The organism is Blautia massiliensis (ex Durand et al. 2017) (assembly GCF_051861785.1).
GTDB lineage: Bacteria > Bacillota > Clostridia > Lachnospirales > Lachnospiraceae > Blautia_A > Blautia_A luti_A.
Genome location: NZ_CP146725.1, coordinates 2,729,726 through 2,787,396 on the forward strand (window position 1 = coordinate 2,729,726; position 57,671 = coordinate 2,787,396).

Here is a 57,671-nt window from a genome sequence, read left to right on the forward strand (position 1 = left end):
AGAGTGAACAGTTTCGATGATCTTTTCAACTGTTGGCCGGTACGTGTCTGCCTCTGAATAAAATACTGATGCCAGCTGGAAGAGAGCGTTCATATCCTCTATTTCTTTTAATGGCAGAGTACAGTATTCATCCAGTTTGCTTCTGGTTGTAAACAAAATCTGACAGCGATATTTTAATACTACTGACAGAAAGCTGTCCTGTGTGGCAGTGACATTAAAATTATCTATGATAAGCAGAGTATCAGATTTCAGGGAACGCAGAAAACGGTTATGTCTTTGAAACCGTTCCTGGTCAGTGCTTTCCGGCGGATCGTCAATAAAATCCATGTCAGTAATATCCTGATGAAGATTGCCGGTATATTCTACATAAAGGATATTGGTGTATTGCTTTATGTACCGCTTTGCGTAGGCTTTGGCAAGTTCACTTTTTCCGATTCCAGCAATTCCGCAAAGAAAAACATGACGGTTTTCCTCAAGCAAGGTATATAATTCTTCCAGTTCTTTATCTCTTCCGATAAAATGACGGCATGGTTTCGGAACCTCACTGTCCATAATATAATCCAGCACAATGGGGGATAAAGCGCCTCCGGCGAGCAGCTTCTGATTTTTGGTATTACGTTTGATGAATTGGCGTTCCATGCCAAAAGAAATCAGTTTTGCAAGAAACAGCAGTCTTGAACTGGCTGGTTTATATAAGGGAGTCAGATTTTTCTTTTTCGCATCTGAGATGCTGTCATCCTGAATGAATAAAGTGTAAATATCTTGTATAGCCATATTACAGTCAGACATCAGTGGAAGAAGATTCTGGTGGATGGTATGGGCTAACTTTTCCTGATTGGATGGCTTGGAATAGTAAGCGGATATTTTAGGACGGATTTTAGCCTGACCAGTCATCCAGCGGCAAACCAGACCGTTATCCATTGAAAAATCCTGATTTACCGGATCATCCATAAAATCTTCAAATAATTCGTATAAAAAATCAGGCTGACTCATTTGATTACTTTCGCTGATATGATTTTTTAAGCAAGTGCTAATAGAAGAAAAATCGCATCGATTCAATAGAAATTCCCCTTTCGTAGTTAAGATTGAGTATATCTATCATAATACGAACATACATTCGATTCAAGAAAATGCGGATATTTTTAAATTGATTGTGTCAATTTACAATCAATTTCTATTCAATGTGGTTTTCAGGCAGGTTCTGTAAAATAAGCTCAGAACAAACAATAACGGGAGGAGCTTATGCAACAGAATATTGAATTTGAGCGGTGCAGTGATTTTCTGGTACGGATGATTGATAAGTACGGCGAAGAAGTCCTCCGGGAGTTGGAGGAAGAAAAACAGAATAAGGAAGAAAAAGAAGCGGCAGTTTCCTGAAATACAAAATGTAAATCAGACTGTCGCTTTTTTCATGTATTTTTAAATCAAATAAATTTTAAAAGCTGATGCAGAGTGTGTGACTCATTATTCTGGGAAGCGGTAATACGAGTATCAAATGGCTTGAAATGATTCTGTGTATAAAAGCTCAGAAGAAATTTATTATCTTCGCATTCAAGAAACTCCATAACGCCGCCTACGGAATATTTGAGACTGGATATGGTTTCCAGTGCAAATCCCAGTAGAATATTTCCAGGAATTCGTTTTTCCTTTGGAAGAGAATAGTTCTTTCCCAACTGGGCAATCAGGTAAGCTGCGGTAGTATAGGATTGTGTTTCTTCATCCAAAATACTGACACGGGACAGCTTTTTTGCCATTGTCTTGCTGATATTTGAAGCACGGACAGAGATGGGTTTTACTGTAAGTGAAAAATAACCAACCAGTGAAGCATCTTCAGCATCAAATACCAGATAAGTGATAGATTGATCTTTTTTGGTAAACTCAATCGCATTATGTAATAAAAAGTATTCCACATCGGGATTTTTGGGACAAGAAAAATCGGAGAGTAAGTCGTAAAGACTTTCCTCTCCGATATATGTCGGTTCGTCTTTATCCAAATATGCCCGAATATTAACGGTAAAATATTTATCAGACATGTTTTTTCTTCCTTTTTGACATTAAAGCTAAGATTTCCTGTGGGTTCGTTAACTGACGTCCGGGAAGTGTCTGCTTTGGTGTGCGGTCACGGTCGGCTTCGTCAATTGCTGCGACAAAACGCTTTACGCTATTTGGATTGGATACGACAAAATTATGAGTAATACTTGAAGTAGCCATACTAACACCTCCTCTTTTTTGGCTTTTTTGTGTATTTATAGTATATGCAATGTGTGATAAAAACACAATATCAAAAACAAAAATAATTTCTAAATAATTTTCAAGCCGGACATTTATTAGACGCTTCCGGTAAGCGAACAATATTTTCGAGCCAATCATTTATAAGTCGCCAATGGTGTGAGGGCAATATTTTGATAACAGAAATGCTCTGTATCTAACTTAATTATACGATTGGCGAAGAAATGCGTCAATACGGAAAATAAGTATTGAAAATAGTTGGAACAAGTACTAAAATAAGGTTGGGACAATGAAACAGAGTTATACTGCGAGGAAGATTATGAAGAATAAAAAGATTAAATGCGATATATATACCAGAGTATCCACAACCATGCAGGTAGATGGCTACAGTCTGGATGCTCAGAAAGAAAAACTCAAGAGATATGCGGAATTTCAGAACATGGAAATCGTAAATGAGTATTCCGATGAAGGTAAGTCTGGAAAAAGCGTAGAGGGCAGACCGGAATTTCAGAGAATGTTGGATAATATTGAGAATGGAACAGATGAGGTGCAGTTTGTACTGGTGTTCAAGCTTTCCAGATTTGGTCGTAATGCGGCAGATATTTTAAATTCTTTGCAGAGGATGCAGGATTTTGGAGTGAATCTGATCTGTGTAGAAGATGGAATTGACAGCTCAAAAGATAGTGGAAAGCTGATGATTTCTGTTCTGTCTGCGGTGGCAGAGATCGAACGAGAGAATATCCTTGTTCAGACAATGGAAGGACGTAAGCAGAAAGCCAGGGAAGGAAAATGGAACGGTGGATTTGCTCCGTATGGTTATGAATTAGTAAATGGAGAATTGCAGATTGCAGAGGACGAAGCAGAGATTATTCGTCTGATCTATGACAAATTTATTCATACCAATATGGGAATCTCTGCGATTGCTGCATGGCTGAACCAGCATGGATACAAAAAGAAAAAACGACAGAATAATACACTGGACGCATTTGCCGCTTCATTTATAAAGGGCGTTCTGGATAATCCGGTATACTGTGGAAAGCTGGCTTATGGACGAAGGAAAAACGAGAAAGTTTCTGGTACAAGAAATGAATATCGCATTGTAAAGCAGGAAAATTATATGCTGCACGATGGTATCCATGAAGGGATTATTTCGGAAACAGACTGGGAGCTGGCTCATCAAAAACGGGAAAAAACAGGTGTGAAATATGAAAAGACACATAGCCTCGATCATGAGCATATTTTATCCGGAATATTGAGATGCCCGTTATGTGGAAGCGGTATGTATGGAAACGTGAACCGAAAGAAAAAGAAAGACGGAACTTTATATAAGGATTATTTCTATTATGCCTGCAAACATCGTCGCCTGGTAGATGGTCATAAATGTGGATATCGTAAACAATGGAGTGAGGAGAAGATTAACAATGCAGTGGAAGAAGTTATTCGGAAGCTGGTGAAGAATCCTAAATTTGAAGAAGCAATTCTGAATAAAATCGGTTCAAGAATTGATACAGAAGAAATAGAAAAAGAGATTGAAAGACTGGAAAAACAGCACAGGCAACTGACCGGAGCAAAAGCAAGACTTGGACAGCAGATGGATAGTCTGGATATCATGGATAAATTTTATGAAAAGAAATATCAGGATATGGAGACAAGGTTATACCGTCTGTATGATGAGATTGAAGGCGTGGAGAACAGTATAGAGGCAGTCAAGAACCGCCTGTTGAATATCCGGCAACAGAAAATATCAGAAGAAAACGTCTATCAATTTCTTTTATATTTTGATAAACTATATGATAAGTTCACCGACTTGGAGAAGAAAGAATTTCTTAACAGCTTTGTAGAACAGGTGGACATTTACGAGCAGGAGCAGCCAGATGGCAGATTCCTGAAGCACATAAAGTTTCGTTTTCCGGTGTATTTTGGAGACAGGGAGACACAGGAACTTTGTTGGGACAACGAAAGTACTGTTGAGACGGTAGTAATGCTTTCCCACAAAAAGCCAGACGGACATATCAACGTAAAAGTTGAGTTTGGCGAGGGTGAGGGAAAAGTTCCCCTTGATAATATCGCTAAAAGAGCCGAAGAATATAAGCCCAAAGAACGAGTGACCTACAAAATGATAAAGGAGTACATAGAAGCTAAATACGGCTTCAAGGTACATACCGCATATATCGCAGAGGTAAAGAGAGATTTAGGCTTGCCAATGTACGATGCTCCTAATGCGGTAGAGGAATTGAAACAGCCGAGGAAGCATCCGACAGCAGAGAAAGTGGAAGCCATAAAGGATGCGTTGAAGCATTTTGAAGTGATTTAATTGTAGCAGGGAAGGGGGGGGGCAAATGAGTATAGATAATGTAATTTCCATAATTATTAGTATATTAGGTTCTTCTGTAATAACGTTGATTTTGTCCACATTTATTTTTCAACCATTGCAAGATAAGAAAAAGTATGTTTTTGAGGAAAAAAAGAGAGTATATGAATCTATAATTGTATTTGCGCAAATTGTACTTTTTCCAGCCGAAGCGAAATTTTCTTTAGGAGTTGCAAGGTATAATATACAAGAGCTATCAGATGATGAAAATAGAAATAATGCAATAAATGATTTGAAGATGGCAATTCCTAAGTTGAAGTTAATTTCAAAAGATGATGGTCTTGTCAAGGAATTAGAAAAATTTATTTACCAGAAAAGTGAGGAACAATTTAATATACTTGTAAATCGATTGAGAAAGGATTTATACAAATAAAACTAGGTGTCTTGCGGAGGTTTTTATGGAACAAAAATTTTATGATGAGATAAAGAACATCTTGATAACAGCAAGAAATAAAGTCTATCAAACAGCCAATTTTGCAATGGTCGAAGCCTATTGGAATATCGGAAAATCAATCATTGAAGAACAGGGCGGTAACGAAAAGGCGGAGTATGGGACAGGTTTATTGAAAGAATTATCGAAACAAATGACTCAAGATTTTGGAAAAGGATTTACTGTTGCCAATTTGAAAAATATGAGGCAGTTTTATTTGACATTTCCAAATGGCTACGCACTGCGTAGCGAATTGAGTTGGACTCATTATCGGCTTTTGATGCGTGTGGAAAATGATAAAGCACGAGAATTTTATATGCAGGAAGCTGTAAAATCACAATGGAGTACCAGACAGCTTGAAAGACAGATAAATTCTTTCTTTTATGAAAGATTATTATCCAGTAAAAATAAAGAGCAGGTTGCGGCAGAAATTCAGACATTGGAGACGGCAAAAAGCCCAGAAGATGTTATCCGTGACCCATATGTACTGGAATTTCTTGGACTGACACCCAATGATGATTTTTATGAAAGTGATTTAGAGCAAGCGTTAATTACACATTTGCAGAAATTCCTTTTGGAACTTGGCAGAGGCTTTTCATTTGTCGCAAGGCAGAAAAGAATAACGTTTGATGGACGCCATTTTAGAATTGACCTTGTATTTTATAATTACATCTTAAAATGTTTTGTATTGATTGATTTAAAGGTTGGAGACTTAACACATCAGGATTTAGGACAGATGCAGATGTATGTTCATTATTATGAGCGAGAGCTTATGAATGAGGGAGATAATCCGCCGATAGGTATTGTGTTATGTGCAGACAAGAGTGAGTCTGTAGTTAAATATACATTGCCGGAAAATGAAACACAAATTTTTGCTTCAAAGTATAAATTATATTTGCCAAGCGAAGAAGAATTGTTGAGAGAATTAAATCAGGAATATCGAGCATTGGAAGCTGGCAAGACAGATGAAGAATATATTGACGGTATGAAAAAAGAATAAATTTTACATCAGGGTGGTGCAAAATTTATGGAACTAATATTTTGTGGGAAAGAGGATGCATGTGCAGTATTAGTACTGTATAACTATTGATCATATTTCTGTGGTTTTGTGGAGATATGTTTTGATTTGGTATGCATGTGGAGACTGTGGTGGGACTACAAAGGAAAGATACCTAGAAATCCTTGAATTTACGCACTTTGTAGAGTTTTTCAGTTTCAACAAAATCGGTGAAAATCACAAGGAAAAGATACTTGTGCAGAGAGTAACCGTAGTTGTTGCCTTAGACCTCGGTACGGGGAACACAAAGAATCTTGAATATGAAAATGAATAGAGAGCTATCAGATCATTGATAGATTATAGGGATACTTGTTAAAAGCGGGTGTCCCTATTTTTTATGGGGCATTCCAGAAATGGAGTGTCTTTTTTATACCAAAATATTAAAAATTCAGGAGGAAAATGAAAATGACAAACACAGCGTTAAGAGCAGAGAATAGCAATTCTCGCACAATTACTTTCAAGAGCAAGGAACACGAAAAATTTTATATGGAATATCTGAAAAAATGCAGATATCAGGATGTTTATCATCAGGCTCTGGTTTATTGCCTGGGTATCGACAGAGACACAAGAGAAAATGTGAATAAAATCTATAATTTTAAAACTGGATGTGTAAAAACGGAATCCCTGCAGGAAGGTTGGCAGACCAGTGGAAGTTTACGGATCGTCCGCATGGCATTTAATCTTTACTGCAATGGGACACCAAGTGTCGGAGATTATGAAGCAGAGGAAGATCAGTTAAAAGAGTGTCAGTATTATACCGTAGAAGATCTGTTTTGCTGCGGATATGCCCGGTATTTTTGGGAAGCCATTAAAATCCGTTATCCAGAGTATTGTTTTTACAAAGACTGGGAGGATATGTATGCTGAAAATTAGATTACAGGGTACTTTAAAGGATATTCAATGGTTCCGTCGTATTTTGGAAAAGCATAAAGAATTGGATGTTCTGGAAGTATCGGATGCTTATGCGAACAAAGGAACAAGCAAATATTTTCGTGTTTATGTTGAAGTAGAAGAAAAAGAGTAAATCGGAGGAAAGTATATGTGTAAAGTAATTGCTATTGCAAATCAGAAAGGCGGAGTAGCCAAAACAACGACAACAATCAATCTGGGAGCCGGACTGGTGAAGTCAGGGAAAAAAGTAGTCCTGGTAGATGCTGATCCACAGGGGAACTTGACAATGGGATTGGGATTCCCTAAAAATCTCAAGGTAACATTAAAAAGCATGATGGAGAACATTATCATGGGACTGGAATTTGATCCGAAAGAAGCAATTCTGCACCATGAAGAAGGTGTTGACCTAATTCCGTCCAATAAATTGCTTGCCGGAATGGATATGTCTTTATTTACAGTAGAGGACAGAGAAAAGGTGCTGAAAGAGTATCTGGAACTGCTGAAGGATGAGTATGATTATATTCTGATTGACTGTATGCCATCCCTGGGAATGCTGACGCTCAATGCTTTGAGTGCAGCGGACAGTGTTCTGATTCCAGTGCAGCCACAATATTATGCGGCAGATGGACTCATGGAATTACTGAAAGTAGTTAAGGGAATCCATCAGAGGTTCAATCCGGATTTACAGATAGAAGGCATTTTATTCACAATGGATAATTGCCGTTACAATAATGCAAAGAGAAACAAACAGGCAATCAAAACTACATACGGAAGTGACATTAGGATTTTTGAGCAGACGATTCCGAGAACAGAAAGCCTTGCAGAAACAGCATCGGAGGGTGTAAGTATCTTTGCCTATGATGGAAAAAGCAAGGGGGCAGACAGCTATCTGGAACTGGTTCAGGAGGTGTTGAAACATGCGTAGACCGAAAAAAGATATTCAGCTTACCTCTTATGATGAATTACTGGGATTAGAGGAAACACCGGAAAAGAGTATGAACCAGGTTGTGGAAATAGATCTGGCAAAGCTCTATCCCTTTAAAAATCATCCGTTCCATGTAAATGATGATGAAAAAATGGCAGAAACCGTAGAGAGCATTAAAACATACGGTGTTTTGACTCCTGCGCTGGTAAGACCTCGACCAGATGGCGGATATGAGATGATTTCCGGGCATAGAAGAAAAAGAGGCTGTGAACTGTGTGGAAAGACTACATTGCCAGCTCTTGTCCGAAATTATACGGATGATGAAGCGGTCATTATTATGGTCGATTCCAACATTCAGCGTGAAAATCTACTGCCAAGTGAGAAAGCTCATGCCTATAAGATGAAATATGATGCAATGAAGCATCAGGGAAGTAAAGGTGAGAAATATACAGCAGATATGGTTGGGGAAGCTGCCGGGGACAGTGGGAGAACCGTACAGAGGTATATCCGTCTGGCGGCATTATCAGATGCTTTGCTGGAATATGTGGACAATAATAAAATTCCTATGATTGTGGGAGAAAAGCTGTCTTATCTGAAGCCAGAGGAACAGGGGTGGCTTCTGGAAGTGATTACCAACAGCAGCATTTTTCCGACAAAACAACAGGCAGAACAGTTAAAAGAATGCAGTGCAAATGGAAAATTAAACCAGAGTTATATCTATGCTGTTTTATTAAAAAAGGAAAGCAGTAAGATCAATGTGACGATTCCGGCAAAAAAAATTGGAAATTATTTTCCGGAGACATATTCTAAAGAACAGATAGAAGAAGTCATTTTTATGCTTTTGGATAAATGGAAAGAAAACAAAGAAGGAGTAGCAGATGCAGAAGATACAGTTTGATTATTTTACAGGGATGGAAGCGGAACAATACAGCTTCTATCGTGTCCCTAAAGTGCTGTTTACAGAATCCTGCTTTAAAACTCTTTCTTGCGAAGCAAAGGTATTATACGGTCTGATGCTGGACCGTATGAGCCTGAGCATTAAAAATAGATGGTTGGATTCAGAGGACAGAGTATACATTATCTTCACTGTGGAAGAAATTGCAGAGTTGATGAACTGCGGAACTCAAAAGGCAGTGAAGCTGGTGAAAGAGCTGGACAGCAGTAATGGGATTGGATTGATAGAGAAGAAACGTCTGGGACTGGGAAAACCGAATGTTATTTATGTGAAAAATTTTATGATCAGAGAGGTTCCAGATCAAAAGCCGACAGGTAATTGTGCAGATCTGCAATCTGAGCAGGAAGATCATAAAAAAATTGCAGATTTGCAATCGAAACAGAAAAGACATAAGGAATGTGCAGATTTGCAACAAGAAGCAGAAAACAAGGGGAAAACAGGCATTTCTCTGAATTGTGAAAATCATCATTCAAGAGTAGTGAAAACCACAATTCAGGATTATGGGGAATCACAATTCCAGAATAGTGAAAATCACAATTCAAGAATGGTGGAAACCACAAATCCAGAATTTCCAGAATCACAATTCAAAAATAGTGAAAATCATCATTCCAGAATAGTGGAAATCACAAATCCAGAATGTCCGAAATCACAATCTAATAATACTGATATTAACAAGACTGATATTAGTGAAACTGAGATAAATCAATCTTATCCAATCATATCAGGTAATTTCCAAAAGAAAAAAGATGTGATGGAGGAGATGAAAGCATATCGTGAGGTGATCCATGAAAACATAGATTATCAATATCATGCCAAGGAAGATGTAGATGAACTGGTGGAGTTGATGATCGAAGTTATGATGATGCCGGAGGACAGTATGATTCGCATTGCGGGAGTAGAAAAACCAGTTGCTTTGGTAAAAAGCAGGTTTATGAAACTGAACTATTCGCATATCGAATATGTGCTGTTCTGTCTGAACCGAAATACGACCAAGGTTGGAAACATTAAAGCATATCTTTTGACTGCCCTGTATAATGCCCCGGCAACGATAAACAGCTATTATCAGGCTGAGGTTAATCACGATATGTATGGAGGATAAAGGAACATGAGAAATATGATAAAAAAAGTTGTTGTGCCAGTACTGGTGATTGCTGTATTGTTTGCAGTGCTGAGACCTCTTTGTATCCAGGATGGGAAGTGCAATTATTTATTGCTGTTGCTTCTGATGGGGATACCGTTTGGAATTGGAAAAATGTGTGTCTGGATGGTTCCAAGAGGTTTTGATCTTGGAGGAACACTGGCAGTATGGACAATGGATTTTCTGATCGGAGGATTGATAGGAAGTGTCGTTCTTCTGGCAATGATTGGACAGGCAATCATTTATCTTAGTGTTTTCCTGCTCACAGTTATTACAGGAATACATAAAATACCGAGAATAAAATGAAATAGATTTTTTGAAAAGCAGCTAAGACAAAATTAGCTGCTTTTTTTCTGGAAACTTTGCGACAAAATGTCGTAAAGCCGGGACAAATTGCAGGAAAGGAGACACCGTATTGAGCAATCGTGCAATTTCCACAGAACTTATTGAATTGGGAGAACGGATCAGAAAACGCAGGCAGAAAATGAAGTTGTCACAGGAATCTTTTGCGGAAAAAGCAGGTATCAGTGTCAATACGGTTAGCAGGATAGAAGGAGGGCAAACGGCAATGTCTGTTGAGATTTTCAGGAAGATGATTGAGATCCTGGAAACAGATGCAAATATCCTGATGGGAAAAGAGAGGGACGATGCAGAAAAAAGAAAGCAGTTTGAGGAAGTATTTTACCGTATTCAGAAGATGGAATGGAAAGAACAGAAAATTATCATGCAGACAATAGATTCGCTGATAGACAGTTTTAATGAGTACAGGTGAAATTTCACCATATATGGGGTGAAAAACAAAAAAACTCCCCATATATGCTAAGGATAATAGGTTTCTGTGTTGCTAAAATGGAAAACAGAGAGAAAGAGACAGAAACAAAGAAGGGAGACAGGATTGATGACCAGACAAGAAAATTTAATCTATAGGAAGCAGTGTCCCTATGATGCAATGGGAGACTATTCTGTTTTGATGGAAAATGAAAAGAACATAAAAACGGAAAGAAATGCAAAGAAGTCTGACCGGGACATCAGACGGAAAATAAAATAGAGGATGCTGTAAATTAGCAGAAAGGGTAGTAAGGAAGTTTCAGGCTCTCGTTAAAAAAAACGGGTGTGCCGGAAGCTGTTTTTTACTGCCCTTTTGCCAGTAAATCAGTAATAATCCTATCCTTTCTGCTGATGGGCACCTGTTGCCAGCAGGCAGAAGGGTGGTAATTATGCTGACATTGCAGGAATTGAAACAGGTTGTAGGTAACAGGGAAGAAAGAAGAAAGGTTCCGTCCGCCAGGTATTTAAGAGAAAACGATGTGGCAGTTGTAAAGCAGAGACTGATAGATGGTGCGGAAATTATTGCATATCAGACAGGATATATTTTCTATTGTGCAGGTGATTATGGAACGGTTTTTCCTTTATTTACCTGTCGAGATTATGTATATGAAGCAGGAAGAAAAATAACAGTTGTTAAGGAAGATTTTTTTGATAATCAGCCCTGGTATGTGCGGTTGATATTAGAAGGTGAAGATCGGCTGTGCAGGAACAGGGAGGTACGAGAACATAATAATTGCATTTCATATAGCCATATTTCAGAAGGCTGGTGCGAATTGGTGGACAAAAGGCAGAATGTACTTGAAAAACTGATTATAGAAGAAGCTATTGGAGAATTCATGGATCTGCTGACTGACCGGCAGAGACAGGTGATCCATCAAATTTATTTTCAGCAACGGACACAAAGAGAAGTGTCACGGGTGTTTGGAATTACAGAACCGGCAGTATCAAAATGTATTTCACAGGCAAAGCAGAAAATGAGAAGAAATGCAGGCAGACTGATCGGAGTGCTTCAGAAGGGAGAATAAAAGATGCGTGGTAAAAAACCAAAGGAAAGACAACGGTATGTGCTGCGTGTAAATGAAACTCTCGTAGAAGTTACCAGAGACGTATATCTGGCATGGTACCAGTCAAGAAGAAAAGAAAGATACCAGCTTGAAAAAATGCAGAAAAATGGTGTATGCGAAATAGAAAAAGTAGGAGAAACGAGTTACAACAGTTATTTGCATATATTATCACCAGAAGAAATAGTCATCAGGGTGTCAGAAATACAAGAGCTGCAGGAAGCCCTGAAATATTTGTCTGAAGAAGAAATGGAATTGATAAGACTATTATTTTTTGAAGAGTACACAGTTAAAAAAACAGCACAGTATTTCGGGTGTTGTACAAAGACAATCAGAAACAGGAAAAACAAAGTATTGCAGAAACTAAAAGACAGGCTGGAAACTTTGTAAGTTTTTGCTGTTTCAAAAAATTTTCTAAAAAAATTTCAAACAGGTTAATTTTTGCCCTTTCACACATGCGGTTAGTGGAGGGGCAAATGTCTATTTTAATTCAAAACAATAAATTCCCCCCTAAAAGTGAACCTTGACAATTTCATATCAGCAGCAAGAGGATACCTGAATTTCCCAGCTACGCATCTGGCGGCGGGCATTCGGTGATAACGTGAAGGGCAATGGATGAGAGGCACCCTTGGCAGGAATGATTACGAATTACCTCTTGCGGCTTAATAGCTCAATCCTGTTTTTATTTAAAAGTCAATCCAAGAAACAAGGGAGGTGGTTTCTATGATTCATTCATGCAGGTGTAAGCCTGAACGAAAGTGGAGTAAATTATCGAAGAAAGAGAGGATTCAGTCAAAATGAAAATGCGATTTAAAAGATTCTTGTCGGGATTTATGGCAGTTGCAACTTTGGCGTCTGTTATCGTTCAACCAGTCACGATTTCTGCTTCTGAATTAGAACCAGAGCCAACTTCATTTGAACAGCAATATCCGGAACTGCAGGATGTGCAGGATACTCTTGACAAAGACGAAATTGTGGAAGCAAAGGATATTGAGATTCCCTATGGAGAAGAATTTGAGGTGGAAGTTGATCTGTCCGGTATAGAGGGCGTGAATGAAAAAAAGGTGAAAGTTTTATTCCATGAAGCAAAGAGTGAAGCCGGTACAGATTTTGACGCACATACACCGGATACCTACAAAGCTGTCTATGCAGTAGAGCCAGTCAGCGGTCACCCAGCTTACAGAGTAAGCAGAAACATTACGGTAAAAGAGCCGGAAACAGAAGCACAGGCAAAGAGTTCTTCTGAAAATACAGCTGGTGAAGGAAATGCCGGTGAAACAGAAGATTCCGGTAATGCGGATGAAGATGCTGATTCGGACGGGTCAAAAGAAATTGTAACTAATCTTACAGATGGACAGGAAGTAACAACAGATGAAGAATCTGGTCTGACTGTTTCAGAAGTAATGGATCAGGCAGAAAATGAAGGAATTGACTTGTATGAGATGGAGCCGGGCGAAACAGTAACATTTATGGCGGCAACAGGAAATGCAAGAAGTTCACAACAGGTTTCAGTGACAAGAGGTGCCGAATACCGATATGCGGATTATGGTTATGGAACTTATCTGACTTATCAGTATACCGTAAAATTCGGTAATGTGTCCGCCACAGCTTATTGTGTACAGCCGTCTAAACCGGGACCTGGCACAGGAACATATACAATCAATAAGGTTGGGGATGGTAAAGCACTGGCTAAAGTATGCTACTATGGCACAAAGGCTTCTGGCGATGATGGATTTTTTACAGAAGAAAATGGCTATGGAAATCTGAGTGCAGGAGCCAGATTTATTCTGGTACATCTTGCTGCGTCGTATGCGAATGGCAGTTCAGATGCTTTTTCTGGTGCAAACACTACTGCACAGAATCTTGCGAAAAAACTTTATAATTATTGTATTTCTCAGCCAGATATTCCGGATGTGGCAATGTCTTTTTCAGATGCAGATGTGACGGCCTATGTAGATGGCAACAGCCAGAGAACAAAGGAGATCACCTTTAAAGCAGATGAACTTCAGAGTATCACAATGAAACTCCCAAGTGGTGTGAAACTCCATAACGTGACAACCGGAAAGACAAGCAAGGCTGGTGAAGCAGTAGAAATCAGTGGTGGAACCAAGTTTTACTTATCTGCACCTCTTACACAGGTACAGGATGTCGCAGGAAGCTGGTCTGCAACGATGAAGGGCAGTGTAACAAAAGATTATTCTGCGTATAAGATCAGTACCGGCTCCGGTTCACAGGACCTGGCACTGGTATTTGGTGAAGGTGTCGATGATGAAAAATATGTGGACTTCAAAGTAACATGGGTACAGTACGCAAGTGTTAAGGTGATTAAAAAAGATGCAAAAGCAGACGCAAAGCTGGCAGGTGCCGTGTTTGGTTTATACAGTGATGCAAACTGTACAAAACTGATCACAAAGTTACCGGCAACCGATGCGAATGGGGAAGCGTCAGTACAGATCATTAAGACACAGGATACCATATATCTGAAAGAGATTACAGCTCCGACAGGATACCGTATCAATGCAACTGCTTACAATGTAAAACTGGAAGTCAGCAAAACAACAACTGTAACTGTTCCGGATGAGGAACAGATGGGACAGCTGACTGTTTATAAAGAAGGTCAGGTTTTGACGGGTGCGGATGTCACCGAGAATGGAACAACATTTAAGTATGAGAAACGCAGACAGAAAAGTGCGATTTATGATGTGTATGCCGGGGCAGATATTAAAACTGCTTATGGTGCAAAGGTTTACAGCAAGGGTGATCTGGTCAAAGAAAATCTGACAACAGATTCCAATGGGGCAGTCATTCTGAAAAACCTGCATCTTGGTACATATATTGTAAAAGAAAAACAGGCTCCGACAGGGTTCTATAATGCCAGAGAAGAAAAGTCTGTTACCCTTTCCTATGCAGGACAGAATGTGGATGTTGTCTTTTCTGAGACAACCTTTACGAACGACAGACAGAAAGCAGAAGTAGTTGTAACAAAGCAAGATAAGGACACAGAAAATCCTCTGGACGGAGGTATTTTTGGACTTTATGCAGCCAGTGATATTACAAATGCAGATGGAACGGTTGTTGTAAAGAAAGGCACTCTGATTGAGAAAGTAACAACTGGCAATGATGGAACGGCGAAGTTCACCGCAGACTTGCCGCTGGGATTTTATTATGATGTAAAGGAAGTACAGGCTCCAGAAGGCTATCTGAGAAATGCGGATGATGTGTATACATTTGCTTTTTCTTATACAAACGATAAGGAAGCGAAACTGACATTTAAGCATACCTTCAAAAATGAGCGTGTGACAGCGAAAATTTCCTTACAAAAACAGGACAAAGAAACAAAGAAGGCAGTTCCACAGGGAGATGCTACTTTAGAAAAGGCAGTCTATGGACTGTATGCCCGTGAGGATATTGTTCATCCGGATGGAGCAACTGGTGTGATCTACAAAGCGGGCGAGCAGATTGCCACTCTTACAACAGATAAGAATGGACAGGCTTCCGTAGATGGATTATACCTTGGTAAATACTATGTAAAAGAGATTACTCCGCCAACGGGTTACCTGGCAGATGAAGAAGAACATGATCTGGTCTGCAACTACGAGGGTGATCTTGTAGCGGAAGTGAATCGTGACTGTCTGTCTCTGGAACAGGTGATGAAGCAGCCATTTGAGATTATCAAGGCAGCGAACAACGGAAAGACAGATGCCGATTTACTGAAAGGTGCAGGATTTACCGCTTATCTGGTATCATCCCTGACAGTAAAAGAAGATGGTAGCTATGACTTTGATTCTGCCAAGCCGGTAGTGATCGGAGAAAATGGTGCAACAGAGATCTTTACGGATGAGAAAGGGTATGCCCGCAGTATTGCGATTCCTTATGGAAGCTACATCGTCCGTGAAACAACCACACCACATAATTATACTCCAGTCAATGATTTCATCGTACAGATTACGGAAAATCATCCGACTACACCGCAGGTATGGAGAGTGCTGCTTGACAAAGAATTTGAAGCGAAGCTGAAGATCATCAAACAGGACGATGAGACAAAGAAAGCAGTCCTTCAGAAGAATACAGAGTTTAAGATTTTTAACCTGGATACAGAAAAGTATGTGGAACAGGTAACAACCTATCCGACGACAGTAAAACATAAATCTTATTTTACAGATGAGCAGGGATACTTAATTCTTCCACAGAATCTGAAGATCGGACATTACCGTATTGAGGAAGTGAACGCACCTTATGGATATACACTCAATGAGAATTACTATGAAGTGGACGTAGATTCCAATACAGCATATCAGATGGACGGAACTTCCGGCGATGTGATCATCGAGATTGCATACGAGAACCATCCGGTTAAGGGAGAACTGAACATCGTAAAACAGGGTGAGGTCTTAAATAGTTACAAAGATGATTTTACTTATCAGAAGGAAACACTGGAGGGAGCAGTTTTTGAGGTATATGCTGCCGAAGATATTTATACAGCAGACTTCCAGAAAGATGATAACGGAAATCGTATCCTGGAGTATGCTTCCGGGGAACTGGTAGGAACTGTTACCACGGATAAGGATGGAAAGGCACAGATCACCGACCTTCCACTTGGAACCTATAAGATTGTTGAAAAAACTGCACCAGAGGGATTTGTGTTAAATGAAGAAGTACAGACAGTAACATTTGAATACAAAGACCAGAAAACACCAGTCATCGAGCAGACAGCAACCTTTGAGAATGACCGCCAGAAAGTGGAAGTGTCCGTAGTAAAACAGGATGCAGAGACAGAAACGGTTGTGGCAGGTGCAGAGTTTGGTATCTATGCAAAAGAAGATATTCTGGCACATCAAGAAGTGATTGTGAAGGCAGATACCTTACTTGGAAAAGCAGTCAGTGGAGAAGATGGAAAGGCAGTATTTGACGTTGACCTTCCATTTAGTACTTACTATATCAAAGAACTTGCAGCTCCGGCAGGGTATGTCTCTTCTTTTGAGACTTTGGAAGTGACTGCCAAATATCAGGGACAGGATGTGAAAGTAGTAGAGCTGGAATCTGTATTTAAGAACCAGCCGACAAAAGTAACCTTTACGAAGTCCGATATTACGACAGGCGTGGAGCTTTCCGGGGCGACGCTTACGGTGCTTGATAAGGATGGAAATGTGGTAGATACATGGAAGTCTGTAAAGGGTGAGGAACATCTGATTGAAAGACTCACAGCCGGGGAGACGTATACCCTTCGTGAAGAAATGGCTCCTTATGGCTATCTGATGGCGGAAGAAGTTTCTTTTACTGTGGATGATACTGCCGAGATCCAGAAGGTAGAGATGAAAGATGCAGTGCCAACTGGAACACTTATCATTAATAAAAAAGGTGAGTTCCTGAAGAAAGTATCTGCACTGGATTCCATTGGCGGATGGATGAAGCATCTGTTTGAATATCTTTCCGGTTCCCTGAAAGATGTTACTTTTGAGGTTTATGCCTTAGAAGATATAAAAGCAGCGGATGGTGAGAGTGAAGATTACTACAAGAAAGATGCACTGGTAGCAACGATCACGACGGATGAAACAGGCATGGCAAAACTGACAGACCTTCCTCTTGGCAAATACTATGTCAAAGAGAAAGAGACAGCAAGTGGATATGTCCTGGATGGAGAAACCCGTGAAGTGGATCTGACTTATCGTGACCAGAATACCGCAGTTGTTACTTATTCCGCTGACTGGCAGAACAAACGCCAGAGGGCAGAAGTAAACGTGTTAAAGAAAGAAAAAGATTCCGACCGTGTGCTGGAAGGGGCTGTATTTGCCCTGTGCAATAAAGAAGATATTGTCAATGCAAAAGGCGATGTGATTCTGAAAGCGGATACGGTTATTGAGGAGCAGGCTACGGATAAGGAAGGAAAATTGACCTTTACGGCAGATCTGCCACTTGGCTATACCTACTATGTGAAAGAAACTTCCCCGGCACCAGGATTTGCGACAACAGATCAGGTACAGGAATTTACTTTTGAATATGGTGGGGCAGATAAGGAAACACTGTCTTATGCGTTTACTTTTGAAGATGAGCCGACAACCGTAGAGTTTACCAAAACATCTCTGACAGACGGAAAGGAGATTGAAGGAGCAAAACTGAAAGTCACAGATGAGAGTGGAAAAACTGTGGATGAATGGACTTCCGATAAAGAACCACATATCATCAAAGAACTGACCGCTGGCAAGAAGTATACCATGACAGAAACACTTCCTGCGGACGGTTATGTGACAGCAGAGAGCATCACGTTTACGGTGGAAGATACCAGTGAAGTACAGAAAGTGGAAATGAAGGATGATGTGACAAAAGTGCAGATTTCTAAGACCGATATTTCTGGTAAGGAGCTGCCAGGAGCGAAACTGACGATCCTTGATAAAGATGGAAAGACCGTGGAAAGCTGGACATCTGAAGAAAAGCCACACTACATTAAGATGCTTCCAATCGGGGAATATACCCTCCGTGAAGAAACTGCACCGGACGGTTATCTGGTTGCAGAGGATGTAAAGTTTACGGTCAAAGATACTGGAGAAATCCAGAAGGTTGTGATGAAGGATGAGGCGAAACCGGAGGAAACTCCAACAGAGACACCGACGGAAACACCAGAAACCACACCAACACCGGAGACGAAAACCACAGAAGAAACAAAGAAATCGACTGCACCAAAGACAGGAGATAATACGCCGATTCTGTTCTGGATTCTGCTTGCAGGGGCTGGAATGGCTGGTCTTGGTGGCACAGTGATTCTTCGCAAAAAGAAAAAATAAGAGATCATAGGATTTCTTGGTAATGGATGAGGGCATTTATGGACACAGGATTCATAGATGCCCTCTTATAAAATTTCAAGAGAAGTGAAGGGAAAAAAGAAGATGACAAAAACAGTATTGATCGTTGCTGCAGCTGCAGTATTTCTGGTATATGGATTTGTCCTTTGGTGCTGTATCAAAGTGGGGGCGGAATCAGAAAAAGAATATATGAAACTGGCAGAAAAGAGAGGAAAGGAGCAGCAATGTGATAAATGAGGACAAGACAGCAGTGAGAGAAGAAAGGGCGTGGTGTGATTGCAGGATGAAGTGAATGAGAAAACAGTCTCACTTTGTATCCGCTGTGGCAAGGTCACTGCCAATCTGCTGAAAGCTGCCATGGTAAAGGCTCTTGCAAAGATGGAGCAGGAGAAAAAACAGCAGGGACAGAAAACAAACCAGAAACAGCCCCAGAAGGAAAAGGAGGATAAGACCTACAAGGGAAAACAGAGCCTTGATAAGCTGATGAAGCAGAATGTACAGCTGTCCAACATTGAGATCACAGATGGAAACATCAAGTCTTTTGAACGGGTAGCAAAAAAGTACAGCATTGATTTCAGCCTGAAAAAAGATGTGACTGCGGACCCGCCAAGATACTATGTGTTCTTTAAGGCAAGGGATGCCGATGTGATGACTGCCGCTTTTAAGGAATACACGGGCAAGTCTCTGAATAAGGACAAAAAACCATCCGTGAGGAAGAAGTTACAGCAGGCGATCACCAAATCGCTTGCAAAGCACAGAGAGCTGGAGAAAACAAAAGGAAAGGAGAAGGAGCCGTCATTATGAGCAGATTACAGAAGTTGCTTGGTGTAGGAAAAGGATACCTGGAGAGATTACCGCCGGTGGATGTACATAAGCTGCTTCGGATTGTTCTGATGAATCTTCCGTATATCGTGATCTTTTATGTTGGAAATAAGCTGGCATGGTTATACCAATACTGTGTAGGTGATTCCATGATAGAAAGACTGATGGTGCTGATCTTAAATTTCCAGATGGCATTTAGCAGGATTCTCCCAAGTATGCATAAAAATGAATTGCTGGTTGGGATTACTGGAGCCGTGGCAGTGAAGCTCATGGTCTACATGAAAGGAAAAAATGCCAAAAAGTTTCGGCAGGGAGTGGAGTATGGTTCGGCAAGGTGGGGGACGGCAAAAGACATTGCACCCTTTATCGCCCCGGTATTTGAGAATAATATCCTGCTGACCATGACGGAACGGCTGACCATGAATGGCAGACCAAAGAATCCGAAATTTGCGAGGAACAAGAACGTGATCGTGATTGGCGGATCTGGCTCAGGAAAGACACGTTTTTATGTAAAACCCAATTTGATGCAGATGGGAAAATACATCAGTTATGTGGTCACAGACCCGAAAGGGACGATCATCATTGAGTGCGGAAAGATGCTGGTACGGCATGGATATAAAGTGAAAGTATTGAATACGATTAATTTTTCCAAGAGTATGCACTATAACCCCTTCCACTATATCCATTCGGAAAAGGATATTTTGAAACTGGTAAATACGATCATGGTGAACACGAAAGGGGAAGGCGAGAAGTCCAGTGAGGATTTCTGGACGAAAGCAGAGAGACTTCTGTACTGTGCCCTGATTGGCTATATCTGGTATGAAGCACCGGAAGAAGAACAGAACTTTGCGACCCTGCTTGAGTTTATCAATGCTTCGGAAACAAGGGAAGATGATGAGACATTTAAAAATGCAGTAGATATGCTGTTTGAGGAACTGGAAAAGGAAGAACCGGAGCATTTTGCAGTGCGTCAGTATAAAAAATATAAGCTGGCGGCAGGAAAGACAGCAAAGAGTATTTTGATTTCCTGTGGTGCAAGGCTTGCACCGTTTGACATTGCAGAGCTTCGTGAGATCATGAGCTATGATGAGATGGAACTGGATATGGTAGGTGACCAGAGGACAGCACTGTTTATTATCATTTCTGATACGGATGATACCTTTAACTTTGTTGTGGCGATGATGTACAGCCAGTTATTCAACCTGTTATGTGACAGGGCAGACGATGTACACCATGGCAGATTGCCATATCACGTCAGAATCTTAGCTGACGAGTTCGCAAATATCGGCCAGATTCCAAAGTTTGACAAGCTGATCGCCACCATTCGTAGCCGTGAAATCTCTGCATCCATTATCCTCCAGTCGCAGTCCCAGTTAAAGACAATCTACAAAGATGCAGCTGAGACAATCCTGGGAAACTGCGACACGATGTTATTCCTTGGCGGTAAGGAAAGTTCGACTCTAAAGGAGATTTCCGAGACGCTGGGAAAAGAAACGATTGATTTATATAACACTTCGGACACCCGTGGACAGAGCCGTTCTTACGGGATGAACTATCAGAAAACAGGAAAGGAATTGATGAGCCGGGACGAACTTGCGGTCATGGATGGCAGCAAATGTATCTTGCAGCTTCGAGGTGTAAGACCATTTTTCAGTGACAAGTTCGATATTACCAAACACAAACGGTATAAGGAGCTGTCAGACTACGATAAGAAAAATGAGTTTGATGTGGAAGCGTATATGCGGCATCGGATGGAAGTGAAACTGACGAGGACACAGGAATTTGACCTGTATGAGTTTTCGGAAGAGAGTCTGGCAGAAGAATTAAATACAGAAAACAAGGAAGCAGAGCATGTGAAAGATTCGGACACATAGCTCTTTTTCTTTGCCCTTTTGGGAGGTGATGGATTTGAGAGATCATGAAAGGCCGCCCGTAAGGGCAGAGCCGGAAAAGACTTCTTAAAGATAGAAACCAGAGAAATACAGAGATTTGAAAGGAGACAACGAATATGGCGTTTTTTAATCAGGCAATCAATATTTTACAGACACTTGTGGTGGCAATCGGAGCCGGACTTGCAGTATGGGGTGTTATTAACCTGTTGGAAGGATATGGAAACGATAACCCAGGTGCAAAGTCCCAGGGAATCAAGCAGCTGATGGCAGGAGGTGGTGTCGTTCTGATCGGCACCCAGCTGGTACCGTTACTGTCCGGATTGTTCAGCTGAGAGAAGCAGGAGGGAGATGACTCATGGATCGGATATTTGAAGCGATTGAAGAATGGATGAGGAATCTTCTGACAGGCATGGTAAGTTCCAACCTGACAACAATGTATACCGACGTCAATGAAAAGACCGGTCAGATTGCTGCTCAGGTTGGGCAGACACCGCAGGGCTGGAATGGCAGCATTTACAGCATGATACAGAATCTTTCCGAGTCGGTCATTGTACCGATTGCCGGTATGATTATCACATTTGTACTTTGTTATGAGCTGATCTCCATGTTGACGGAAAAGAACAACATGCATGACATCGACACCTGGATGTTCTTTAAATACTTTTTCAAGATGTGGGTGGCAGTCTGGATTGTCAGCCATACCTTTACGATTACGATGGCGGTATTTGATGTCGGGCAGTCCGTAGTCAGCCGGGCAGCTGGGGTTATCAGTTCTGATACAGCGATCAATATAGATACGATGATTTCCACAATGGAGACAGCGATGGAATCTATGGAGATTGGTGAACTTGTCATACTGGCACTGGAAACGATGCTTGTAAGCCTGTGTATGAAGATTATCTCAGTCTTTATTACAGTGATTTTGTATGGACGTATGATTGAAATTTATCTCTATTCGTCCGTTGGAGCGATCCCGTTTGCAACCATGTCCAACCGGGAATGGGGGCAGATTGGGAACAACTATCTTCGTGGATTGTTTGCACTGGCATTCCAGGGATTTTTTATGATGGTCTGCGTGGGAATCTATGCGGTCCTGGTTGCAAACATCCAGATGTCAGATAACATACATTCTGCATTGTTCGGCGTGATGGCATACACGGTGATCCTGTGTTTCAGTCTGATGAAAACAGGAAACTTTGCCCGCAGTATCTTTAACGCCCATTAAGAAAGGAGGAACTGGCAATGGCATTTGTATCTGTGCCTAAAGACTTAACCAAGGTCAAGAATAAGATCATTTTCAACCTGACGAAACGGCAGCTGATCTGTTTTGGGATTGCGGCGGCAGTAGGGCTTCCGTTTTATTTCTTAAGCAGGGGAATCATTGGTTCCAGTAACGCAGCGACCGGGATGTGCCTTCTGATGCTTCCGGCATTTTTATTTGCCATGTATGAGAAAGATGGACTTCCGTTAGAAAAGGTCTTAAAAAATATGATCACCGTAAAATTTATCCGTCCTCCGGTACGCAAGTACCAGATGGAAAATATGTATGAGAAAAAATATACCGTGGTCAGAAAGAAGAAAGGGGGAACGAAGGGTGTTAAAAAGAAAAAACGATAGACAGCCGCAGAGCATGGAAGAATTGTATCCGGATGATTACTGGCTGGATGAGGAGGATGGAGAAGAACTTCCAGTCCCCGAAATGAAAAGAAAACCAGTAAGCGGCAGGCTGCACGATGAGCCGATGGTGACAGGATATGAAGCACTGGAACGCCAAAGAGGTGTCCGCAGACCGAACCGGAAACTGACACGCAGGGAAAAGAAAGCCCTCAAAAGGGCACAGAAATATGAAGAAAAACTGCATAAGGAACATGAAAAAGCGGATAAGAAAAATGCAAAAAGGGAAGCAAAGCTGGCAGCCAGGGCAGAAAAGCAGGCAGTGCGTGACGCAAAGAAAAACGCAAAAAAGAAAAAGAGCAGACCTGCCGTAGCACCGCCGGGGCAGCGTCCGGCAGGAAAAGCGGTTTCCGGAACGAGAAGCAGCGGGACAGGAAAGAAAACACCGGATAGTGCCAGAGATAAGAGGATTACTGCACAGCAGTCGATTCCATACCATGAGATGGGAAGGGATGGTATCTGCCGGGTGCAGGACAAGTTTTATTCCAAGACGATCCGTTTTTATGACATCAACTATCAGCTGGCACAGAATGAAGATAAGAACACCATCTTTGAAAACTGGTGTGATTTCCTGAATTACTTTGACAGCACGATTCATTTTCAACTGTCCTTTATCAACCAGCACAGCAACATGGCAGAGTATGAGAAGGTCATCCATATCAATCCGCAGGAGGATGAATTTGATGACCTGCGTATGGAGTTTGCCCAAATGCTCAATAACCAGCTGGCAAAAGGAAACAACGGGCTGATGCGTACCAAATATATCACATTCGGGATTGAAGCGGAGAATATCCGGGAAGCACGACCAAAACTGGAACGTATCGAGTCGGATATTCTGAATAACTTTAAGATTCTTGGGGTATCTGCCTATCCGCTGAATGGGGAGGAACGGTTACAGATCATGTATGAAACCTTTAACCAGGACAGCAAAGTTCCGTTCCATTTCTCTTATGACGATGTACTTCGGACAGGGCTTAGCACCAAGGATTATGTCGCACCGACCAGTTTTGTTTTTAAAAATGGAAAAGATTTTGAGATGGGAGGTACGATGGGAGCTGTTTCCTATTTACAGATCCTGGCACCGGAACTTACCGACAAGATGCTGGCAGAGTTTCTGGAGATGGACAGCAACCTGATGGTGAATTTCCATATCCAGTCTATCGACCAGATGAAGGCGATCAAACTGGTAAAAAGCAAGGTGACGGATATTAACCGTATGAAGATTGAGGAACAGAAAAAAGCGGTCCGGGCAGGCTATGACATGGATATTATCCCTTCGGACTTAAATACATACGGTGGGGAGGCAAAAAGGCTTCTGGAAGATCTGCAGTCCAGAAATGAGAGAATGTTCCTTGTGACAGCATTGTTCTTAAATACTGCACCGACCAAACAGGAACTGGAAAATGTGGTGTTCCAGACTGCCGGTATCGCACAGAAATATAACTGTGCATTGAAACGGCTGGATTACCAGCAGGAGCCGGGACTGATGAGCTGTTTGCCGCTTGCGATGAATTTTGTACCGATCAAGCGGGCACTGACAACGACATCCACGGCAATCTTTGTCCCGTTTACCACACAGGAATTATTTATGGCTGGGGAATCTATTTATTATGGATTAAATGCCCTGTCTAATAACCTTATCATGGCAGACAGGAAGAAATTGAAGAACCCGAACGGGCTGATTCTTGGTACACCGGGTTCCGGTAAGTCGTTTGCGGCAAAACGAGAGATTGCAAACGCATTTATCGTGACGAAAGATGACATTATCGTCTGTGACCCGGAAGGTGAATATTATCCGTTAGTCCGGGCATTTCATGGACAGGTGATCCGTATTTCCCCGACCAGCCACGATTATATCAATCCGATGGATATTAACCTGGATTACGCTGACGATGATGACCCGCTTTCCTTAAAATCGGACTTCATCCTGTCCCTTTGTGAGCTGGTAGTTGGCGGAAAGAATGGACTGGAGCCGGTTGAAAAGACCGTCATCGACCGATGCGTAAGGCTGGTCTATCAGGATTTCCTTTCTGACCCGGTACCGGAAAAAATGCCTATTTTAGAGGATTTATATAATCTTCTCCGTAGTCAGAAAGAGCAGGAAGCACAGCGTCTGGCAACGGCACTTGAGATCTACGTCAATGGTTCCTTAAAAGTGTTTAACCATAGAACCAACGTGGAACTGAGTAACCGTATCGTATGTTTTGACATTAAGGATCTGGGAAAACAGCTGAAAAAACTGGGGATGCTGATCGTACAGGACCAGGTGTGGAACAGGGTAACAATCAACCGTTCTGCAAATAAGAGTACCAGATATTATATTGATGAGTTCCATCTGCTTTTAAAAGAGGAGCAGACGGCAGCATACAGTGTGGAGATCTGGAAGCGATTCCGTAAATGGGGTGGTATCCCTACGGGTATCACACAGAATGTAAAAGACCTGTTAGCCAGCCGGGAGATTGAGAACATCTTTGAAAACTCTGACTTTATTCTGATGCTCAATCAGGCATCTGGTGACAGACAGATCCTTGCAAGGCAGCTCAACATTTCCCCACACCAGCTTTCTTATGTAACGAACAGCGGGGAAGGTGAGGGACTGGTCTTTTATGGCAGTACCATTATCCCGTTCAAGGATAAGTTTGATAATTCCCTGATGCTGTATGCCCTGATGACTTCTAAGCCGGATGAGGTGGAAAAGCGTAAGAAACTTGGTATCGGGGAACGGGACGATTAAAGAAATAAACGAAACAAAATAAAACAGAGTAGAGGATGAGCCGGAGGAATACTTCCGGCAATTTTTCTGCCCGGAAATCATGGAGGATTACAAGATGGAAGATTACAGAAACATGGAGAGATGCAGCGGTGAACCTTGCTGCATATTTGCAGAAAGAATCTGTGCAGACAATGAAAAGGAGATTTTGAAAATGGAAAAGGACACAAAGGAAAAAGTAACGGCTGATGAAATGATGGATGATCTTATTTATCTGGCGGAACTGATTGATTTCATGGGAATTACATCTTGTCTGGCTGTAAGGGGAACTTTAAGTGAGCGAATGACAGACAAGCTGACGGATTCAATTGCAGGGATGGCAGATGAAGTGTTGGAGAAATGGGAGGACTATCAGGATAAGACAGAGTAACTGGGACAAAGCAGTAAAGGGGATGGTCAAAGTTGCAGGAGCATGAGTATAAGGCGAGAGATAAAACCGTCCAGAAGATGAGCCGGGATGGTCTGCGAGAAGAAAACCTCCGGAACAAGGAAGAAAAAAGGATCACCGGACGGGATACAGATACCGAGATTTCCCGCAGTGAAAAGAAAGAAGAACTGGATTTCAGTAAACGCAGACAGGAACGGCTGAAAGAAGAACGGGAAATGGAGCAGCCGGAGCAGAGTTCCAGAAAACCCAGATATAGTAGGGAACATGCAGATATATTGGATGATGAACAAGATATAGCAACTGATGTGGATGTAGAAGAGGGGCTTACAGACGATAGCAGCGAGAACCCCAAATCTGCCTTTCGTACAGAGAGTATCCGTGGACAGCCAAGAGGGGAACGGGCATATCTGGAGACAGTTGCAGACAGCCGGGATCTTCGGAAGAAAAAGATGGTCAGGGATTATGCTGCAAAGGAAAGAAGGAAGGAAAAGGAGACTTCCAGAGAAGAAAAAGCAGCCAAGAGAGAATCTGCCCGTTACCGGGAAACTTCCGAAGTGATGGAAGATTCCCTGGATGAGTTCCACGAGGAGATCAAAGGCAAGTCCAAAAGGGAACGGGTGCTGAAGGAACAGCGGAAAAAAGTTTCCCGCTTGTCTTTTGGTGATGAGGATGACGGCATGGTACATGGTGCCGGGATTGGTATCCGGAATCCGGCATCGGCAGTCAAAGATGCGGCAGTTACGGCAGCACACTGGAAAACGCACGAAGAAGAGGATGAAAATGCGGCAGTGGAAGGGGCACACCGGGCAGAGCTTGCCGGGGAAAGCCTTGCAAGGAAATCCATCTATATGCGGGAACGGCTGAAAGGGCGGAGAGAAGAATCCCGGAGATTAAAAGAAAGCGTTCTGGATGAAGCAGAAAGGAGCCGGCTGGTATTTGAGACTGCCTATGGAAATGAAGCGAAGGACGCAGTGAAAAGAGAAGCAGAGAAGAAAAAGAAATCTGCCCTGCAGAAACTCTTTCAGAAGAAGCGTTACCAGAAGCAGTATCAGGCAGCCAGACAGAGTAAAAAAGTAAAGGATGCAGCGATCACTTCCGCACAGAAGTTTACGGAAAAAGCGAAAGACGCGGTCAAGATGGTGGCAGCACAGAACCGGGGGATTTTTGCCACGGTAGCTGTCTTTGCCTTGATCTTTGTACTGATCGCAGCCAGCTTTACCAGCTGTACAGCATCTTTGCAGGGAGCTTCCTCGGCAATCATTTCTACCAGTTATTCCAGTACGGATGAAGATATTTATGCCGCTGAAAATGCGTACCGTGCCTTGGAAGAAGCACTGAATACACAGATCAACCAGATGGAATCCACCCATCCGGATTATGACGAATACCGGTACCAGATTGATGAGATCGGTCATAACCCATATCAGTTGATCTCTTATCTTACGGTAAAATACGGCGGCTTCACTTACGATGAAGTGGCAGAGGAGATTAAGGAGATCTTCCGACAGCAGTATGGGATCACCACAGACTCTACCAGAGAGACGGTTACGGAAACCAAGACTGTCCGGGTAGGGGAATCCTTGGGACAGGTTGTGACAAGTGGGTACTGTAACTGCCCGATATGCTGTGGCCAGTGGAGTGGCGGGCCGACAGCCAGTGGGGCGATGCCGACAGCAAATCATACGATTGCCGTGGATGCAGCGAACCCATTTGTGCCGATCGGAACCCATGTAGTCATGAACGGTGTGGAATATGTAGTAGAAGATACCGGAGCGTTCGCAAGATATGGGGTACAGTTTGATGTTTACTATGACAATCATGCGGCGGCATCCGCACATGGACACCAGACATGGGAAGCCTACATAGCAGACAGTAATGGAAGCCAGGAAGTGCAGGTCACGACCACAAGAGAAGTGAACCGTCTGGATGTGACGATGACGAACCACAGCCTGGATGCCGTGTTAAGGAGCCGTATGACAGAGGAAGAACAGGAACGTTACGATGCGTATAACAAATATTATGGCAACCGTGATTACCTGTTTGATCTAAACAGCATACCCACCGGAAGCAGTGGATTTGGTTATGACATACCGGCAGATGCTTTATCTGATCCACAGTTTGCAAAAATGATACAGGAAGCAGAAAAATATCTGGGTGTCCCATATGTATGGGGCGGTTATTCCCCAAGTGGTTTTGACTGTTCCGGCTTTGTGAGCTGGGTTATCAATAACTGTGGAAATGGATGGAATGTCGGAAGATGTACTGCCGATGAGCTGCGGTCACACTGTTCGCAGGTATCTCCATCGGAGGCAAAACCGGGAGATCTGATCTTCTTCCAGGGAACCTATGATACAGCGGGAGCAAGCCATGTGGGAATCTATGTCGGCAATAACATGATGATTCACTGTGGCAAGCCTGTCCAGTATACCAGCATTGCAAGTGCTTACTGGCAGGAACATTTTATGGCGTTTGGTCGTCTGCATTAGAGGAGGTGACAGGGCAGATGAACATGAAATTAAAAAAACTTCTGAATGATATTCAGAAAACAGAGGATAAGATTGCGGAATTGCAGGAACACCTGAAACGGCAGAATACATTGAGACAGCAGATGGAAGATATAGAGATTGTCAAGTCATTCCGTTCCATGAAGCTGGACAGCCGCAGCCTGCTTGTCCTGCTTGACAGGATTCAGAAAGGAACCGTTACGATCCAGATGGATGAGGACGGCGGTATCACGGTGGAGGATGCAAAAGCTCCGCAGAAAAAGGAAAACAACGCAGAAGCTCACAGACCACCTGTTGGTCAGATGACAGAAAGAGAGGTTTTAGACGATGAGGAATAAAGTGGTAAAGAAACTGCTTATGATTGCCATGGCAGTCACCATGATCTCCGGGACATCCATTGCTACGGTTTATGCAAATGCAAACCCACCGGTGGAGGAGACAACGACACAAGTAGTAGAAGAAACGGCAACAGAATCAACAGAAGATACGGAGAAAAAAGAGGATACCGGAAGGGTCACCGGGGAAGGGGATAATTCTGCTTTTTCTACTCCGGGAAATGCCCAGCTGGTGGATGATAAGGAAAATGATGATACGAAACAGTTCCTTACCATCCAGACCAAGAAGGGAAATACATTTTATATGGTCATTGACCGTTCCAGCAATACAGAAAACGTGTACATGATGTCCCTGGTCGATGAGAATGACCTGGCAGAATTTCTGGATGAGACAGAAAAGAGCAAAGAAACCGAAGAATCAACCGTAGTGATTCCGGAAACCACACCGGAAACTACCCCGGCAGCAGAGGAGGAAACCGAAGTGAAGAAAGAAGAAAAGACAGGAATGAATGTAAAAGGACTTGGAGCAATCGTACTTGCAGTGATTCTTGGAGTGGCAGGTATCGCCGTTTATAAAAAGCATGGACGTGGCAAAGAGGAGGACTATGTAAGCGAACAGCTGGAGTTTTCTGACGGACCGTATGTAAATGAAGAAGAGGATGAGGAAGAAGAATAAACTTCCATCTCCAAAGAAGCAACAAAAATAATGACAGGGGCAGCCAGAGCAGTTTGGCTGCCTTTTTCAGTAGAAAGGATAGAAAAGCGTATGTCAAAATTTTTAGTGATCGCAGAGAAACCAAGTGTGGCACAGAGTTATGCCAAAAATCTGTCAGCTTATAAAAAAGAGGACGGATATTTAGAAGGGGAGAGCTGTATTATCAGCTGGTGCCTTGGGCATCTGGCAGAGTATGCACAGCCGGAGGAATATGACCCGAAATATGAAAAATGGCAGTTTGATGACCTTCCGATTCTCCCGCAGGTCTGGAAGTTGAAAGTTTCCAGAGATAAGAAGAAACAGTTTGATGTGTTAAAAAGCCTGATGAACCGGGCAGATGTGGACTATCTGGTAAATGGCTGTGATGCAGGAAGGGAAGGGGAACTGATCTTCCAGAGAGTGTATGACCTTGCCGGATGCAGGAAACCGGTGAAGCGTTTATGGATCAGTTCCATGGAAGATACGGCAATCCGGACAGGTTTTCAGACAATGAAAGGAGCAGAGGAATACCGGAATATTTGCATGGCTGCGGTATGCAGGGCACAGGCAGACTGGCTGATCGGAATGAACGGAACCAGGGCATATACGACCTGTTATTTTAAACGTCTGGTTGTGGGCAGGGTGCAGACGCCAACGCTTGCCATGCTTGCGGAACGTCAGGATAAGATTGAGCATTTTCAGAAAGAAGCCTTTTATAAAGTAGCACTGACAGACGGAAGGCTTACGGTAGTTTCTGAAAATATTGCAAATGAGGAAGCAGCCGATCTCCTTGCTTCCTTATGTATGGATTCGGAAGCAGTGATTACACAGGTAAAGAGGGAACAAAAGAAAGCGTTTCCTCCCAAACTTTATGATTTGACCAGTCTGCAAAGGGAAGCAAACCGTTACTTTGGCTATACGGCAAAGAAAACACTGGATATGCTGCAGGAATTATATGAAGAAAAGCTGGTCACTTATCCAAGAACGGACAGCCAGTTCGTGACGGAGGATATGAGGGATACCGTAGAGGAACTGGTAGGGAAAATGCCAGTTTTACTTCCGTTCTTGGATTATGGACAGCTGGGACATAACATCACCAGAGTGATTAACAATGCAAAAGTATCCGACCATCATGCGATTCTTCCAACAAAAGAAGCCGTAGAAAAAGGAATCTCTGATCTGACAGCGGACAAAAAGAACCTGATGATGCTGGTCTGCCAGCAGCTGGTGCAGGCAACAGGGGAAGAGTATCAGTATGAGCAGACGGATATTACGGTCAAATGTCAGGGACATGATTTTACCGCCAGAGGAAAAGTGCCGGTGCAGATGGGATTTAAAGCGGCGGGGAATGCCTTTAAGAACCAGTGCGTGAAAGCCAAGCCGGAAGAAGAAACGGAAAAAGAAACTTCCATTCCATATGGATATGAAGAAGGAATGACGCTTTCTCCGGCAAAGGCAGAAAAGACAGTGCATTTTACTTCCCCGCCAAAACCATTCAATGAAGATACCCTCCTTGCCGCTATGGAAACCGCAGGGAATAAAGACTTTGATTCGGAGACAGAGAAGAAAGGACTGGGGACTCCGGCAACCAGGGCAGGTATCATTGAAAAACTGGTTTCTTCCGGCTATGCAGTCAGAAAAGGAAAGCAGATCTTGCCAAGCACAGAGGGCAGGGAACTGGTGAATGTCATGCCGGCTTATCTGAAATCTGCCGCAATGACTGCCGAATGGGAAAATCAGCTTTTAATGATGGAAAAAGGGCAGATCACCGATACACAGTTTATGGGTGAGATCACTTCTTTAGTCGGTAAGATTCTTTCTGTGTGCAGGGAAATACCGGAAACGGAAAGGAGAAGGTTCCAGAAAGCAAGGGAAGTGATTGGTAAGTGTCCGGTCTGCGGCTCTGATGTCTACGAAGGAAAGCAGAATTTTTACTGCTCCAACAGGCAGTGTGATTTTGCCCTTTGGAAAGAAAACCGTTTCTTAGGAAGCATGGAGAAAACACTGGATAAAAAGATGGCAGTGGAGCTTCTTGATAAAGCCTGCACCCATGTAAAAGGGCTGTATTCCAGAAAAAAAGATATAAAGTTTGACGCAGACCTTTTACTGACACTGGAGGACGGAAAGCCAAGGTTCCATCTGGAATTTCCAAAGAAGAAATAAGGCAAGGAGGTAGGCAGTATGTCGAAATTACAGGACATCCGGGAACTGGCACAGGAACATGCGACATCGGTGAGCAGTTCGCCAAGGGACTGGATGGGTTATATGGATACCGCAGCGAGACTATACCGGTATCCTTTTACAGACCAGTTACTGATCCACGCACAGCATCCACAGGCAACCGCCTGTGCGTCCCTGGAACTGTGGAATGAGAAGATGTTCCGCTGGGTAAACCGGGGAGCTAGGGGAATCGCCCTGCTTGACGAGAATGGTCATAATACCAGACTCCGGTATGTGTTTGATATTTCAGATACGCACATGGTGGCAGGCGGAAGAAGCCCTTACCTGTGGCAGATGCAGGAACATCAGCAGGAAGAGATTCTTACCCATCTGGCAGAAGCGTATGGTCTGGAAGAAAAAGATACAGGGACTTTATCGGATGCGTTGATGGCGGTTGCAAGGGAAATGGTCGCAGACAGTCTGGAAGAATATCTGGACGGCTTGGAATATGCAGCGGAAGGAACGTATCTGGAAGATCTGGATGAAGTTACGGTCCGCAGTGATTTCCGCCAGCTTGCAACGGACAGTGTATATTACATGCTTTGCAGACGGTGTGGTCTGGAACCGATGGAGCTTCTGGAAGAAGAGGATTTTATGCATATTACCGATTATAACCGGCTGTCTGTACTGACCTTTCTTGGAAATGCAGCAAGCCAGATCAGTGAGAGTGTTCTGATTGACATTGGAAGGACGGTACATAAAATTTCTCTGGAAGAAGCCAGAAAAGAGGTTGAAATTTCCAATGAAAGGAATTATAATAACTTTAACACGTTAATGCGTGAAAATAAGGGCGTAGAAAACAACAAAGAAGAAAATATCGAGAATGAAGGAGGAACCGACTATGGAACTGACATATCATCGCAAGGGGGATTACCTGTTTCCGAACCTGACCGTAGAGGAGGAAGAAGTGACAATAGGGAAATACGGGATGCTTCGGAGGACATTCCTGAAGGAACACAAGAACAGCCTGTATCAGAGCCTGTTCCTGACAGGAAAGCTGAACAGCCATCTGGCAGAGATCGAGAAGGCAGCACAGGAGAGGATGGACAGCCAGATGGAGAAACTGCTGAAGAACCATCCGGCACCGGACAAGGAAGCAGACCCGATGGCGTGGACAGCACATATGAACGCACTGATGGCAACAGCGGAAGAGAGCATCTTGACGGAATTGGTATACAGCTAGTTGAAGATACAAGAGAAGATGGACTGAGCAAAGCAGAGGAAGAAATTGCCTCTGCTTTATCTTTGCCCGAATATCCTACAGCAAATGAACAGAAAAGGCAGATTGGTGAAAGAGTAGCTGCTTTTTATGCCGGGGAGATTCCTATTCCGGAAAGTGTTGTGGATGATATTTTACGGACGGGAGGAAACCGGACAGGAAGCCAGCTGCGTATCATCTATAACTTTATGAGTGAACAGTCACCGGGAGAATACACGGAGTTTGTAAAGCGTGAGTATAGAAAAGGCGGCAAAGGTTTTCAGATGGATGGAAGGGAGTATTCCGTCTGGTTTGATGAAACTGGGATGCAGATCGCAGTCGGGCATACGGTGGCAGACCAGATTCTGGATAAAGCCTTTTTATCCTGGAAAGATGTCAGCAGACGTATCCATCAGCTTTTAAATCAGGGAGAATATGCCCCGCAGTCGGTATTGGATGTGGCAAGGGACAACGCATTGAAGGAACACGCACAGGCACTTGCTTATATGAAAGGGGATATGGCAGAAGGTGTGGCAGAGATTGTCTTTGATGAAGCAGATCTGCCGCATCTTCGTAGTATTTATCCGGAAATCACGGATTATCTTACTGAAAAACTGCAAGATCCAGGGTGGCTTTCGGATTTGAATGAAAGACTGGAAGCACTGGCAGAAGCCTATGAGACGGACAACTCTCTTATGCGTTTCCATCATTATAATCCGGTCAATATCTCCAGACAGTTCCAGAAGTTTGCAGATGAAGTGATCCCATACCAGGCAAGAGAGGGATTTGCATGGAAAGAACAGCAGATGTTCATTACACAAGACGAGATCGACGCATTTCTTGTCAGAGGTGGGGCGTATTCCGAAGGCAGACTCAGGACATATTCCTTTTATCTGCTGCATGAGGATGAAAGATCGAGGACAGGTTTTATCAAGGAACAGTATGGGATCGGTGGAAGCAGTCATGCACTGTCTGGTGCCGATGATTCACACGCAAATTATGATGGAAAAGGATTGTTTCTTGCAAGAGGTGCTTATGGAAATCCATATACATCAGTTTTATTATCTTGGAATAAAGTTGCAAATAGAGTAGCTTATCTGATAAAGAATGACCAGTTCCTGCAGGCAGAAGATTATGCTCGTATGCCGGAATATGAACGGGAACAGATGGCAAACAAGGTACTCCGCTTTTATGACCGTCTTCCGGAAGAGATAGACAGACCATTTACGGATGATTTCTTCTGGGAAAAACCAGGAAAAGAAATGGTGGCAGTTTTAGAGAATCCAGAGCAGGCAGAAGAACTGTTACAGAAGATGGATGCAGCATTGGCAGTTCTGCCATTAGATTTTGAGGCATATGGGACAAACTACCAGCAGAAAACAGAACTTCTTTCAGAACTTCACCAGTATGCAGAAGGAACCTATACGATTTTCCCGACACTGGAAGCAGAACCGTCTTTTGCGGAACCATCCGGGCACCAGATGACCATGTTTGATTTCTTGGATACGAAGGCGGTGACAGAACCGACCGTAGTAGATATGTCAGATGTGGAGGAAATAGAAGAGGAAGAGGTTACTGCCAAAGAATATATTCCGGAAAATCAGGAACAGGAAATAACAGAAACTTCTGAGGGACAGGAACAAAAGGAATCAGAAGAAGAGATAACGGAGTCCTGGGATGAAGGTGTTTTTGAGTATCAGGGGTATCATTTTGAAGCAGTAGGGGTATTGCCGGAAGGAATAGAAGGAAAAGATCTGGTTGCACAGACCCGTTCCAATACAGAACTGCATTTATCGACCTACCATACAGAAGATTTCCCAAAGTATTCTTATGATGATTTTTATGCAGTCAGCAATGCACCAACTGCCGATGTGTTCCGGTGTCTGGAAACCGGACACAATTATATTCCCGGAGAAAATGAACTGTTTGGATATGAGGGAGAATTTCAACCATATTTAAAACCGGAAGTAGAAGAGATTGTAACAGAACCGCATAACTTTCGGATTCAGGATAATGACCTTGGAGCAGGTGGTCCGAAAGCAAAGTATAAAGCAAATATGGAAGCCATCCATTTATTGCAGACTCTGGAGCAGGAAGAACGTCTGGCAACACCCGAAGAACAGGAAATTTTATCCCGTTATGTTGGCTGGGGTGGCATCCCGCAGGCATTTGAAGAGAATAACAGTAATTGGACAAATGAGTATCTGGAGTTAAAGAATACCTTATCACCGGAAGAATACAGTGCAGCAAGAGCATCGACCTTAAATGCTTTTTATACATCACCGACCGTGATCCGAAGCATGTATGAAGCACTGGAAAATATGGGACTGAAACAGGGAAATATTCTGGAACCGTCCTGTGGTGTTGGTAACTTTATGGGACTGATCCCGGAGAGTATGAGCAAAACTAATATGTACGGTGTGGAACTCGACCCGGTTTCGGGCAGGATTGCAAGGCAGCTTTACCAGAAAAATAAGATTGCCATACAGGGATTTGAGGAAACAGATTACCCGGACAGCTTTTTTGACTGCGTGATCGGGAATGTACCATTTGGAGCATATCAGGTCAGTGACCGCAGATATGACCGCCACCATTTTCTGATCCATGATTATTTTATCGCAAAATCCCTTGATTTGGTTCGTCCCGGTGGTGTGGTAGCCGTGGTGACTTCCAGTGGGACGATGGATAAGCAGAATCAGGCAGTCAGACAGTATTTTGCAAACCGGGCAGAGTTATTAGGGGTGATCCGCCTTCCAAATAATGCGTTCCAGAGAAATGCCAATACAGGTGTTGTTTCCGATATTTTATTTTTCCAGAAAAGAGACAGGACTTCCATCGAGGAACCGGACTGGATACATCTGAAGGAAACTGCCGAAGGATATTCGGTCAATGCGTATTTTGCAGATCATCCGGAAATGGTGCTTGGAGAGTTTACAACGGAGAGTACCCAGTATGGAAAGCAGGAAGTAACCGTAAGACCAAAAGAGGGAATAACCTTAGAGGAGCAGTTAAAGGAAGCTGTAAAGCATATACATGGTACCATTACGGAACTGGAACTTTCCGATACCGAACTGGAAGAAGATGTGGTGTCCATTCCAGCAGACCCGGAAGTAAAGAATTTCAGCTTTACGGTGGTCAATGAGGAAGTGTATTACCGGGAAAACTCTGTGATGAACCGGATGGAACTTCCGGCAATGACAGCGGAACGTGTCAAAGGGATGGTGAAGATCCGTGATGTTACGAATGAACTGATCCAGTGCCAGATGGAAGAGGGAAGCAATGAACAGATCACAAAGCTGCAGGGAAAACTCAATGAAGAATACGATACCTTTACAGCAAAATATGGTCTGCTTAGCAGTAATGCCAATAAGCGGGCATTTGGCCAGGACAGCAGCTATTGTCTTTTGACTTCTCTGGAATTTCTGGATGATAAGGGAGAACTGAAACGGAAAGCGGATATTTTTACCAAAAGGACAATCCGCAGGGCAGAAACGGTAACTTCTGTAGATACTGCCAGTGAAGCACTTGCGGTTTCTATCGGTGAGAGGGCAGGCGTTGACCTTTCCTATATGGCACAGCTTTCCGGAAAAACAGAAGAGGAGCTTACCGAAGAACTGGCAGGGGTAATCTTTAAGAACCCAATCAGTGAAAAATGGGAGCCATCGGACGAATATCTTTCTGGAAATGTGAGGGAGAAACTGCAGATTGCCAAACAGTTTGCAGAAAATCACCCGGAATATCAGGTGAACGTGCAGTATTTGGAGCAGGTACAGCCAAAAGATCTGGATGCATCAGAGATTGAGGCAAGACTTGGGGCAACCTGGATCTCCGAGGATTACATTACACGATTTATGGCAGAGACATTCCATACACCAAGATATTATGTAGGGAGCAAGGTCAAAGTCCAGTATGCCGAAGTGACCGGACAGTGGAATGTTATGGGAAAGAATGTGGACAGCTACGGAAATGCTCTTGTTACTTCCACTTATGGAACACAGAGAGCCAATGCCTACCGCCTTTTGGAAGATGCCTTAAATCTTAGAGATACCAAGATTTATGACACGGTACAGGATGCTGAGGGAGAACACCGGGAATTAAACCGGAAGGAAACGATGCTGGCACAGCAGAAGCAGGAACTGATCAAAGAGGAATTTAAGGAGTGGATATTTAAAGACCTGCACCGACGGGAAGATCTCTGTAAGATCTATAATGAACGATTTAACAGCATCCGTCCACGGGAATATGATGGAAGCCATATTCAGTTTGTTGGCATGAATCCGGAGATTACTCTGATGCCGCATCAGAAAAACGCAGTGGCTCATGTGCTGTATGGAAATAATACGTTACTGGCTCATTGCGTAGGAGCTGGAAAGACATTCCAGATGATCGCAGCCGGTATGGAATCAAAACGGCTGGGACTCTCACAGAAGAATCTTTATGTTGTGCCAAACCATCTGACCGAGCAGTGGGGCAGTGACTTCTTACGCCTCTATCCGGGAGCAAATATTTTGGTGGCAACGAAGAAAGACTTTGAACCAGCAAACCGAAAACGGTTCTGTTCCCGTATTGCGACAGGGGATTATGATGCGGTGATCATCGGACATACACAGTTTGAGAAAATCCCTCTTTCAAGGGAACGTCAGATTGCCATGTTGGAAGATCAGATTGCAGATATTACGTTTTCCATTGAAGAAGCAGCACATCAGGCAGGGCAGAATTATACCATCAAGCAGTTGGAAAAAACAAAAAAGAGTCTGCAGGCGAGGATGAAGAAACTCAATGACCAGACCAGAAAGGATGATGTAGTAACCTTTGAGCAGTTGGGGGTAGATCGGCTGTTTGTGGATGAAAGCCATAGTTTTAAGAACCTTTTTTTGTATACAAAAATGCGGAACGTGGCGGGTATCTCACAGACGGATGCACAGAAAAGTTCGGATATGTTTATGAAATGTCGGTACATGGATGAACTGACCGGCGGCAGAGGAATCACCTTTGCTACAGGTACTCCCGTATCGAACAGTATGACAGAGCTTTACACTATCATGCGTTATCTCCAGTATGACACACTCATGCGTATGGGTATGGGACACTTTGATTCCTGGGCGGCAACGTTCGGGGAGACAGTGACCGCAATCGAATTATCACCGGAAGGAACGGGCTATCGTGCAAAAACACGGTTTGCCCGTTTTTTTAATCTTCCGGAGCTGATCTCCATTTTTAAGGAAGCTGCAGATATTCAGACTTCTGATATGCTGAATCTTCCAGTGCCGGAAGCAGAGTTTATCAATGAAGTCTTAAAACCAAGCGAGGAACAGCAGGAAATGGTCGGGGCATTTTCGGAACGTGCGGAAAGCGTAAGGGCAGGCTTAGTAAATCCGACCGAGGACAACATGCTGAAAATCACGAATGATGGAAGAAAATGTGCCCTTGACCAGAGACTGTTGAATGAACTTCTCCCGGATGCCGAAAAAAGCAAGGTCAATACCTGTGTGGAAAATGCTTTTCAGGTATGGGATGAGGGAAAGACAGACCGGACAACCCAGCTGATCTTCTGTGACCTGTCCACACCAAAAGGGGATGGCAGTTTCAATGTTTACGATGATGTGAGGGAGAAGCTGGTTGCCAGAGGAATCCCGAAAGAAGAGATTGCTTTTATCCATGAATATAACACGGAGGCAAAGAAAGCGGAACTGTTTACAAAGGTGCGGGCCGGACAGGTGAGAATCCTCATGGGTTCTACACCGAAACTCGGTGCTGGTACCAACGTGCAAGACAGGCTCATTGCTCTGCATCACCTTGACTGTCCGTGGAAGCCGTCTGATCTGGAACAGCAGGAAGGGCGTATTTTAAGACAGGGAAACCAGAATGACAAAGTAAAGATATTCCGGTATGTGACGGAGAACACTTTTGATGCGTATATGTGGGTGCGACACGAAGTCGCTTAATTTAACTGTTTGGCGGTAACTCCGACCAAACCATCCATTCCGTTGGATGAAGCCAATATCCCCGGCTTTGCCAGTAATGGCATTGTTCGGAAGCGGATATAAACGGAACCCTATTTGGAGCAAATCCCGTGAGGGAGAAGCGAAACTGCCAGCTACAAGGCGGTTAGGGTGCAGGCTTTCTGATAGCAAGGTTAATTAACTGAATCACCGTAAGCTTCGTTAAGGCTGAACAAGCCAAAGTAGCTGATAGGCTTGAACCAAAAGGTGTGCAGTTGGATATTCCTCTCCACAGTAGGAATACACGGACATAAGACTGCCGGAGTAGAGGTGGAACCTAAACTATCAATAATTGTTGATTAAGTGGAACGTGTCAAGCCCGTATTCTCGCCTGCAAAGGCAAGCGGACCGTAAGGAAAGCCGTTGGGAATGCGGGTAAAGGATTGCGGAGGAAGCGAATGCCGACCCTGTAATGGGGACGGATAGGGGTTCAAAATTTGCCCCACCCGAAAAGGGAGCAGAATTCCGCAGGGTGCTTAATTACGAGAGAGTTTATAGAATTTTTGAAAGGAGTAAGGCAAATGAACATGAAAATGTGTGCGACTTCTGACGTAGCAAAAGCATGGAACAGCATTGACTGGAACAAAGCTAATGCATACGTTAAAAAACTGCAAATGCGTATCGTAAAGGCTCATCAACAGGGCAGAACCGGCAAAGTAAAGTCTTTGCAATGGCTGCTCACACACTCTTTCTACGGACGTGCTTTAGCTGTAAAAAGAGTAACGAGTAACAAAGGCAAAAAGACAGCAGGTGTAGACAAAATTTTATGGTCTACTCCCAAACTGAAATATGAAGCAATTCTCAGTTTAAAACGCAGAGGCTATAAACCATTACCGTTAAAGAGGGTATATATCCCAAAAAAGAACGGAAAAATGAGGCCGCTCAGTATTCCATGTATGAAGGATAGAGCGATGCAGACATTATATAAATTTGCACTGGAACCGATTGCGGAAATCACTGCTGACCCTAACTCCTATGGATTTAGAGCAAAGAGATGTGTACAGGATGCAATAGAGCAGTGTTTTACCTGTCTGAATAAAGCAAAATCCCCTAAATGGGTGCTGGAGGGAGACATTAAAGGCTGTTTTGATAACATCAGTCACGAATGGATATTGAACCATATCCCAATGGATAAAGATATTCTGCGAAAATGGTTAAAGAGTGGGTATGTCGAGACCGGAAGATTATTTCCGACAGACCTCGGTAGCCCACAGGGTTCGGCTATCTCACCAACTATCTGCAACATGGTACTGGATGGTCTGGAAATCCAGATTAAGAAGAAATACCACAAAACTAAGAGGGATGGAAAAGCATACTTTCCAAAAGTGAACTTTATACGTTATGCTGACGATTTCATCGTCACAGGCGAAAGCAGAGAGCTTTTGGAAGCAGGTGTCCTCCCGATTATCCGGGAATTTTTATCAGAGAGAGGGTTGGAACTGTCAGAAGAAAAGACAGTGATTACCCATATCGAAGATGGTTTTGATTTTCTCGGATGTAATATACGCTGGTATAAAGACAAGCTTCTTACAAAACCATCCAAAAAGAACTATAAAGCCATCGTGAGCAAGGTACGGGAGATTATAAAGCAAAATCCATCTATGAAGCAGGAAGATTTGATAAGAAAGTTAAATCCGGTTATCAGAGGGTGGGTAAATTTCCAAAAGTATAATGTTTCCTCGCAGGCGTTTGAACGGTTTGATTTTGATGTATGGAGATGTCTGTGGAGATGGTGCAAACGTAGGCACCCGAAGAAAGGACACAAATGGATCGCTAAGAAATATTTCAGAAGAGTTGGCACAAGATACTGGACATTCAGTGTAAATATGGCAGACTCGTTTGAATTACATCTGATATACGCTACTGATACTAAAATAGTAAGGTGGCTGAAAACAAAATCAGAAGCGACACCATTTGATGAGCGTTTCACAGAATATTTTGAGGACAGAGACACAAAGAGAATGTTTCGGGAAATCAATGGAAGAAGGAAATTAAATGCACTGTACAAAATGCAGAAAGGCATTTGTCCGCATTGTGGTGAACCTATCACAGTGGAACGGGGATTCCGAATCCATACGGAAATGGGAGCCGACTTTAAAGAAAAGAAAGTCTTATTACATGCTGATTGTCATAGAGAGCTTCATTACTCGAAAAATGTTCATGAACTGGTTCTGCTAACGCAGGGCTTATAAGTGCTTGAGCCGTGTGAGGGGAAACTCTCATGCACGGTTCTTAGAGGGGAAAGCGGTAGTAATACCGCTGACCTACTCGACCAGATTTTGGAGAATAAGCAGAAGTTCATCAGTCAGATCATGACCAGTAAATCCCCGGTCAGGGCTTGTGAAGATGTGGATGATACGGCACTGTCCTATGCAGAGATCAAGGCACTTGCTACAGGCAATCCGTACATTAAGGAAAAAATGGATCTGGATGTGCAGGTGAGTAAGCTGAAACTCTTAAAGGCAAACCATACCAGTCAGATTTACCGTCTGGAATCCGATATTGCAAAGAATTTCCCGGTACAGATCAGTGCATTGAAAGAGCGGATTGCCGGGATGCAGATAGATTCCCAGGTAGTAAAAAGCGTGGATTTACAGGATAATGACACGTTTGCCATGACAGTAGGAAATGTCCTTTATGAAGATAAGAAAGAAGCAGGCGAGGCATTGATCGCTGCCTGTGCAGGACTAAAAACCGTTAGCACCGGTGGAAAGGTCGGGGAATATCATGGGTTTACGTTATCTGCTTCCTACAATATGTTCTCCAATGCATTTGAACTGACGGTCAAAGGGAAATGTTCTTATAAGCTGGAAATCGGAAAAGACCCGGTAGGAAATATGCAGCGTATCCATAACACCCTTTCTTCCATTGACAGGAAGCTGACGGAAAGTGAGCAGAAATTGGAAACCGTACAACAGCAGCTTGCGACAGCACAGGAAGAGGTAAAGAAACCATTCCCGAAAGAAGCAGAGCTGAATGAAAAGATGGAACGGTTATCTGAGTTAAATGCGTTGCTGAACATGGATGAAAAGGGCAATGAGACGATTATGGCAGATGAGGATATTGGCAGAGAAGGAAGTAGCACAGATAGCAGGGATGCTGTAGAAGAAAAAGAACTTCCGGAAACAGCAGACAGAATCCATAAGCCATCTATTCTGGAACGCTTAAAGCAGGAAAAAGCACAGCAAAACGCACCACAGCAGCCGACTGTGCAGAAATCAGCAAAGAAGAAACACGAACAGGAGTTATAAAAAGTTTCCCGTCAGGATATTTTCTGGCGGGAGAAATCCAAAAGGAGGATTTGTTTTATGGCAAATAATATAGAGAAACAGTTAAAGGAAATATCGGAACGGCTGGAACAGGGCGTAAAGGAGATTTTTACTTCGGAACGGTATACGGAATATCTGAATACCATGTCCAAGTTCCATAATTACAGTTTTAATAACACCCTTCTGATCACCATGCAGAAACCGGAGGCTACTCTGGTGGCAGGGTATCAGGCGTGGCAGAAGAAGTTTAACCGCCATGTAAAACGTGGGGAAAAAGGAATCCAGATCATCGCACCGGCACCCATCCGTGAGAAACAGGAGATTGAAAAGATTGACCCTGTAACAAAAGAGCCGGTGATCGGGGATGACGGTCAGCCGGAAACAGAGATCGTGGAGATGGTCATTCCAAGGTTCCGTGTGACAACGGTATTTGATGTCAGCCAGACAGAGGGAGAGCCGATTGCAGAGCTGGAAGTATCGGAACTTACCGGGAGTGTACAGTTTTATGACACATTTATGGAAGCATTGCAGAACATTTCTCCTGTGCCAATCCGCATGATGGAAATAGAAGGGGAAGCAAAAGGCTATTATCATCAGACAGAAAAGTATATTGCAATTCAGGAAGATATGAGTAATCTTCAGACCATGAAAACCGGAGTACACGAAGTAAGCCATGCATTGCTGCATGACCGGGAGGTAATGGATGCGGAAGGAATTTTAAAAGACCGGACAACAAAAGAAGTAGAAGCATTATACCCATGTTTTTATAATGTTGATCTTTTAAATTATTTTCCATAAATCCTCACTTTCTTGTAAAAAAGATGAGCATTATCAGATACGCTATTATCAGGTTTTCCCCTCGAATGGGAAACCGGAAAGGAGCGCATTTGATATGCAAATAAACTATTTAGATGCTATTTCATCAGTTCTCAATATGATGAAACAGCCAGACAGTGCATGTAAAAATATAGACATGCACAGAACCTGTTATGCTACACTCTTCAAGTACCTGATGGATAAGGGCATTCCTTTTTCAATGGATGCCGCACTGGATTGGCTTGAGATTAAAAAACGGGAAATTTCCTATGAGACGTGTTCTCAATATAGAAATGCCCTGTTCCGCCTCGAGCATTACCTGCTCTTTGGAGATATCAAAAGTTCTTTCTGCCGCTCAGAAGACAGTTTTTTCTGCCGGAGCGGAATATCGGAATCCTTTTTTCGCCTGACATATGAGCTGGAAGAATACTATGCGACCACACAGAATCCCTGCTATTACCATACGTATTCTGTTGCCATCAAGGAGTTCTTCAGGCTTGCTACTTCCCTGGGAGTTACAGAGCCGGAAGCAATAACCATAGATACTCTTATCGAATACTGGAATACTTACTGCAAATCCTGTAAATCTCTTGCCAGACGTCAGAACGCCGTATGTGCCATGACAGCACTTATGAAATATCTTCACCGCAGAGGTGATGTGCCAGAGTGTTACCAGCGGGTTCTTTTTGGTGAGAACGTTGAAATACTGCTTGAGATGAGACTTTCTAAAACAGGTACCGCATTTCATCCGAGTATACCTCTCGCTCTTAAAGCTGATGAATATCTTGACGCTTTGGACGATTGGAAATACATGAAATCATCAAAAGCTGTTTATCGCAATGATTTCACATGGTATTTCATGTTCCTGGAACTTAACCATCTGGAACACTCGGCAGAAACTGTGACATCATGGATAGGTATACTCCCGGATTGCCCGAATCAGATCAAAGCCAGCAGTTCCGGATCAGCTCATCGTTCACACACTATCAGAATGTTTGAAAAGTATCTCCAGGGCATAATGGAATCCAATATAATCGCTGAGCCGATGCGTGCATCTGATCATCTTCCATCATGGAGCAAAAGCATCCTTGATGGTTTCATAGAAAGCCGCAGGCGGGATGGAATGACCGATAAGACACTTACCATGTGCAGGGCAGCCGGATGCAGTTTCTTCAAATATCTTGAAGATAATGGAATAGATAATCCAGTCTCCATAACACCCGATGTGGTTAAAGCATTTCATAACCATGATGTCCACTCGACCCCGGAAAGTAAAAATGCATATGGAACCAAGCTTCGTCAGCTTCTACGGTACATGGCTGACCAGGATCTGATTTCACCAACACTTGCTTTTGCAGTATCTGCAAGCTGTGCGCCTCATCGCAGCATAGTTGATGTTCTGAGCGATGCTATAGTCGAGAAAATATATGAATATCGTGAGAGAGCTTCTACTCCCATGGAGCTCAGGGACACAGCCATGGTCATGCTTGGACTTCGAATGGGTATCAGGGGAGCAGACATCCTAAAGCTTCAGGTAAATGATTTTGACTGGAAAAACAAAACTGTTTCCTTCATTCAGCAGAAAACAAGCAAAGCAATAACGCTTCCAGTCCCAACGGATGTAGGTAATTCAGTATATAAATACATCATGAATGGACGTCCGGAATCAGCTGTCACAGGCAACGGTTATATATTTATCCGCCATCAGGCACCATATATTCCGCTTAAAGTTACAACGGCGTGCCGTGGAGCTTTAAAAAGAATACTTGCTGAATATGGATTTGAATTATCTGCTGGTCAGGGCTTTCATATGACACGAAAAACATTTGCCACAAGAATGCTTCGGGCAGACAACAAACTTGATGATATTTCCAATGCTCTCGGACATGCACGTCAGGAAACAGCAGAGGTATATCTTGAACGTGACGAAGATAAAATGAGGCTCTGCCCTCTGGAATTTGGAGGTGTTTTATCATGACATACATTTTTGAGAGCGGTCTGGCACATCATATCGAAGGACTTATACAGCAAAAACGAGCTGATGGATATGCCTATAATTCCGAAGAAAAGCTATTAAAACGCTTTGATACCTTTTGCGTACAGAATTATCCGGAACTGACAACAGTCACCTATGAAATGGCAGCCAAATGGTCAGAAGCCAGACCGGGCGAAGGAGAAGCCTATCATAATCGCTGTATGTCGATGGTGAAGGTGCTGAGTGAATATATCCTTTCCCTTGGTCAGGAAGCATATATTCCTAATTTTTTCTGCAAGGCTTACCGTCCTGTTCTTTACATTCCATCAAAAGAGGAAGTTAAGGAACTGCTGCAGAAAATGGATATCCGCACGTCTCATAATTCAGAGCAATTTAGACTCGATAGAGAGTGCAAGATTCTTTTTCTCCTATATTTTTGCTGCGGTCTGCGTCTGTCAGAAGGGCGATTGCTAAAATGGGAGCACATAGACCTGGATAAAGGAATCCTTACTGTCCTTGGCTCAAAGGGTAACAAGGACCGCCTTGTATATCTTCCGCAGGATAGCCTTCCGGTACTTAAAAACTATAAAGAACGTCAGGAAATGCTTTTCCCCGGAATTGACTGGGCTTTTCCGGGAAAAGATCCACATAAGCCTGTTTCGTGCTCTGGAGTAGAATCAAGTTTTAACCGCCATTGGGCCATGCTTCCGGTTGCCAAGACAGTTGATAAACATCCGACACCCCACTGTTTACGCCATGCTTTTGTAGTGGAGAGATTTAATGAGTGGATGCATCAGGGAATTGATACAAACACTATGCTCCCATATTTAAGCAGATACCTTGGACACAAAAGTCCTGACGAAACGTATTATTACTATCATCTTGCAGAAAAGGCATTTGATACTATCCGAGAGAAAGATTCAGTGTCTGGAAAGGTCATTCCGGAGGTGCTTCCCTATGAAGAATAAATCAGCAAAGATATCGACTGACCAGCTGTTCTTTTCTCACACATGGAACTTTCTAAATGTTTATTTGGTAAAGCAGGTCGGACGCAGTCAGGCTACAGCAGAATCCTACAGAGATTCCCTTACAATATTTAAAAACTACCTTGTAGGTGAATTAGGTAAATCCATAAGCACCTTTCAGTTTTCTGATTGTACCAAAGAATGTATTTATAATTTCAGAGAATATCTGCTTGCAAATGGCAGCCAGCCATCAACTGTAAATGTAAGAGTTGCGGCTATCCGTGCCTATCTGAACTATGCCTCGGATATGGACATATCAGTCCAGTCAGTTGCCCTGGCGATCAGTCAGATCTCACCATGCAAAACCATTAAAAAGGAAAAACCTATTCTGTCCGATGATGCACTTGCTGCAATACTGTCTGCACCGCTGAATACGAAATTCGGTGTACGAGACCGTGCTATTTTGATTCTTCTCTACGATACAGCTGTAAGAGTCAGTGAGCTGCTTAACATCCGCTTATGTGATATCACGGCAGAAACAAAATATCCAAATATTTTCATAACCGGCAAAGGTAATAAAGAAAGAACCATACAATTAACAGCTAAAGCAGTCGAACACCTTAGGGAATATATACGTGTATATCACAGTAATTCTTCCAAAGAAGCATACTTATTTTCCACAACAATAAAAGGTGTAACAGACAGGATGTCCGTTGGAAATGTCCAGCGGATTATAAAAAAATATGCAGCTCTGGTCAGTGAAAAAGGGATTAGTCTTCCAGATTCGGTTCACTGTCACATGTTCCGCCGAACCAGAGCCACAAATCTTTATCAGGATGGAATCGCTATTGAGCTTGTTTCTACAGTGTTAGGACATGCCAGAACTGATACAACCAAAAGCTACTATGCAAAGCCATCTGTTGAACAGCTTAGAGACGCAATGGAATCTGTTCCAACACCTGTATCTGATGAAGCACCAATGTGGGAGGGCAACGAAGATGAAATGGCAAGACTTTGTGGATTGCGCTAACGAATAATGCTCATCTTTTAGTAGAAAAACGTCTTATTTCTCAGCATTCTTTAAAATGATTAACATTTTGGAATGCTGAGTATAATGCTTCAAATGTTAATGTTTCCATTTGAAGCAGAAAGTATTGCCTATATTGTCTGCAATCACTTTGGTTTGGATACTTCAGAATACTCTTTTACCTATATTGCCAGCTGGTGTGAGAGCAAGGATATGAAAGCACTCCGGGCATCTATGGATACCATCCGGAAAACGTCTGCAGAAGTCATTGAGAATATCGAGACACAGATGCACGAACTGGAAATGGAAAGACCGGTGCGGGATACCTTCCATAAGGAAGATTTGATCCTGCATCTTTCAGGCAGCATGGGTTCCGAGTTTACTTATGACCTGATCGAAAACATGAGCAGGGAACAGTTAGAGCAGAATGTGGGGGAATACGTCCGCCTTCTGGAAAGTGGTGAGATAGAGGAGAATGAGAAACCACTGGAAAGTTTTCTGGAGGAAAAAGGTGCTGCCGTCACACCACTCTATGACAGCAGTGGACACGGAGAGAATTATCCGATTGATTTTTATGATGTGGAATATGATGCTGACACAGGCGTTACTTATTTTTCTGACCTTTCTCCGAAAGAGCAGGCAGAGATGTTGGTGCATAAAGCAGAGTTTCCAAGAAATATTTTTTCAGAAGAAGAAAAGGCATTTGTAAATGAATATGCAGAAACTTTCCCCGGACGGGTGGAAAGACTGAATGACCTGGTATGGGACATGAGGGAATCTTACGATGAAGCCGGTTCAAAGCTAGTGTATGAAGTAATCCAGGCAGCAAGGGCAAACTTCCCAGTGAAAGAACCGGAGATTGTAGAAGAAACAGCCATGCAGTATGCTCACCGTCTGATTGAAACGGCAGAAGCTGCAAATACAGGAAATTTCACAGATTCCCAGAGAAATCTTATTGTGAATTTTGCATATAAGATGGATGACAAAGACGAAGTGCTTGGACTGGTGAACCGTATGATGACCGCAATCCGCAGACCGGGAAGTGAATATACGAGAAGCCTTATGAATGAAACACAGGCACAGATTGACAATTTCCCGGATGGCATGATCGGTTTTACGGAAATGCACGAGGCAGGAATTCAGTTAGACCATATGCTCCCGCTTACGAAAGACCGGGCATATGAACTGTACCGTGGAGGGGCAGAAATTTATATCTTACACGGAAATCCAGAGAATCCACAACGGGCAGAACAGATGCTTGTGGAGACGGAAAGTGAGATCCTTGGATATGACGGTATCTTTGGAATCACAGAAACAGAATGGGAAGTGCAGAAAGAGAGAGAAATATCTGCTACAAAACAGGAAGCACTGGTACAGCAGAGTGCAGAAAAGATTGATGAGACACTTCTTCTGCATGGAGAAAGCAGAAGGTTTGCCATTTATCAGATGGATACCGGAGATGAGCATACTTATCAGTTTATGGGAATGGAATCCGCAAAGAGTCTGGGCTATACCATTGACGGAAAGGATTACAGGATGGTTTATGCAGCACCGTGGATGCCAACGATCACGTTAGACAATATATTTGAACGCTTTAACATTGACCGACCGGAAGATTTCCGTGGCCATTCCTTATCGGTAAGTGATGTGATCGTGATAAACAGGGGTGCAGAGATCACAGCCTATTATGTAGATTCTTTTGGATTTCAGGAACTTCCGGAGTTTGTCCAGCAGAGAATGAACATGCTGGAACATAATTCCGTCAGGGCATATCCGCCAGTTTATAAAGGAACATTGGAACAGGCAATGGGAGAACGGGATGTGGATGCTTATCTGGATTCCAGAAAGTTAAACCTGGACTGTAAGAAAGCAATCGAAGAAGCCATCCGGGAGAATTTTGACGGGCTGCACTTAAAGCAGGATGCGGCAAAAGAAGTCGTGGAACGCTTCGGGGAAGAACGTATGAATTTTGTTATGGCAAATACCATCCGTGAACTTTCCCATGATGGAAGATTTTCCAGACAGAACAAAGACTGGGCGGAGCATATCGAAGTCCCGGAAAATGTCAGCCGGGGTAGAAATCTAAACCTGGATTATGTGATCGAAAGCCACCCGGCAGTTTTAGATGGGTTTATCGACATGGCAAGAGCTGAGATCCGGATGCAGAGGATAGAACAGGCGATAGGAGAAAACGAAGTGACAATCACGGCAGAGACAAGAGGATATGAAGCAGAAGGACATAACGGGACATGGCATACGGTTGATGAAAAGGAATATGCGGGGGAGAAGTTCTTCTTAATGGAACATGATGAATTTGGCTCCGATGTGGCAGGGATTATCGTAGCAGAAAATGGACAGCTTGTAGCGGAGGATTTATGGAATGGGTTTGATGCAGGAGCGTTAGAAGCTGTATCAGAATATTTGCAGGAAAATGGAACAACACTTTATGACTTGACGGAATTCCCGAAAGATTCTGTTGTAACCCTGCGGAGTGGACAGACACTTACAATCGAAGAAATACAGGCAGTACAGAAAGATACCTGGGAAGAAACGATGGCAGGAAAAAATGAATCTGGAACGGATGTCCGGTTTAATTTCCATGCAGTCAGTGAGGTGCAGCTGCCAGAAGGCATAAAGTTGAAAATGCCAGAGATTCATTACGTTGATAATTTTTATGTGATGGAAGATGTAAATGCAGAGGGTGTAGTAAAAGTAAACCGGTATGAATCACTGGATGAAGCGATGCAGGAATATTTACGCCTGCCAAATCATCAGGAAAAAGTGCTTGGTATCCAGAATACGGAAACAATGCAGGAAAGCATGGATTTTATCCGATGTGAAAACGGAATAGATCAGCTGACCCATGCATATGAACAGATCGGAGGGTGGCTGAATCCGGAAATATATGAAGCGGTAAATAAAATGGAAAATATGCTGGACTGGAATGAGGTACAGATTGCATATCAGATTGGAAAACAATACTTTACAATCCAGACTGCTGAAGATGGCTATGATTATACATTTTACAATGAAGATTATCAGGAGGATGATGGAGGAATCTATGACAATCCGACAATTTATGTAGATGAAGCTGCCAGTGATATTTTGGAAGATAAAGGGTACTCATTGGAAGACGCAAAAGTAGTGGATTATGAAGAACTGATGGCAGATGTGGAAGAAGTTCAGGAAGAACAGATGCAGCGGATACAATTAGAAAAAAACTGCCCAGCAAGTATTTTTGAAGGATTTCGCAGGGAAGAAGCAATGCAAACCTATGAAGGAATCGCAATGCAGTTTATCAGGAGTAAAGGGTATCTGACCATACAGGCAACAGAAGAAGGATATTCGTTTATTTTTTATGACTCTGATCTGCATGAAATCCAGAGTGGTGATTACGATAATCCAGACGCATCCATTCAGGAAGCTGCTTATGAAATCCTTAAAAGTGAAAGAATGGATGACCTGGAATGTGTCAAAGTGGATTATAAAGAATTTGAAGAAATGACGATCCAGCACTCTAAGGATTTATTGCAGGAGGGGGAACTTCGTGCGACTTCTGAGATTGGAAGAAATGAACTGGCATTAAATAGCTTGAGCAGGGCAGAAGTTGAAAGAGGTGTCCTGTATCATGCACAGGCAGTATTAGAAGATATGGGAATGGAACAGGAGGTAGAGCTGCTTGCTGCAAGAGTGTATGGTTCCAGAAGCAGACAAGACCTCTACCGGGAAGATTCTGACCTTGATGTGGTTCTTTCCTATAAAGGTGATATTCGAGAAGATAGCTTTTTCAATGCCTTAAATGAATCTGGTATAGCGATGGCAGGAATTAAGGTGGATATTAACCCGATTGCAGAGGAGCGAATCACTCTGGCAGAGTATATAAAAGAATCCGAAAAATATCTTGACCAGCAGGAGATTAAAAAGCTCGCTGTGGACCTGGATAATTTTAGCTATGACGTTGATACCTATGAGTATAACGATACAGTTGAAAATAGAGAAGAACAGGTGGAAAAACTCACGGAGGATATTTTGAATAAGAAAACAGAAACTATCAAGGACTGGCTGCTTGAGGTATCCGAGGAATCCGATATAGACAGCGATGTTATAACTGCCCGTTCTTTACTTTCCCGTCTGGAAGATACAGAGCGATTTTCTATTTTTGACAAACAGCCGGAGCAGGAACAGCCAGAAGCCACGATCAGTTTTTATGTCGCAGAGTGCATGGAGTTTCCGGTCATGGGAGAGTACCATAACAACCTCACTTTAGAAGAAGCCATTAAAATATATGAGAGTATCCCAGCAGAGAGACTGCATGGGATTAAAGGAATCGGATTTGATCTGCAAGATGGTGATGAAAATTATTCCGGAGAATATGAGTTGATGAGTGCAGACCGGATACGGCGTGATCTGATAGATATGATTCCACACTATAAAGAAAGCCCTCTGGTGCAGAAAGCAATCGCAGACATGGAAAAGTATCTGGATGAAAAGCATGGAAGGGTAAAGGAAACGGAATATACGACAGAAACAGTAATAGGAAGTGGACAGAAACCTTCTGCGGTTGCGGCAGACAGAAGGGCAGAGCAGGAACCGGTATCTGTAAATCGGAGCCAGCCACAAAAGGCAGAACCTGCAAGCAGAGCAAAAGGTGAAGTGAAGAAATCTGTGCTGCAGTCTTTAAAAGATTTTCAGGCAAGGGCAAAAGCACAGGAGCAGAATAAGACAACGGAGAAATCCAAGACACATAAGAAGGGAGAAGTGGAATTATGATGGATTTGGCGATGAACTTTGATGCGGATGAATGTTTAGTAACAGCAATGTTTGATAAAGGAAACAGAAATGACACGATGGAGGCAATCGATCATATCATTCCTTTTCTGAAAGGCGATGCAGATATGATCGGGCTTGTCTGCAATACCATAAGAAAACTGTTCTGTATGAGCGATGAAGGATATGAAGTTTTTCTTATGGATCTGGAAGAATATAAAATGGAACTGGAAGAGGAGGACGAAGAATGAGTACAAGTCAGTGTGCAGTATATCAGGTAAAAGATACCCCAGAGTACCGGGATGTGCGTTTCCGTTCTTACGAGAAACTGAAAAGCGAAGGAAGAACAGTCCAGATAGAAAACTATCAGCAGGTGTACATTGGAAGAATCCAGCCGGGGGAAACTCCGGCTGATATTAAACTCCGTTTACAGAAGCAACGACCGAAGAACTTCAAAGGTCATTCCATCGGTTGCAGCGATGTGATCATCATTACCGATGATGGAAAAACCACAGCTTACTATGTCAACAAAGATGGTTTTATCATCATTCCGGAATTTCTCACAATCAAAAGTTCTTCCGATACCAGACTTTCCATTGATACGATCGGGTACGAAATCGAAGGAAAGAAAGGGACATGGCTTGCACAGGATTATATCCTGATGAACGAAAAGAAATGGTTTCTGATGGAACATGAGGAGTATGGGACAAGAGCAGCCTATGTGATTCTCAGTGAAGAAGGTACCGTAGTTATGAATGACTGTTACAACGGCTTTGATGAAGAAGCCAGACGGAACATCCAGAATTTCATGCAGCAACAGGCAGAGCAGGCACAGCAAAAACAACAGGAAATGCAGGCACAAGCCCAGACCGGACAGACACAATCTGGAGAAACACAAAAGAAGAAACCAGAGCTGGCAAACTGGCAGAAGGTTATGGATAATGGAGAATATCTTCGCAGTGCAGAGATGGCAGAAGAAGCCAACTATAATATGATTGACGGACTGATGAATAACACTCCAAAGAAAAAGGATAAGAACGCTCCACGGAGATCGGTACTTAAACGGCTCCGAAATCATCAGAAGAAGATAGCCAGTCAAGGGAAAGGACAGCCACAGCAACAGAAGGCGATGGAAGAAGAGATGGAAAGGAAGAAGAAGTAAAAAAGTCTTGCCGGAATTTTTGAGGGCAATATATAAAAAATGGTTGATTTTTTCTCTCAAATATCATATCATAACACTAACAGGACTCCCCGCACCTCTCACGCAAGTGATGTGTCCCATGGGGAGACATTTTTATTTTTGGAGAAATAATGGTGAATACAAGTGAAACTAAAAATGAAAAGTTGCAAAATAATGAAGCAACTGTACAGGTAATGAAACAACCGAAAACCTTTGCTCAACAAGTCGAAATTATTAAAGAAAAGGGTTTTATTATAGATAATGATACAGAATGTATCGGATTTTTAAAACAGGCGAATTATTATAGATTATCTGCTTATTTCCTTCCGTTTAGAAAAAAGGATGGGACGTATTTTTCAAATATAAACTTTCACAGAATTCAAAGAATCTATGAATTTGACAGTAGATTGCGTGGTGTATTATTTAATTATATAGAAAAAGTTGAATTATATTTAAGAACGCAATTAGCCTATTACAGTGGACATGTTCATGGGGCTTTAGGATATATGGATGGGGCTATTTACAATGACAGGCACAATCATGAAAAGTTCGTGAAACTGTTAAATGTATGTATAGAGGAAAATAAAAGTACATCAGTAGTTCAGCACCATAAAGAAAAGTATGGCGGAAATTTTCCTATATGGGTTATTGTTGAATTTTTTTCAATGGGAATGTTGTCCTACTTTTATGCGGATTTGCAGTCTGGTGACCAGAAATATTTAGCAAAAGAATTATATGGTACATCAGTGGCCTGTTTAAAAAGCTGGTTACGTTGCATCACTGATTTAAGAAACCGTTGTGCACATTATTCAAGGCTGTATTATTGGTCATTTCCCGCATTACCCAAAATGCCAAGGGAATTAGAAATGTCACCAAACAGAAAATTGTTTTCACAAATACTTGTATTAAAATTATTATATCCAAATAAAAAAGAATGGATCAACAAAGTCTTGATAGAATTAAAAGCTATTGTAGAAGAATATGAGAATGATATATCATTGAGACATATAGGGTTTCCAGAAGATTGGTATGAGCAGTTAGAAAAATAGAGATATATTTTTAGGGACAGAGGAACAATCTGTCCCTTTTAATGTGTCTCTATAAATTTGGCTCTTTTCTATCATGTAGTTGCTCGTAATTCTTCTTAAGAATCATATCAATATTAGCAGACACAGTGCGAAGTTCCCGTTCATAATCCCGGTGATTAAAAAAATCTTCACGCTGTCTATTCCTCAATTCAACAAGCCGGTCCTTTTCAGCATATAGAGCTTTCATGGAAGGCAATTTATTCCCGCCAGATTTTTCTTTGAGTGTTCGGAGAGCTGTGTCATACAGGGAAAGTTCTGCCTGGTGTTCTTCATAAAATTTCTCCTTGTTTCGGCTTTTGCGATAATCTGCGTACACATTTTTATATGCCAGATATTGTCCGGTAAAATGAATCTGCTCATTCATATCTTTAAGTTGCTGTTCAGTATCTTTTAAAGATTTTCTGGAAGCACTGGTCTGGTCTGATGCTTGATCGAGTGTTGCATGGAAATCATCAAGAGAATCATAGCCATGTTCCTGTATGTAGGCAACAGTCTGAGCCATCTGCTTTAAATTGGTGAGCTTTACTTTTTGAGCATAGGCTTCGCTCTGCTGTGCTTTAATACAGGTTTGCAGATCTATGACAAGCCGGAGATCTGATTTTATGAAAATGAATGGTGCAGGGATAGCAGAAGTATCGGAGAAAGGAACAGTTGGCGAATCTGTGGAAGTATTCGGAGTTTGCTGTTCCAGAATTTCTTCTTTCTGTTCTTTATGGGATTTTGTGTTTTCCTCAAATGTTTTCAAGAGAAAATCTTCTGTGTATCTGGTTCCAAGATTTCTTCCAGTGATATATTTTTTTCTGCCAGGGTGAAGATAGCTGTACCGGTTTCGACTGATTTTGAAGATAATGTGATATTTTTCATCAAGGATTTTTGAAAATTCTTCTGGTGATCGGGCGGTACTTGCAGCATCATCAATAGCGTCACGAAGAAATTGTTTCTCTGTCTGGTAACGAGTTCCCTTTGGAGTGATTCCATCTTCTTTCATTTTCTGATTTAACTTATCGAGTTTTTCCTGTCCCCGGCGTTGTGCCCAATATTCTTTTTCTGTGATTTTTCTTTCAGCAGGAGTGAGCAGATCAACCTGATGTAGTCCTTCTTTTTTACACATATCCATAACTTCCTGTTTTAAATGGATAAGGTATGCTGTGCTTAGATGGTGCTTGTATCCGGCTTTTGCTTCACAGTCAAATTCCATATAGGGTTCTTGTGGTATGTCATATTTACGGAGACTGTTGATTACGATGTGTACATGGATATTTCCACTTTCGTTATGACCATCGGTATGAGTGCAGACTAAAGCCTGATGACCAGGAAAGTTTTTCTTTGCAAAAGTCAATCCGAGTTGCTGGGCACGTTCACCGGTCAATCCACATTCATCTCTGTCTTTCGGGTCGAAGCTAATGATATAGTGATGGGATTTTATCTCATTGAAGTTTTTGTTCTTGTGGTAGTAGCTGTTCAGTTCCTGACATTCCGATGCAAAAGTGAATGGATCACAGTTCAGACCGTCCAGATAACATTCTTCTCTCAATATCATATGCCCTTCTTCATCAAGAATCGGTTTTCGGGTATACTCGTTGTGTTGGAAGATAAGATACCGTTCCGATTCTCCATAGTCAGAGTTTTTGCTTGCGATATGTTTAATTACTGCCACGGAAATCACCTGCCATTTTCATCACTTCATACTTCATTTCATAAATATCCCGAAGGGACTTTCTGATTTCATTTTTCATTTCAGTGGAGATAATTCCACCCTGGTTAAAATACCGGGCAATCTGATTTAAGTTGCTGCCAATCTTACCAAACTCGCTAATAAGTTTTTTTATTTCGGGGACATCTGCGGTAATTTCGTATTTGATGATGACTTTCTGGTTGTCCAGGGCACTTCGGACAAAATCAGAAACCGTCATGCGGTTAGCCTTGGCTCTTTCTGCAAGAAGATCATATTCAGTTTCATTCATGCGTAAATGCACATCTTTAGTTTTTGCAAGAGTTTCCTCTTTCTTAGGTCTTGTCATTGATAACTTCCTTTCTTACGTGGTAGTGGTTTCATAAGAAAATCCAAATTTCGTAGCCTGCTGGGAAAGTGAGTGATGAAAAATTATCGCACTGTGACCATGTAAATGGAAACCAATACACATATCTGTGATTGTGGGCGAGGGTATGGGGAAACGAAATCCCCATCAAGTTGCAAGTGGTCAATAGCCCGGAAAGGGTTATTGTGCTACGTTGCGAAACTTGCTCTGGAAGAGTGGCATCTAATATAAAGCCAAATCGGATGGAAATTTGAGAACAATTTAAAATATAAAAAAACGGAAATCTTATCCCGAATTAGGCTGGAATAATTAGAAAGCATATTGATAGTTCGGAAAAATGATGATATAATAAAGTAAGTTGCGACTAACTAAAAGAGCCGAGGCATGATTATGTCAACAGTTAGTCTATAAATAATTGAAGAAAGGAATTTGCATATATATATTTTATACATAGGCTAGAAAAAACTAATTAAAATTAGCTGCTTCGAACATGCTGATTGTTAATATGAAAGATTATTGAATAAGGAGTGCCGATGAACATTAAATTAGTAAAAAATTATAATCAAATACGTCCAGATAGGGCTACGTTATTTTGTTTTCCCTTTGCTGGAGGAGGAGCGTCTGCATACAACTCTTGGGTTCAAAAAATGAAAGACAAAGTAACCGTTTGTCCGATTCAACTTCCAGGAAGGGAAGAGAGGATTATGGAGAAGCCATATAACAATATGACAGATATGCTGGATGAATTGGAAGAAACTATATGGAAATGCATACGGGGACCATATGCATTTTGGGGACACAGTATGGGCGGAAAGATTGCCTATGAGTTAGAAAAAAGACTGGAAAAGAGAGGAAAGACAGCCCAATGTTTTTTGGTGTCCGGAAGCCGTATCCCAAGTATCCCAGAACGAAATCCAATCTATCATCTTCCTGACGATGAATTTAAAAAAGCGCTCGGAAGATTCGAAGGGACACCAAAGGAAATACTGGAGAATCAGGAACTTCTGGATTTCTTTTTGCCTATGCTGCGGGCTGATTTTACGATGGACGAAACCTATCATGATAAGAAACTTACTGTCTTGCAAAGCCCGATTGAAGCATTTGGAGGACGGAAAGACCGCGAAGCAGATGAAGAAGCGATGAAAGAGTGGAGAAAATATACAAAGAGGGCTTTCCACTGCCATATGTTTGAAGGTGGGCATTTTTACATCCGGGAACAGGAAGAAGATGTCCTGTCAGAAGTACAGAAATGCCTTCTGGGTGTTCCAGATGAAAATTGAATCATACGGAAACCGGGAACTTATGCATATGGGAAAGCTGGAACTGCATACAGGGGAGGTACACATCTGGAAACTCCGATGGAG

At 42.5% G+C, this 57,671-nt stretch carries 44 protein-coding genes and 1 pseudogene (2 of these 45 running past the window's edge); 40 read left to right on the forward strand and 5 right to left on the reverse strand.

The window, feature by feature from the left end; genetic code table 11:
• A protein-coding gene (locus V9W66_RS12870) for a tetratricopeptide repeat protein (protein WP_144095926.1) crosses the window boundary here: on the reverse strand, positions 1-993 show its 5' end (the start). The gene continues 1,254 nt to the left of window position 1, outside the view; 993 of the gene's 2,247 nt are visible here — the first part of the coding sequence; its start codon is at positions 991-993; its stop codon lies off the left edge, out of view.
• A gap of 249 nt (positions 994-1,242) precedes the next feature.
• On the opposite strand from V9W66_RS12870, the gene V9W66_RS12875 reads away from it, so the two are divergent.
• Positions 1,243-1,377: a hypothetical protein gene (locus tag V9W66_RS12875; protein WP_279231864.1), complete on the forward strand. Its 135-nt coding sequence runs from the start codon at positions 1,243-1,245 to the stop codon at positions 1,375-1,377.
• Positions 1,378-1,424: 47 nt separating this feature from the next.
• Here the strand turns inward: V9W66_RS12875 and V9W66_RS12880 are convergent, their stop codons facing one another.
• Entirely contained in the window at positions 1,425-2,033 is a 609-nt protein-coding gene (locus V9W66_RS12880; RefSeq protein WP_144095924.1) for a GNAT family acetyltransferase, read from the reverse strand.
• Positions 2,026-2,211, reverse strand: coding sequence for a hypothetical protein (locus V9W66_RS12885; RefSeq protein WP_014080774.1), 186 nt, complete (start codon positions 2,209-2,211; stop codon positions 2,026-2,028). Before V9W66_RS12885 ends, V9W66_RS12880 begins: the two co-directional genes overlap by 8 nt.
• A 337-nt stretch (positions 2,212-2,548) precedes the next feature.
• On the opposite strand from V9W66_RS12885, the gene V9W66_RS12890 reads away from it, so the two are divergent.
• The 37 genes and pseudogenes from V9W66_RS12890 (at position 2,549) to V9W66_RS13070 (ending at position 54,229) form a co-directional block, all read left to right on the forward strand.
• Entirely contained in the window at positions 2,549-4,543 is a 1,995-nt protein-coding gene (locus V9W66_RS12890) for a recombinase family protein (RefSeq protein ID WP_144095922.1), read from the forward strand.
• Positions 4,544-4,568: 25 nt separating this feature from the next.
• Positions 4,569-4,973: a hypothetical protein gene (locus V9W66_RS12895; RefSeq protein ID WP_055169603.1), complete on the forward strand. Its 405-nt coding sequence runs from the start codon at positions 4,569-4,571 to the stop codon at positions 4,971-4,973.
• Between the two features lie 25 nt (positions 4,974-4,998).
• Positions 4,999-6,030, forward strand: a complete 1,032-nt coding sequence (locus tag V9W66_RS12900) for a PDDEXK nuclease domain-containing protein (RefSeq protein ID WP_055169606.1) — start codon at positions 4,999-5,001, stop codon at positions 6,028-6,030.
• Positions 6,031-6,151: 121 nt separating this feature from the next.
• Positions 6,152-6,361: a hypothetical protein gene (locus V9W66_RS12905; protein WP_144095920.1), complete on the forward strand. Its 210-nt coding sequence runs from the start codon at positions 6,152-6,154 to the stop codon at positions 6,359-6,361.
• A gap of 131 nt (positions 6,362-6,492) precedes the next feature.
• Positions 6,493-6,960: a DUF6075 family protein gene (locus V9W66_RS12910; RefSeq protein ID WP_002594293.1), complete on the forward strand. Its 468-nt coding sequence runs from the start codon at positions 6,493-6,495 to the stop codon at positions 6,958-6,960.
• Entirely contained in the window at positions 6,947-7,111 is a 165-nt protein-coding gene (locus tag V9W66_RS12915) for a hypothetical protein (RefSeq protein ID WP_002594292.1), read from the forward strand. Before V9W66_RS12910 ends, V9W66_RS12915 begins: the two co-directional genes overlap by 14 nt.
• A 15-nt stretch (positions 7,112-7,126) precedes the next feature.
• Positions 7,127-7,903, forward strand: coding sequence for a ParA family protein (locus V9W66_RS12920; protein WP_144095918.1), 777 nt, complete (start codon positions 7,127-7,129; stop codon positions 7,901-7,903).
• Positions 7,896-8,801: a ParB/RepB/Spo0J family partition protein gene (locus V9W66_RS12925; RefSeq protein WP_002594290.1), complete on the forward strand. Its 906-nt coding sequence runs from the start codon at positions 7,896-7,898 to the stop codon at positions 8,799-8,801. The genes V9W66_RS12920 and V9W66_RS12925 overlap by 8 nt, the downstream gene beginning before the upstream one ends.
• A complete protein-coding gene (locus V9W66_RS12930; RefSeq protein ID WP_144100442.1) occupies positions 8,782-9,957 on the forward strand; it encodes a DUF6017 domain-containing protein in 1,176 nt (391 codons plus the stop codon). The genes V9W66_RS12925 and V9W66_RS12930 overlap by 20 nt, the downstream gene beginning before the upstream one ends.
• Before the next feature lie 6 nt (positions 9,958-9,963).
• The gene (locus tag V9W66_RS12935) at positions 9,964-10,302 is read left to right on the forward strand and encodes a DUF6050 family protein (protein ID WP_144093345.1); all 339 of its coding nucleotides are present in this window, start codon (positions 9,964-9,966) and stop codon (positions 10,300-10,302) included.
• Between the two features lie 109 nt (positions 10,303-10,411).
• Positions 10,412-10,768: a helix-turn-helix domain-containing protein gene (locus V9W66_RS12940; protein WP_144093343.1), complete on the forward strand. Its 357-nt coding sequence runs from the start codon at positions 10,412-10,414 to the stop codon at positions 10,766-10,768.
• A gap of 445 nt (positions 10,769-11,213) precedes the next feature.
• On the forward strand, positions 11,214-11,849 hold the full coding sequence (locus V9W66_RS12945; RefSeq protein ID WP_144093341.1) for a sigma-70 family RNA polymerase sigma factor: 636 nt from the start codon (positions 11,214-11,216) through the stop codon (positions 11,847-11,849).
• A 3-nt stretch (positions 11,850-11,852) separates the two neighbouring features.
• Positions 11,853-12,275 carry an RNA polymerase sigma factor gene (locus V9W66_RS12950; RefSeq protein WP_144100440.1) on the forward strand — a complete coding sequence of 141 codons (423 nt, stop codon included), beginning with the start codon at positions 11,853-11,855 and terminating at the stop codon, positions 12,273-12,275.
• Positions 12,276-12,682: 407 nt separating this feature from the next.
• Positions 12,683-18,664 (forward strand): SpaA isopeptide-forming pilin-related protein, encoded by a 5,982-nt coding sequence (locus tag V9W66_RS12955; protein ID WP_144093337.1) that lies wholly within the window; start codon positions 12,683-12,685, stop codon positions 18,662-18,664.
• 102 nt (positions 18,665-18,766) lie between these two features.
• The gene (locus V9W66_RS12960) at positions 18,767-18,919 is read left to right on the forward strand and encodes a hypothetical protein (protein ID WP_004612794.1); all 153 of its coding nucleotides are present in this window, start codon (positions 18,767-18,769) and stop codon (positions 18,917-18,919) included.
• 39 nt (positions 18,920-18,958) lie between these two features.
• Complete coding sequence (locus tag V9W66_RS12965; RefSeq protein WP_004612793.1) at positions 18,959-19,486, forward strand: PcfB family protein; 528 nt, start codon at positions 18,959-18,961, stop codon at positions 19,484-19,486.
• Complete coding sequence (locus tag V9W66_RS12970; protein WP_186279132.1) at positions 19,483-21,378, forward strand: VirD4-like conjugal transfer protein, CD1115 family; 1,896 nt, start codon at positions 19,483-19,485, stop codon at positions 21,376-21,378. Before V9W66_RS12965 ends, V9W66_RS12970 begins: the two co-directional genes overlap by 4 nt.
• 134 nt (positions 21,379-21,512) lie before the next feature.
• Positions 21,513-21,728 (forward strand): Maff2 family mobile element protein, encoded by a 216-nt coding sequence (locus tag V9W66_RS12975; RefSeq protein WP_005338487.1) that lies wholly within the window; start codon positions 21,513-21,515, stop codon positions 21,726-21,728.
• A 23-nt stretch (positions 21,729-21,751) separates the two neighbouring features.
• Positions 21,752-22,621, forward strand: coding sequence for a VirB6/TrbL-like conjugal transfer protein, CD1112 family (locus V9W66_RS12980; RefSeq protein WP_004612759.1), 870 nt, complete (start codon positions 21,752-21,754; stop codon positions 22,619-22,621).
• Positions 22,622-22,638: 17 nt separating this feature from the next.
• Complete coding sequence (locus V9W66_RS12985; RefSeq protein WP_005338480.1) at positions 22,639-23,013, forward strand: PrgI family protein; 375 nt, start codon at positions 22,639-22,641, stop codon at positions 23,011-23,013.
• A complete protein-coding gene (locus tag V9W66_RS12990) occupies positions 22,991-25,804 on the forward strand; it encodes a VirB4-like conjugal transfer ATPase, CD1110 family (RefSeq protein WP_144100438.1) in 2,814 nt (937 codons plus the stop codon). The genes V9W66_RS12985 and V9W66_RS12990 overlap by 23 nt, the downstream gene beginning before the upstream one ends.
• 94 nt (positions 25,805-25,898) lie before the next feature.
• Positions 25,899-26,210: a hypothetical protein gene (locus tag V9W66_RS12995; RefSeq protein ID WP_005338478.1), complete on the forward strand. Its 312-nt coding sequence runs from the start codon at positions 25,899-25,901 to the stop codon at positions 26,208-26,210.
• Positions 26,211-26,242: 32 nt separating this feature from the next.
• Positions 26,243-28,714 carry a C40 family peptidase gene (locus V9W66_RS13000; protein WP_144095594.1) on the forward strand — a complete coding sequence of 824 codons (2,472 nt, stop codon included), beginning with the start codon at positions 26,243-26,245 and terminating at the stop codon, positions 28,712-28,714.
• A 17-nt stretch (positions 28,715-28,731) separates the two neighbouring features.
• A complete protein-coding gene (locus V9W66_RS13005) occupies positions 28,732-29,070 on the forward strand; it encodes a DUF4315 family protein (protein WP_144095593.1) in 339 nt (112 codons plus the stop codon).
• Positions 29,060-29,743, forward strand: coding sequence for a CD1107 family mobile element protein (locus V9W66_RS13010; RefSeq protein ID WP_144095592.1), 684 nt, complete (start codon positions 29,060-29,062; stop codon positions 29,741-29,743). The genes V9W66_RS13005 and V9W66_RS13010 overlap by 11 nt, the downstream gene beginning before the upstream one ends.
• A 90-nt stretch (positions 29,744-29,833) precedes the next feature.
• Positions 29,834-31,924, forward strand: a complete 2,091-nt coding sequence (locus tag V9W66_RS13015; RefSeq protein ID WP_144095591.1) for a DNA topoisomerase 3 — start codon at positions 29,834-29,836, stop codon at positions 31,922-31,924.
• An 18-nt stretch (positions 31,925-31,942) separates the two neighbouring features.
• On the forward strand, positions 31,943-39,124 hold the full coding sequence (locus tag V9W66_RS13020) for an Eco57I restriction-modification methylase domain-containing protein (protein WP_144095590.1): 7,182 nt from the start codon (positions 31,943-31,945) through the stop codon (positions 39,122-39,124).
• 578 nt (positions 39,125-39,702) lie between these two features.
• Positions 39,703-41,373, forward strand: coding sequence for a group II intron reverse transcriptase/maturase (gene ltrA / locus V9W66_RS13025; protein ID WP_144100436.1), 1,671 nt, complete (start codon positions 39,703-39,705; stop codon positions 41,371-41,373).
• Positions 41,374-41,493: 120 nt separating this feature from the next.
• The gene (locus tag V9W66_RS13030) at positions 41,494-42,432 is read left to right on the forward strand and encodes a helicase (protein ID WP_243125568.1); all 939 of its coding nucleotides are present in this window, start codon (positions 41,494-41,496) and stop codon (positions 42,430-42,432) included.
• Between the two features lie 57 nt (positions 42,433-42,489).
• Positions 42,490-43,200, forward strand: a pseudogene (locus V9W66_RS13035) (ArdC family protein); the annotation flags it as partial.
• Positions 43,201-43,342: 142 nt separating this feature from the next.
• Positions 43,343-45,244 carry a tyrosine-type recombinase/integrase gene (locus tag V9W66_RS13040; RefSeq protein ID WP_118699676.1) on the forward strand — a complete coding sequence of 634 codons (1,902 nt, stop codon included), beginning with the start codon at positions 43,343-43,345 and terminating at the stop codon, positions 45,242-45,244.
• Positions 45,241-46,209 (forward strand): tyrosine-type recombinase/integrase, encoded by a 969-nt coding sequence (locus V9W66_RS13045; protein WP_118699675.1) that lies wholly within the window; start codon positions 45,241-45,243, stop codon positions 46,207-46,209. Before V9W66_RS13040 ends, V9W66_RS13045 begins: the two co-directional genes overlap by 4 nt.
• Positions 46,199-47,236, forward strand: coding sequence for a tyrosine-type recombinase/integrase (locus V9W66_RS13050; RefSeq protein WP_118699674.1), 1,038 nt, complete (start codon positions 46,199-46,201; stop codon positions 47,234-47,236). Before V9W66_RS13045 ends, V9W66_RS13050 begins: the two co-directional genes overlap by 11 nt.
• Before the next feature lie 84 nt (positions 47,237-47,320).
• Entirely contained in the window at positions 47,321-52,003 is a 4,683-nt protein-coding gene (locus V9W66_RS13055; protein WP_243121801.1) for a DUF3849 domain-containing protein, read from the forward strand.
• The gene (locus V9W66_RS13060) at positions 52,000-52,251 is read left to right on the forward strand and encodes a transposon-transfer assisting family protein (protein ID WP_004613327.1); all 252 of its coding nucleotides are present in this window, start codon (positions 52,000-52,002) and stop codon (positions 52,249-52,251) included. Before V9W66_RS13055 ends, V9W66_RS13060 begins: the two co-directional genes overlap by 4 nt.
• Positions 52,248-53,162, forward strand: coding sequence for a YodL domain-containing protein (locus tag V9W66_RS13065; protein WP_144094950.1), 915 nt, complete (start codon positions 52,248-52,250; stop codon positions 53,160-53,162). The genes V9W66_RS13060 and V9W66_RS13065 overlap by 4 nt, the downstream gene beginning before the upstream one ends.
• 149 nt (positions 53,163-53,311) lie before the next feature.
• On the forward strand, positions 53,312-54,229 hold the full coding sequence (locus V9W66_RS13070; RefSeq protein WP_005338446.1) for an Abi family protein: 918 nt from the start codon (positions 53,312-53,314) through the stop codon (positions 54,227-54,229).
• Positions 54,230-54,278: 49 nt separating this feature from the next.
• Here the strand turns inward: V9W66_RS13070 and V9W66_RS13075 are convergent, their stop codons facing one another.
• Together V9W66_RS13075 and V9W66_RS13080 are read right to left on the reverse strand one after the other, a co-directional pair.
• Positions 54,279-55,925, reverse strand: a complete 1,647-nt coding sequence (locus V9W66_RS13075; protein WP_144094952.1) for a relaxase/mobilization nuclease domain-containing protein — start codon at positions 55,923-55,925, stop codon at positions 54,279-54,281.
• Entirely contained in the window at positions 55,912-56,289 is a 378-nt protein-coding gene (locus tag V9W66_RS13080) for a plasmid mobilization protein (protein WP_005338443.1), read from the reverse strand. The genes V9W66_RS13075 and V9W66_RS13080 overlap by 14 nt, the downstream gene beginning before the upstream one ends.
• A 551-nt stretch (positions 56,290-56,840) precedes the next feature.
• Here V9W66_RS13080 and V9W66_RS13085 point away from each other — a divergent pair.
• On the forward strand, positions 56,841-57,587 hold the full coding sequence (locus V9W66_RS13085; protein ID WP_144094954.1) for a thioesterase II family protein: 747 nt from the start codon (positions 56,841-56,843) through the stop codon (positions 57,585-57,587).
• Positions 57,577-57,671: the 5' end (the start) of a 4'-phosphopantetheinyl transferase family protein gene (locus tag V9W66_RS13090; RefSeq protein WP_173681810.1), read on the forward strand. The gene runs 592 nt beyond the window's last position; only the first 95 of its 687 coding nucleotides appear in the window; the start codon lies at positions 57,577-57,579; its stop codon lies off the right edge, out of view. Before V9W66_RS13085 ends, V9W66_RS13090 begins: the two co-directional genes overlap by 11 nt.

Bases quoted from the DNA above. Each gene is read 5' to 3' on its own strand.
- V9W66_RS12875 (WP_279231864.1), top strand. From the start codon at position 1,243: ATGCAACAGAATATTGAATTTGAGCGGTGCAGTGATTTTCTGGTACGG.
- V9W66_RS12880 (WP_144095924.1), bottom strand. From the start codon at position 2,033: ATGTCTGATAAATATTTTACCGTTAATATTCGGGCATATTTGGATAAA.
- V9W66_RS12885 (WP_014080774.1), bottom strand. From the start codon at position 2,211: ATGGCTACTTCAAGTATTACTCATAATTTTGTCGTATCCAATCCAAAT.
- V9W66_RS12890 (WP_144095922.1), top strand. From the start codon at position 2,549: ATGAAGAATAAAAAGATTAAATGCGATATATATACCAGAGTATCCACA.
- V9W66_RS12895 (WP_055169603.1), top strand. From the start codon at position 4,569: ATGAGTATAGATAATGTAATTTCCATAATTATTAGTATATTAGGTTCT.
- V9W66_RS12900 (WP_055169606.1), top strand. From the start codon at position 4,999: ATGGAACAAAAATTTTATGATGAGATAAAGAACATCTTGATAACAGCA.
- V9W66_RS12910 (WP_002594293.1), top strand. From the start codon at position 6,493: ATGACAAACACAGCGTTAAGAGCAGAGAATAGCAATTCTCGCACAATT.
- V9W66_RS12915 (WP_002594292.1), top strand. From the start codon at position 6,947: ATGCTGAAAATTAGATTACAGGGTACTTTAAAGGATATTCAATGGTTC.
- V9W66_RS12920 (WP_144095918.1), top strand. From the start codon at position 7,127: ATGTGTAAAGTAATTGCTATTGCAAATCAGAAAGGCGGAGTAGCCAAA.
- V9W66_RS12925 (WP_002594290.1), top strand. From the start codon at position 7,896: ATGCGTAGACCGAAAAAAGATATTCAGCTTACCTCTTATGATGAATTA.
- V9W66_RS12930 (WP_144100442.1), top strand. From the start codon at position 8,782: ATGCAGAAGATACAGTTTGATTATTTTACAGGGATGGAAGCGGAACAA.
- V9W66_RS12935 (WP_144093345.1), top strand. From the start codon at position 9,964: ATGAGAAATATGATAAAAAAAGTTGTTGTGCCAGTACTGGTGATTGCT.
- V9W66_RS12945 (WP_144093341.1), top strand. From the start codon at position 11,214: ATGCTGACATTGCAGGAATTGAAACAGGTTGTAGGTAACAGGGAAGAA.
- V9W66_RS12950 (WP_144100440.1), top strand. From the start codon at position 11,853: ATGCGTGGTAAAAAACCAAAGGAAAGACAACGGTATGTGCTGCGTGTA.
- V9W66_RS12955 (WP_144093337.1), top strand. From the start codon at position 12,683: ATGAAAATGCGATTTAAAAGATTCTTGTCGGGATTTATGGCAGTTGCA.
- V9W66_RS12960 (WP_004612794.1), top strand. From the start codon at position 18,767: ATGACAAAAACAGTATTGATCGTTGCTGCAGCTGCAGTATTTCTGGTA.
- V9W66_RS12970 (WP_186279132.1), top strand. From the start codon at position 19,483: ATGAGCAGATTACAGAAGTTGCTTGGTGTAGGAAAAGGATACCTGGAG.
- V9W66_RS12975 (WP_005338487.1), top strand. From the start codon at position 21,513: ATGGCGTTTTTTAATCAGGCAATCAATATTTTACAGACACTTGTGGTG.
- V9W66_RS12980 (WP_004612759.1), top strand. From the start codon at position 21,752: ATGGATCGGATATTTGAAGCGATTGAAGAATGGATGAGGAATCTTCTG.
- V9W66_RS12985 (WP_005338480.1), top strand. From the start codon at position 22,639: ATGGCATTTGTATCTGTGCCTAAAGACTTAACCAAGGTCAAGAATAAG.
- V9W66_RS12995 (WP_005338478.1), top strand. From the start codon at position 25,899: ATGGAAGATTACAGAAACATGGAGAGATGCAGCGGTGAACCTTGCTGC.
- V9W66_RS13005 (WP_144095593.1), top strand. From the start codon at position 28,732: ATGAACATGAAATTAAAAAAACTTCTGAATGATATTCAGAAAACAGAG.
- V9W66_RS13010 (WP_144095592.1), top strand. From the start codon at position 29,060: ATGAGGAATAAAGTGGTAAAGAAACTGCTTATGATTGCCATGGCAGTC.
- V9W66_RS13015 (WP_144095591.1), top strand. From the start codon at position 29,834: ATGTCAAAATTTTTAGTGATCGCAGAGAAACCAAGTGTGGCACAGAGT.
- V9W66_RS13020 (WP_144095590.1), top strand. From the start codon at position 31,943: ATGTCGAAATTACAGGACATCCGGGAACTGGCACAGGAACATGCGACA.
- ltrA (WP_144100436.1), top strand. From the start codon at position 39,703: ATGAACATGAAAATGTGTGCGACTTCTGACGTAGCAAAAGCATGGAAC.
- V9W66_RS13030 (WP_243125568.1), top strand. From the start codon at position 41,494: ATGACCAGTAAATCCCCGGTCAGGGCTTGTGAAGATGTGGATGATACG.
- V9W66_RS13040 (WP_118699676.1), top strand. From the start codon at position 43,343: ATGCAAATAAACTATTTAGATGCTATTTCATCAGTTCTCAATATGATG.
- V9W66_RS13045 (WP_118699675.1), top strand. From the start codon at position 45,241: ATGACATACATTTTTGAGAGCGGTCTGGCACATCATATCGAAGGACTT.
- V9W66_RS13050 (WP_118699674.1), top strand. From the start codon at position 46,199: ATGAAGAATAAATCAGCAAAGATATCGACTGACCAGCTGTTCTTTTCT.
- V9W66_RS13055 (WP_243121801.1), top strand. From the start codon at position 47,321: ATGCTTCAAATGTTAATGTTTCCATTTGAAGCAGAAAGTATTGCCTAT.
- V9W66_RS13060 (WP_004613327.1), top strand. From the start codon at position 52,000: ATGATGGATTTGGCGATGAACTTTGATGCGGATGAATGTTTAGTAACA.
- V9W66_RS13065 (WP_144094950.1), top strand. From the start codon at position 52,248: ATGAGTACAAGTCAGTGTGCAGTATATCAGGTAAAAGATACCCCAGAG.
- V9W66_RS13070 (WP_005338446.1), top strand. From the start codon at position 53,312: ATGGTGAATACAAGTGAAACTAAAAATGAAAAGTTGCAAAATAATGAA.
- V9W66_RS13080 (WP_005338443.1), bottom strand. From the start codon at position 56,289: ATGACAAGACCTAAGAAAGAGGAAACTCTTGCAAAAACTAAAGATGTG.
- V9W66_RS13085 (WP_144094954.1), top strand. From the start codon at position 56,841: ATGAACATTAAATTAGTAAAAAATTATAATCAAATACGTCCAGATAGG.